Origin of the sequence: Enhygromyxa salina (genome assembly GCF_002994635.1) — a bacterium.
Taxonomy (GTDB): Bacteria; Myxococcota_A; Polyangia; order Nannocystales; family Nannocystaceae; genus Plesiocystis; species Plesiocystis salina_B.
The window spans coordinates 1-57,492 of sequence record NZ_PVNL01000049.1 but is presented as its reverse complement, the minus strand read 5'-3'; the positions used below and the strand labels follow the sequence as shown (position 1 = coordinate 57,492).

The 57,492-nt window shown below is 69.2% G+C and carries 49 protein-coding genes (1 of these 49 only partly in view); 25 read left to right on the top strand and 24 right to left on the bottom strand.

Annotated features, from left to right (window positions below):
- Both ENSA7_RS12640 and ENSA7_RS12635 read left to right on the top strand, forming a co-directional pair.
- Positions 1-1,197: the 3' portion of a GMC oxidoreductase gene (locus ENSA7_RS12640; protein ID WP_106089524.1), read on the top strand. It extends 273 nt beyond the left edge of the window; only the last 1,197 of its 1,470 coding nucleotides appear in the window; its start codon lies beyond the left edge, outside the window; it ends in the stop codon at positions 1,195-1,197.
- 7 nt (positions 1,198-1,204) lie between these two features.
- On the top strand, positions 1,205-1,687 hold the full coding sequence (locus tag ENSA7_RS12635; RefSeq protein WP_106089523.1) for a twin-arginine translocation signal domain-containing protein: 483 nt from the start codon (positions 1,205-1,207) through the stop codon (positions 1,685-1,687).
- 6 nt (positions 1,688-1,693) lie between these two features.
- On the opposite strand, the gene ENSA7_RS12630 is transcribed toward ENSA7_RS12635, so the two are convergent.
- Genes ENSA7_RS12630 through ENSA7_RS12620 form a run of 3 tightly spaced genes read right to left on the bottom strand, consistent with a single transcriptional unit; the run spans position 1,694 to position 3,927 of the window.
- Positions 1,694-3,007 (bottom strand): phytoene desaturase family protein, encoded by a 1,314-nt coding sequence (locus tag ENSA7_RS12630; protein ID WP_106089522.1) that lies wholly within the window; start codon positions 3,005-3,007, stop codon positions 1,694-1,696.
- A 30-nt stretch (positions 3,008-3,037) separates the two neighbouring features.
- A complete protein-coding gene (locus ENSA7_RS12625) occupies positions 3,038-3,502 on the bottom strand; it encodes a DUF6691 family protein (protein ID WP_181233685.1) in 465 nt (154 codons plus the stop codon).
- Entirely contained in the window at positions 3,499-3,927 is a 429-nt protein-coding gene (locus ENSA7_RS12620) for a YeeE/YedE family protein (protein WP_106089521.1), read from the bottom strand. The genes ENSA7_RS12625 and ENSA7_RS12620 overlap by 4 nt, the downstream gene beginning before the upstream one ends.
- 219 nt (positions 3,928-4,146) lie before the next feature.
- On the opposite strand from ENSA7_RS12620, the gene ENSA7_RS42235 reads away from it, so the two are divergent.
- A complete protein-coding gene (locus tag ENSA7_RS42235) occupies positions 4,147-6,060 on the top strand; it encodes a tetratricopeptide repeat protein (RefSeq protein ID WP_146157634.1) in 1,914 nt (637 codons plus the stop codon).
- Positions 6,061-6,075: 15 nt separating this feature from the next.
- On the opposite strand, the gene ENSA7_RS12610 is transcribed toward ENSA7_RS42235, so the two are convergent.
- Positions 6,076-8,187 (bottom strand): ABC-F family ATP-binding cassette domain-containing protein, encoded by a 2,112-nt coding sequence (locus ENSA7_RS12610; RefSeq protein ID WP_106089519.1) that lies wholly within the window; start codon positions 8,185-8,187, stop codon positions 6,076-6,078.
- 84 nt (positions 8,188-8,271) lie between these two features.
- Entirely contained in the window at positions 8,272-11,226 is a 2,955-nt protein-coding gene (locus tag ENSA7_RS12605; RefSeq protein ID WP_181233684.1) for a serine/threonine-protein kinase, read from the bottom strand.
- 158 nt (positions 11,227-11,384) lie between these two features.
- Here ENSA7_RS12605 and ENSA7_RS12600 point away from each other — a divergent pair, with 158 nt between their 5' ends.
- A complete protein-coding gene (locus ENSA7_RS12600) occupies positions 11,385-11,984 on the top strand; it encodes a hypothetical protein (protein ID WP_106089517.1) in 600 nt (199 codons plus the stop codon).
- Between the two features lie 23 nt (positions 11,985-12,007).
- Here the strand turns inward: ENSA7_RS12600 and ENSA7_RS42230 are convergent, their stop codons facing one another.
- The 5 genes from ENSA7_RS42230 to ENSA7_RS12575 all read right to left on the bottom strand — a co-directional run bounded on the left by ENSA7_RS42230 (position 12,008) and on the right by ENSA7_RS12575 (position 19,805).
- Positions 12,008-13,708, bottom strand: coding sequence for a DNA methyltransferase (locus ENSA7_RS42230; protein WP_146157633.1), 1,701 nt, complete (start codon positions 13,706-13,708; stop codon positions 12,008-12,010).
- 35 nt (positions 13,709-13,743) lie between these two features.
- Complete coding sequence (locus ENSA7_RS12590; RefSeq protein WP_146157632.1) at positions 13,744-14,133, bottom strand: c-type cytochrome; 390 nt, start codon at positions 14,131-14,133, stop codon at positions 13,744-13,746.
- Between the two features lie 122 nt (positions 14,134-14,255).
- On the bottom strand, positions 14,256-15,155 hold the full coding sequence (locus tag ENSA7_RS12585) for a hypothetical protein (protein ID WP_146157631.1): 900 nt from the start codon (positions 15,153-15,155) through the stop codon (positions 14,256-14,258).
- Between the two features lie 26 nt (positions 15,156-15,181).
- Positions 15,182-16,762 (bottom strand): ribonuclease H-like domain-containing protein, encoded by a 1,581-nt coding sequence (locus ENSA7_RS12580; protein ID WP_106089514.1) that lies wholly within the window; start codon positions 16,760-16,762, stop codon positions 15,182-15,184.
- Between the two features lie 352 nt (positions 16,763-17,114).
- On the bottom strand, positions 17,115-19,805 hold the full coding sequence (locus tag ENSA7_RS12575; protein WP_181233683.1) for a DEAD/DEAH box helicase: 2,691 nt from the start codon (positions 19,803-19,805) through the stop codon (positions 17,115-17,117).
- Positions 19,806-20,456: 651 nt separating this feature from the next.
- On the opposite strand from ENSA7_RS12575, the gene ENSA7_RS12565 reads away from it, so the two are divergent.
- A complete protein-coding gene (locus tag ENSA7_RS12565) occupies positions 20,457-20,795 on the top strand; it encodes a PilZ domain-containing protein (RefSeq protein ID WP_106089511.1) in 339 nt (112 codons plus the stop codon).
- 266 nt (positions 20,796-21,061) lie between these two features.
- Here the strand turns inward: ENSA7_RS12565 and ENSA7_RS12560 are convergent, their stop codons facing one another.
- Together ENSA7_RS12560 and ENSA7_RS12555 are read right to left on the bottom strand one after the other, a co-directional pair.
- Positions 21,062-22,933, bottom strand: coding sequence for a hypothetical protein (locus ENSA7_RS12560; protein WP_106089510.1), 1,872 nt, complete (start codon positions 22,931-22,933; stop codon positions 21,062-21,064).
- A 9-nt stretch (positions 22,934-22,942) separates the two neighbouring features.
- Positions 22,943-23,674, bottom strand: coding sequence for a lysophospholipid acyltransferase family protein (locus ENSA7_RS12555; protein ID WP_106089509.1), 732 nt, complete (start codon positions 23,672-23,674; stop codon positions 22,943-22,945).
- Between the two features lie 137 nt (positions 23,675-23,811).
- On the opposite strand from ENSA7_RS12555, the gene ENSA7_RS12550 reads away from it, so the two are divergent.
- Entirely contained in the window at positions 23,812-24,450 is a 639-nt protein-coding gene (locus ENSA7_RS12550) for a DNA-3-methyladenine glycosylase I (RefSeq protein WP_106089508.1), read from the top strand.
- A gap of 64 nt (positions 24,451-24,514) precedes the next feature.
- The gene (locus ENSA7_RS12545; protein ID WP_146157630.1) at positions 24,515-25,366 is read left to right on the top strand and encodes a hypothetical protein; all 852 of its coding nucleotides are present in this window, start codon (positions 24,515-24,517) and stop codon (positions 25,364-25,366) included.
- Between the two features lie 14 nt (positions 25,367-25,380).
- Here the strand turns inward: ENSA7_RS12545 and ENSA7_RS12540 are convergent, their stop codons facing one another.
- Together ENSA7_RS12540 and ENSA7_RS12535 are read right to left on the bottom strand one after the other, a co-directional pair.
- Positions 25,381-26,649 carry a M23 family metallopeptidase gene (locus tag ENSA7_RS12540; protein ID WP_106089506.1) on the bottom strand — a complete coding sequence of 423 codons (1,269 nt, stop codon included), beginning with the start codon at positions 26,647-26,649 and terminating at the stop codon, positions 25,381-25,383.
- A 77-nt stretch (positions 26,650-26,726) separates the two neighbouring features.
- Positions 26,727-27,680: a PLP-dependent cysteine synthase family protein gene (locus ENSA7_RS12535; RefSeq protein ID WP_106089505.1), complete on the bottom strand. Its 954-nt coding sequence runs from the start codon at positions 27,678-27,680 to the stop codon at positions 26,727-26,729.
- 102 nt (positions 27,681-27,782) lie between these two features.
- On the opposite strand from ENSA7_RS12535, the gene ENSA7_RS12530 reads away from it, so the two are divergent.
- Entirely contained in the window at positions 27,783-28,709 is a 927-nt protein-coding gene (locus ENSA7_RS12530) for a hypothetical protein (RefSeq protein WP_106089504.1), read from the top strand.
- A gap of 33 nt (positions 28,710-28,742) precedes the next feature.
- Here the strand turns inward: ENSA7_RS12530 and ENSA7_RS12525 are convergent, their stop codons facing one another.
- Entirely contained in the window at positions 28,743-29,630 is an 888-nt protein-coding gene (locus ENSA7_RS12525) for a universal stress protein (RefSeq protein WP_106089503.1), read from the bottom strand.
- A gap of 125 nt (positions 29,631-29,755) precedes the next feature.
- Here ENSA7_RS12525 and ENSA7_RS12520 point away from each other — a divergent pair, with 125 nt between their 5' ends.
- From ENSA7_RS12520 to ENSA7_RS12510, 3 genes are all read left to right on the top strand, one after another.
- Positions 29,756-30,247, top strand: coding sequence for a hypothetical protein (locus ENSA7_RS12520; protein ID WP_106089502.1), 492 nt, complete (start codon positions 29,756-29,758; stop codon positions 30,245-30,247).
- Between the two features lie 88 nt (positions 30,248-30,335).
- Positions 30,336-30,779 (top strand): hypothetical protein, encoded by a 444-nt coding sequence (locus ENSA7_RS12515; protein ID WP_106089501.1) that lies wholly within the window; start codon positions 30,336-30,338, stop codon positions 30,777-30,779.
- Between the two features lie 58 nt (positions 30,780-30,837).
- The gene (locus ENSA7_RS12510; protein WP_181233682.1) at positions 30,838-31,242 is read left to right on the top strand and encodes a DoxX family protein; all 405 of its coding nucleotides are present in this window, start codon (positions 30,838-30,840) and stop codon (positions 31,240-31,242) included.
- 9 nt (positions 31,243-31,251) lie between these two features.
- On the opposite strand, the gene ENSA7_RS12505 is transcribed toward ENSA7_RS12510, so the two are convergent.
- The 4 genes from ENSA7_RS12505 to ENSA7_RS12490 all read right to left on the bottom strand — a co-directional run bounded on the left by ENSA7_RS12505 (position 31,252) and on the right by ENSA7_RS12490 (position 35,445).
- The gene (locus ENSA7_RS12505) at positions 31,252-32,748 is read right to left on the bottom strand and encodes a trypsin-like serine protease (RefSeq protein WP_106089499.1); all 1,497 of its coding nucleotides are present in this window, start codon (positions 32,746-32,748) and stop codon (positions 31,252-31,254) included.
- A 164-nt stretch (positions 32,749-32,912) separates the two neighbouring features.
- Positions 32,913-33,593 (bottom strand): hypothetical protein, encoded by a 681-nt coding sequence (locus ENSA7_RS12500; RefSeq protein ID WP_146157629.1) that lies wholly within the window; start codon positions 33,591-33,593, stop codon positions 32,913-32,915.
- A 14-nt stretch (positions 33,594-33,607) separates the two neighbouring features.
- Positions 33,608-34,441 carry an ABC transporter permease gene (locus tag ENSA7_RS12495; RefSeq protein ID WP_106089497.1) on the bottom strand — a complete coding sequence of 278 codons (834 nt, stop codon included), beginning with the start codon at positions 34,439-34,441 and terminating at the stop codon, positions 33,608-33,610.
- The gene (locus ENSA7_RS12490; protein ID WP_106089496.1) at positions 34,441-35,445 is read right to left on the bottom strand and encodes an ABC transporter ATP-binding protein; all 1,005 of its coding nucleotides are present in this window, start codon (positions 35,443-35,445) and stop codon (positions 34,441-34,443) included. Before ENSA7_RS12490 ends, ENSA7_RS12495 begins: the two co-directional genes overlap by 1 nt.
- A 487-nt stretch (positions 35,446-35,932) precedes the next feature.
- Between ENSA7_RS12490 and rpoZ the strand changes: the two genes are divergently transcribed.
- From rpoZ to ENSA7_RS12475, 3 genes are all read left to right on the top strand, one after another.
- Positions 35,933-36,547, top strand: coding sequence for a DNA-directed RNA polymerase subunit omega (gene rpoZ / locus ENSA7_RS46330; protein WP_342352825.1), 615 nt, complete (start codon positions 35,933-35,935; stop codon positions 36,545-36,547).
- A 302-nt stretch (positions 36,548-36,849) separates the two neighbouring features.
- Entirely contained in the window at positions 36,850-38,757 is a 1,908-nt protein-coding gene (locus ENSA7_RS12480; protein ID WP_106089494.1) for a hybrid sensor histidine kinase/response regulator, read from the top strand.
- 185 nt (positions 38,758-38,942) lie between these two features.
- Positions 38,943-39,617: an RNA polymerase sigma factor gene (locus ENSA7_RS12475; protein ID WP_244923780.1), complete on the top strand. Its 675-nt coding sequence runs from the start codon at positions 38,943-38,945 to the stop codon at positions 39,615-39,617.
- 2 nt (positions 39,618-39,619) lie between these two features.
- Here the strand turns inward: ENSA7_RS12475 and ENSA7_RS12470 are convergent, their stop codons facing one another.
- Together ENSA7_RS12470 and ENSA7_RS12465 are read right to left on the bottom strand one after the other, a co-directional pair.
- Positions 39,620-39,925, bottom strand: a complete 306-nt coding sequence (locus tag ENSA7_RS12470; RefSeq protein WP_146157628.1) for a hypothetical protein — start codon at positions 39,923-39,925, stop codon at positions 39,620-39,622.
- Between the two features lie 79 nt (positions 39,926-40,004).
- The gene (locus ENSA7_RS12465; RefSeq protein ID WP_106089491.1) at positions 40,005-43,073 is read right to left on the bottom strand and encodes a serine/threonine-protein kinase; all 3,069 of its coding nucleotides are present in this window, start codon (positions 43,071-43,073) and stop codon (positions 40,005-40,007) included.
- A gap of 241 nt (positions 43,074-43,314) precedes the next feature.
- Between ENSA7_RS12465 and ENSA7_RS12460 the strand changes: the two genes are divergently transcribed.
- A complete protein-coding gene (locus tag ENSA7_RS12460; protein ID WP_181233681.1) occupies positions 43,315-44,130 on the top strand; it encodes a radical SAM protein in 816 nt (271 codons plus the stop codon).
- Positions 44,131-44,204: 74 nt separating this feature from the next.
- Positions 44,205-46,775 carry a DUF5916 domain-containing protein gene (locus tag ENSA7_RS12455; RefSeq protein ID WP_181233680.1) on the top strand — a complete coding sequence of 857 codons (2,571 nt, stop codon included), beginning with the start codon at positions 44,205-44,207 and terminating at the stop codon, positions 46,773-46,775.
- 11 nt (positions 46,776-46,786) lie between these two features.
- Here ENSA7_RS12455 and ENSA7_RS12450 read toward each other — a convergent pair whose 3' ends face one another.
- Positions 46,787-48,523 (bottom strand): FG-GAP repeat domain-containing protein, encoded by a 1,737-nt coding sequence (locus ENSA7_RS12450; protein WP_146157626.1) that lies wholly within the window; start codon positions 48,521-48,523, stop codon positions 46,787-46,789.
- A 188-nt stretch (positions 48,524-48,711) separates the two neighbouring features.
- Here ENSA7_RS12450 and ENSA7_RS12445 point away from each other — a divergent pair, with 188 nt between their 5' ends.
- Both ENSA7_RS12445 and ENSA7_RS12440 read left to right on the top strand, forming a co-directional pair.
- Positions 48,712-48,891 (top strand): hypothetical protein, encoded by a 180-nt coding sequence (locus tag ENSA7_RS12445; RefSeq protein ID WP_106089487.1) that lies wholly within the window; start codon positions 48,712-48,714, stop codon positions 48,889-48,891.
- A gap of 203 nt (positions 48,892-49,094) precedes the next feature.
- Complete coding sequence (locus ENSA7_RS12440) at positions 49,095-50,819, top strand: DUF2330 domain-containing protein (RefSeq protein ID WP_106089486.1); 1,725 nt, start codon at positions 49,095-49,097, stop codon at positions 50,817-50,819.
- Between the two features lie 2 nt (positions 50,820-50,821).
- Here the strand turns inward: ENSA7_RS12440 and ENSA7_RS12435 are convergent, their stop codons facing one another.
- Positions 50,822-51,157 (bottom strand): DUF1129 domain-containing protein, encoded by a 336-nt coding sequence (locus ENSA7_RS12435; protein ID WP_146157625.1) that lies wholly within the window; start codon positions 51,155-51,157, stop codon positions 50,822-50,824.
- A 104-nt stretch (positions 51,158-51,261) separates the two neighbouring features.
- On the opposite strand from ENSA7_RS12435, the gene ENSA7_RS12430 reads away from it, so the two are divergent.
- Genes ENSA7_RS12430 through ENSA7_RS12400 form a run of 7 tightly spaced genes read left to right on the top strand, consistent with a single transcriptional unit; the run spans position 51,262 to position 56,808 of the window.
- The gene (locus tag ENSA7_RS12430) at positions 51,262-52,221 is read left to right on the top strand and encodes an oxidoreductase (RefSeq protein ID WP_106089484.1); all 960 of its coding nucleotides are present in this window, start codon (positions 51,262-51,264) and stop codon (positions 52,219-52,221) included.
- A gap of 36 nt (positions 52,222-52,257) precedes the next feature.
- Positions 52,258-52,434, top strand: a complete 177-nt coding sequence (locus ENSA7_RS12425; protein ID WP_106089483.1) for a zinc ribbon domain-containing protein — start codon at positions 52,258-52,260, stop codon at positions 52,432-52,434.
- A gap of 16 nt (positions 52,435-52,450) precedes the next feature.
- The gene (gene nth / locus ENSA7_RS12420; RefSeq protein ID WP_106089482.1) at positions 52,451-53,302 is read left to right on the top strand and encodes an endonuclease III; all 852 of its coding nucleotides are present in this window, start codon (positions 52,451-52,453) and stop codon (positions 53,300-53,302) included.
- 46 nt (positions 53,303-53,348) lie between these two features.
- On the top strand, positions 53,349-54,371 hold the full coding sequence (locus ENSA7_RS12415) for a hypothetical protein (protein WP_106089481.1): 1,023 nt from the start codon (positions 53,349-53,351) through the stop codon (positions 54,369-54,371).
- A gap of 48 nt (positions 54,372-54,419) precedes the next feature.
- Entirely contained in the window at positions 54,420-54,992 is a 573-nt protein-coding gene (locus ENSA7_RS12410) for an RNA polymerase sigma factor (RefSeq protein WP_106089480.1), read from the top strand.
- Positions 54,989-55,765: a tetratricopeptide repeat protein gene (locus ENSA7_RS12405; RefSeq protein ID WP_106089479.1), complete on the top strand. Its 777-nt coding sequence runs from the start codon at positions 54,989-54,991 to the stop codon at positions 55,763-55,765. The genes ENSA7_RS12410 and ENSA7_RS12405 overlap by 4 nt, the downstream gene beginning before the upstream one ends.
- A gap of 17 nt (positions 55,766-55,782) precedes the next feature.
- Complete coding sequence (locus ENSA7_RS12400) at positions 55,783-56,808, top strand: choice-of-anchor L domain-containing protein (protein WP_106089478.1); 1,026 nt, start codon at positions 55,783-55,785, stop codon at positions 56,806-56,808.
- A 197-nt stretch (positions 56,809-57,005) separates the two neighbouring features.
- Here the strand turns inward: ENSA7_RS12400 and ENSA7_RS12395 are convergent, their stop codons facing one another.
- Positions 57,006-57,287, bottom strand: a complete 282-nt coding sequence (locus ENSA7_RS12395; RefSeq protein WP_146157624.1) for a hypothetical protein — start codon at positions 57,285-57,287, stop codon at positions 57,006-57,008.
- Positions 57,288-57,492 lie beyond the last annotated feature (205 nt).

Genomic DNA, 57,492 nt, shown 5'->3' with positions numbered 1-57,492 from the left:
GAGGACTTCCAGCTGCACTCGCGCTACGGCCAGGGCATGGACTGGCCGATCAGCTACGACGAGCTCGAGCCGTTCTACTGCGACGCCGAGGATCTCATGACGATCTCGGGGCCCAGCGATCACACGCCCTTCGTCCGCAGCCGCCCGTACCCGCAGGCGCCCCACGAGCTGTCCAACCCCGAGAAGCTGCTGCTCGCTCGTCACGGCGACGACTTCTACGTGTGCCCGACCGCCCGCGCCCACACCCCGCCGCGGCCCGACGTCAGCACGGATCGAGCCAGCTGCTGCACCAACTTCGTGTGTAACTTTTGCCCGGTCGACGCCAAGTTCACCGTGCAAAATGGGCTCGCGCACATCTACGCGGATCCCCGGGTCGAGCTGAAGCTCGGGGCCGTGGTCCAGTCCGTGACCTCGGCCGACGGCGTCGCCACCGGGGTCGAGTGGCTGCAGGAAGACCCCGAGCTGCACGGCACCCGCGAGGCGATCGCGTCGCGCAAGGACGCGTCGGCCACGGGTGAGCTGGTCGCCCTGGGCGCCAACGCGATCTTCAACCCGCACATCCTGCTGCGCTCGGATCTCGACGACGGGGTGGTCGGCCGCTACCTGCACGAGCAGGTCGGGGTGGCCGGGTTCATCAACTTCGAGGGGGTCGACGGGTTCAACGGCAGCACCAGCTGCACCGGCCACCACTATCGGTTTGCCCGCGGCGAGCACCGACGCGAGCGCGCGGCGCTGCTGCTCGAGACCTTCACCCGCACGTGGCTGCGGATCGCCAAGGGCAAGTGGCGGCAGAACATGCGCGTGACCGGGGTGTTCGAGGACCTGCCCCAGGCAGCCAACCGGGTCGAGGTCGACCGCCGCGATCCCAGCAAGCCGATCACGATCTACGCCAAGCACTCGGACTACGCCCAGCGGGCGGTCGATCGCTTCGCCGCGGATCTCGAGCAGATGTTCGCGGGCCTGCCGGTCGAGAAGATCAGCGTGGGCACCCCCCGCGACAGCGAGGGCCACATCCTGGGCACCGCGCGGATGGGCAGCGATCCCGCGACCAGCGTGGTCGACGGAGAGCAGCGGCACCACAAGCTGCGCAACCTGTACGTGCTGGGCGGCAGCAGCTTCACGACCGGCTCGGTCGCCAACCCCTCGCTGACGATCGCGGCGCTGTCGCTGCGCTCGGCTCGGCGAATGTTCGCGTGAGGACGCCATGACCAGCGACGACACCAACTTGCAGGATCCCCCCGGCGGCGGCATCCCGGTCCCGGCCGCGGCGCCCAAGCCCACGCGGCGCAGCTTCCTGGCCATGACGATCGGCGGCGCGGCGGTCGTCAGCGGCGCCGCCGGGCTGACCTGGTGGGTCACCCACGATCTGGGGGCGACCACCGCGGGCGAGATCGACGAGCTCGATCCGCCCGAGCCGCTGACCGAGACCGGCCAGGTGCTCGCGGGGCTGGTCCGCGAGCGGCTCGACATGCTCGAGCTGCCGGACACCACGATCGCCAAGTGGGTCAACCTGTACGAGAAGCACCGCAAGCCGTGGAAGGGCAAGAAGGTCTCGCGCAAGGATCTGCAGAACTTCTTGCTGTCGACCGACTTCTTCCCGGCCGCCGACGAGTCGAAGCCGCTGCGCTTCGTGACCTACTACGATCCCTACGTGTCGGTCTGCTACAACCCGCTGCGCTACGCCTGAATGGGCTCAGGCGCTGGCCCGCGCGGGTGTCCGCTCGCTCAGGATCTGCGTGGATACGCTCGCGGCGCTGGCCATGACGGCGTCGAGCAGCATGCCGCGATCGCCGACCCAGTCGCCAACGAGGTGCAGCCCGTCACCGAGGTTGGCCGTCGCGCGACCCGGCAGACCGCCGCGCTCGGGCTGGGCAATGTCGTGGGCCACCGTGATGTCGGGCAAGAACTGATCGACGACCAGGGCCGACTCGAGGTCGGGCAGCCACCTGCGAGCGAACCGCTCGAGGCGCTCGCGCAGCTGCGCGGCCGAGCGCGGCTGATCGCCGCGTCGGTACCAGGCCAGCGAGACCAGCGTGTGATCCGGCGGCGCGAGCTTGGCGATCTTCGAGTGGACCGATAGATAGATCGGCTCGTCGAGGTCGACCACGAAGCTCGGCCCCCGCCACTCGCCGCGCAGGCCGAGGTCGAGGGTCGCGGCGCTGCAGCGCCTGGTCGCGGCCTCGAACCTGGGCTCGCCGAGCACCGGGGCTAGCAGCTGATCGGCGATCCGGGGGCCGCTCGCGACGACGACGTGATCACAGCTCAGCGGGGCGTCGGATCCGTCGAGCTGCACCGCCCAGCGGCGCGCGTGATCCGGGTCCGCCCGCGCGATCGCTGTGACCCGGGTGTTCGTACGCAGCTCGACCCCCGCGGCTGCGCAGCGATCGAGCAGCGCGTCGACCAGCTGGGCCCAGCCGCCGTCGAGGTACAGGACGCCTGCCAGGGCGCTGCGCAGCTGCTCGACCCCCGCGTCGGCGCTGAGCGACTCGAGCTCGCCGCAGTAGGTTGCGAGCCGGATCATCGCGGCCAGGAACTCGCGCAGCTGCGGGTCCAGCGGCTGCTCCGCCAGCCACTGCGAGCAGCTGATCCCACGCAGCTGCGCGGCGTCGACCCGGGGCAGCTGCGCGAAGAACCGAGCCAACCCCAGCTTGCCGCGGAGCGACAGCGCGGTGGTCGAGAGCATCGACAGCGGCGTCCCCGGCAGCGTGTGCTCGAGGTCGTCGCGGATCAGCACCCCCGCGCCGCTCGGTCGCTTGCCGCTGGGTTTGACCGCGAGCTCACGCAGCAGCTCGCTGGCCGCGCCGCCGCGATACAGCGCGTGTGGGCCCACGTTGAGCGAGAAGCCCTCGCGCTGGTGGGTGCGGCCACGACCGCCGGGTGTGCTCGCGCGCTCGCAGACGATCACGCGCTGCCCCGCGCGGGCCAGGCTCGCCGCCGTCGCCAGGCCCCCAAGGCCGGCCCCCAGGATCACGATGTCTGCGTGGGTGGAGTTCGATGTGTCGGTCATGCCCGGCCCACGAGTGGCCGGGCCAGACCGTTACGAACCCGAGCTCGCCTGGCCGTCGCGCCCGCGCCCGCGCCCGCGCCCGATCTGCCTGTGCACGAACATGCCCGCGACCATCGCGGCGGCGAACACCAGCACGGGCCCGCTCCCCACGGTCGCGGCCACGACCGCGGGCCCGGGGCAATACCCGGCGAGCCCCCAGCCAACCCCGAACATCACCGCGCCCGCGATCAACTTGCTGTCGACGTCCTTGCTGGTCGGCCAGTGGAAGCGGGCGCCGAGCTTGGGCGCGGCTCGGCGCTTGGACAGCTGGTAGGCCGGCGCGTAGACCAAGATCGCCGCGAGCATCACCAGCGCGAGGCTGGGGTCCCAGTCCCCGAACACGTCGAGAAAGTTCAAGACCTTGTGGGGGTTGGTCATGCCCGCGACGCCGAGCCCAACCGCGAACAGCAGGCCGCAGCCCAGCGCCACCAGCAGCGATCGCGTGGACGGGTTCACGACAGACCTCCCAGCACGTGACGCGCGAGGCCAACGGTGACCATCGCGGTGACCATGAAGGTCCCGGTTGCGACGATCGAACGAGTCGACAGCCGCGAGATCCCGCAGACGCCGTGCCCGCTGGTGCAGCCGCCGCCCATGCGCGTGCCAAAGCCCACGAGCAAGCCCGCGACGGCCAGGAGCGGGAGCGAGTCGGTCGCGGCGCCCGGGATCGTGGCCGGCACCAGGGCCTGCAGGGCGACCCCGCCGAGCAGCATCCCGATCACGAACATACCGCGCCACGCCCGATCGTCGCGCTCGAGCAGACCTCCGATAATTCCGCTGATCCCCGTGATGCGGCCGTTGAGCACGAGCATCACCGCGGCCGCGAGCCCGATGAGTGCGCCGCCGACCAGGGCGGCGATGGGTGTGAAATCAGTTGGCATCAGTCCGGGACGGATACCTCCGATCAGCCGCCGTGCCAGCAGGCCGCCCCGCGTGAACCCGCTCACGCACCTGCCCGCGACGCCACCGCGAGGCCCCAGCGCAGGCTCCCGCCCGGTGCACAGTGCGCAGGCGACCAGGTATGCAAGCCGCGCCAAATCGCAGCTCGCCGCGCACACTTGGTGCGGCCCAGCCGGGCGGTGTGATACGTTCCGCGGGAAGTGAAGCCTTGTCCCTTCTGCGGTGAAAAGATTCAGGCAGCGGCCGTGAAGTGCCGGTTCTGCAGCGAGTGGCTCGATCCGTCCCAGCGTCCTGCGTGGTCAGGTCTCGGGGCAGGTGGTGAGCTCGCGGCGTTGACCGAGCAGATCACTCGCGAGGTCACGCGTCAACTCGACCGCGACGCACGACCCGCGTCGCCGCCAGCTCGGCCACCGCGACGGCGTGCGTCCACGCGCGACATCCCGAGCGAGCCGCACCAGCCGAGCGTCGTCGCGCCCGACGGCACCGGTCGCGCGGCCGGCAGCGTCGAGTTTGATGGGCGTCCCCAGGCAGAGCCTCGCTACGCTCCACCGTACGAGTCCCCAGGGCCGTACCCGGGGCTGAAGCCGACGGCTGGTGTGACCGCCGAGCCAGACTGGTCGGCCCAGCCAGATCTGGCGGCAGATGCTGCAGCCGACGCCCCCATGCCCGGGCGGGTGCTCGGCCAGCCCGCGCCGCGCTCGTCGCCCCGCTGGACTCCCGGCAACATCCGTGAAGAGAGCGGCCCCAAGACTGCTGCGCCCGGGCCGGCATGGCGCCCGCCACTGAGCGCCGACATCCAGTCCAACCCGGAGCCGCAGGCGGCCGGGAGCGACTCGGTCTGGCGCGCGCCCGAGTGGCTGACGCCACAGCAGCGCGCCCAGCAGACCGCGCGAGCCCCCGAGCCGGAGATGCCGGCCTGGTCGGTGCCGCCCGTGCGACCCAGTCAAGGCCCAGCTCCAGCAGCCCCCGCGGCCTGGGAAGCCGCGCCCGCCAGCCCTCAGGCGACACCTACGCCAAATTGGGCGCCCTCCGCCGAGCCCGCGTGGCCCCCGGCGCAGGCAGAGCCAACTCCCGGATCCGGGTGGAGCCCCACCGAGCCGCCGCGAACTGCCTCGTCTGCGCCCGTGTCGGCGCCGGTCTCGTCGGCGCCCACCGAGGACGAGTTCGTCGACGGCGGGTTCGGCAACGAGTTCGACGACGACGAGTTCGACGACGAGCCCAGCCTCGACGACGCCGAGATCCCGGTCGCCGCGCAGTCCGGCAGGCACCGCAAGCGCCGCCGCGGGTCCGAGCCCGCGCTCGAGCGGCCATCCGCGCACGCCGAGCCCGCGGCAGCACCGGAAGACATCGCCGACGCCACCGCGCCGAGGGCCGCCCCGCCCAAGGACGATCTCGACGACGACTTCGACGACGACGACGACTTCGACGACGACTTCGATGACGACGACGACGACGACGACGCGAGCCTGTCCGCTGGCGACCTCGGCGCGAGCCTGGGCACGATGACGGCCTCGCCAGCGCCGCGCAAGCTGCCGTGGGTGCCGATCGCCGCCGTCGCGGGTGGCCTGGTGTTGGTCCTCGCGTTCGCGTTCCGCGACACGCTGTTCGGGCCCAGCGGCGACGAGGCGACTGCGCCCGACGACGCCACCGAGATCGCGGACGTCGAGACGCCCGAGCCCAAGCCCGAGCCCAAACCCGAGCCCGAGCCCGAGCCCGAGCCCGAGCCGCCGGCGATCGATCCGGAGGTCCTCGAGGAGAAGGTCGCCGAAGCCACCAGCTTGGTGAACCGGCAGAAGTACGACGACGCCAGGGTCATCATCGACGAGGTCCTGGCCAAGGTCCCCAAGGAAGGCCGCACGCTCTCGCTGCTGGCGCAGACCCACCTCGAGAACAACAAGCTCGAAGAGGCGCTGACCACCGCCAACACCTGCGTCGAGTCCGATCCTGCCCAGGCGTTCTGCTGGATCACCGTGGCCACGGTCGAGCAGGCCAACGAGAACCTGCCGCGCGCGCTCGAGGCCTACGTCGCGTACCTCGAGCTCGAGCCCGATGGCCGCCACGCCAAGAGCGCGAAGAAGCAAGTCGTGCGACTCGGCGGCAAGCTCGAAGGCTGACCCGGTCCCGGGCCGTCAGGTCTCCAGCTCTTCGAGCTGCTCCTCGAGCTCCATTGAAGCGAGCTCCCAGCGCCCGCTCAGCTCCTCGAGCTTGGCGGCCGCTGCCTGGTAGTCGTCGAGCAGCACCCCGCGCCGCTCGGCGTCCTCGTACACGGCCGGATCCGCGAGCTCGACCGAGCGCTGCTTTTGAGCCTGCTCGAGCTCGACGATCCGGGCCTCGAGATCGGCGACCTGCCGCTGCAGCGGCTTGAGTCGCTTGTTTCGCGCGGCCCGATCCTGGGCTTCCTTGCGCTTGCGCTCGCGCTCGCCCGCCCGATCGCGCTTGGCCCCGCCGTCCGCTTGCGCGGGCGCGGCCGACGATGACGATGACGATGACGACGGCGACTGGGACGGCGACGGCGTCGCCGCGCCGGCCGACTGCGGCTGCTTGGTCGGCCCAGCCTTGCCGTCGGCCACGGCCTCGAGCGCCTCGCCGCGCTCGCGCGCGCTCGCCAGGTACTCGTCCAGGGTCCCCGGGTAGATCTCCACGGTGCCGTCGTGGACGTTCCAGATCTTGGTGGCCAGCTTGCGCACGAAGCTGCGGTTGTGACTGACGAACAGCACGGTGCCGTCGTAGGTGCTCAGCGACTCCGCCAGGCTCTCGCTCGACTCGAGATCCAAGTGGTTGGTCGGCTCGTCCATCAACAACAGGTTGCCCGGCTTGATCAGCAGCTTGGCCAGGGCCACCCGGGCCCGCTCGCCGCCCGAGAGCACGGCGATCTTCTTGTCGACGTCGTCGCCCGAGTACAAGAACGCGCCCAAGATCGATCGCACCCGGGTCTGCCCGGCGTGGGGGTCTTGCTGGGCGACCTCCTCGAACACGGTCAGCTCGCGGTGCAGCGACTCGGCGTGGTGCTGGGCGTAGTAGCCAGGCGTGACCTTGTGACCGATCTCGAGCTCGCCGGCGTCGTGGCTGATCTCGCCGGCGATCATCCGCAACAGCGTGGTCTTGCCGGCGCCGTTGATCCCGATGATGCCGATCTTGTCGCCGCGGCTGACGCTCAGATCCAGGCCAGGGAACACCACGTGATCGCCCCGCTCCGGGGTCGAGTAGGCCTTTTTGAGCCCGCGGATCTTCACGACCTCATGACCGGCCCGATCGCAGGGCGGGAACGTGAAGCGCATGACCTTGCGCTTCTCGAACACCACCACGTCGTCGAGCTTGGCGAGCGCCTTGACCCGGCTCTGGACCGCCTTGGCCTTGTTGGCCTGGGCCCGGAACCGATCGATGAACTGCTCGGCCTTCTCGCGCTCGCGCCCGAGGTTGCGGGCCTTGTTCTCGAGGATGATCTCTTCTTCTTCGCGCTGGCGCTGGTAGGCCTGATAGTTGCCCCGGTACTGGCGGACGCCCTCTGGCTCGAAGGTCACGACCCGATCGATCTGCTCGTCGAGGAACTCGCGGTCGTGGCAGATCAGCAGGAAGCTTCGCCGGTAGCGCTGCAAGAAGTCGCCAAACCACGCGACGGACGGCATGTCGAGGTGGTTGGTGGGCTCGTCGAGCAGCATCAGATCGGGGCGCTGAAACAACAGCGAGCCCAGCACCGCGCGCATCTTCCAGCCGCCGCTGAGCTCGCCCAGGTCACGCTGTTGGTCGGCGGGCGCGAACCCCAGACCCGAGAGGATCTTCAGCGCCTCGTGCTCCGAGTAGTGCATCTCGAAGTGGGTCGCGCGCTCGTGCAGCTCGGCCAGGCGGGTGGCCAGCTCCATCAGCTCTTCGTCGTCGATCGGCCGGGCGTCGGATTCGACCTCGGCCTGGACGGCGGCCAGCTCAGCCTCGGTCTGCTCGATCCGGGTGCCGAGCAGCTCCCGGCCCGGGACGCTGGCGAGCACGAACTCGAGCAGCGAGCGCCCGCCCTCGACCGCGATGTCCTGGGGCAGCCAGCCGATCTCGAGCCCGCGCGCGCAGGTGATCCGCCCGCTGTCGGGCTTGGCGTCGCCCGACAGCAGCTTGAGCAGCGTCGACTTGCCCGAGCCGTTGGCCCCGATCAGGCCGATCCGCTCGCCGTCGCCGATCCGCAGATCGAGCTCATTGACGATGGTCTTCTGGCCGAAGCCAAGCGAAACTTTCTCGAAGACAACGAGGCTCACGGGCGCGGTTGATAGCACACTGCGTCGGGCTGCGGCGCGCGCCGGTCGAGCGGCCGCGCAACCCGCCGAACCGCGCCCGTTCACTCAGCGAGCGCTGATCTTGGCGGCCCAGTCCTCGAGCTGCGCGAGGTCGGCCTCGGCCCGCACGCCTCCGGTTGCGAAGTCTGCCCGCGCTGAATCGAGCAGCCCGGCGACCCGCTCGCGCGCCCCCGCAGCAGCGAGCGCCTGGGCCAGCGCAAACCGGGCGAGCCCGCGATCGATCGGATCGGCGTCCTCGGTGTCGAGCAGCGCCACCGCCCGCTCGAGCAGCTCGACCGCCGCGTCCACGCGGTCGAGCTCCAGCATGGTGCGCCCGAGCCCGAGCTTCGACAGCGCGAGGTCGGGATGGTCCGGCCCGAGCGTCGCGACCCGAATCTCGACCGCGCGCTCATAGCTGGCGATCGCCTGATCGAGCTGGCCCACGGCCCGCTCCTGATCCCCGCGCATCGTCAGCGCCCGCGCGACGAGCTGATGATCCGGGCCCACGCTCTGCTCGAGGATCTCGACCGCGCGGACCAGCTCGGGTCCTGCCTCGTCGGGCCGGTTGGCGAGCAACAAGATCCCGCCGAGGTTCATCTTGCTCAGGCCCACGTTGGGGTGGCCCTCACCGTTGGCCGCGCTGAGGATCGCGATGACCCGACGGAACATGTCGGCGGCCTCGTCGAACTGCGCGGATCGTTCGTAGACCAGCGCGAGGTTGCTCAGCGGAAACGCAGCTTGCGGGTGGGTCGGCCCGTAGGCCCGCTCGGTGATCTTCAAGGCCCGCGCAAACAGCTCGCCGGCCTTGGCGTACTCACCGGTGCGCAGCTGGATGCCACCGAGCACGTTGATCGGGTTGGCCAGCGACGGGTGCTCGGGGCCGTCGAGCTCGGCGTCGAGCTCGAGCGCGGTCTGGATGTGCTCGCGCGCGGCGTCGAAGTGATTGGCGGCGAACTCCGTCATGCCCAGCTGCTCAGCCAGCTCGGCCCGGCGCCGCTTGCTGGGGCTCGGGGATCGATCCAGCAGCGCCTGCGCGAGCCGGGCCCAGCGCATCCCGCCCGCGTAGTCGCTGTCGGTGTAGCCGACCAGCTCGACCAGCTCCTCGAGCGCGATCCCGGCGAGGTCGTCATCGCGGACCGCGATCGCGCTCACGGCCGCGCGCTCGAGCTCGAGCTTGGCCTCGTCATGCTTGCCGGTCGCCTGCAGCAGCGCGCCACGGCGCAGCTCGAGCTCGGCGATCAGCGGCGCGTAGTCGGCCGACTCGGCGTCGGTTCGCAAGCCCTCGACCTGCTCGAGCGCCGCTTGTGACTGGCCCGCGAACCCCTGCGAGCGCGCGGTCGCCAGGCTGGCGCGCACCCGGGCCACCGTCGCCGCCCGCTCGGGATCCGCAGGCAGCGCCGTCACCGCGCGCAGGCCCGCCGGATCGTCGCAGACCTCGAGCAGCGGCAGCGACGAGACCAGCTCGACCCCCTTGCCGAGCAGCGCCTCGTCACCGTCTCGCAGCAGCGCGACGACCGGCTCGAGCTCGCCGAGCTTGCGCGCGTAGCAGGCCATGCGCAGATCCATCAGCTCGGCCGACTGCTCGGCGTGGATCTGCGTGGCCGCGCACGCCTGGGTCCGCCCGGCCGTGAACCGCTGACCCCAGGCGTCGAGCTGGCGCTCGACCTCGGCGCCGACGGGCTCGGCCCACGCCGCGTCGAGGCCCGCGTAGCGGTGCGCGATCGCAGCCCGACCCGACTCGCCCCAGACCTGCTCGAGCGCCGCCTGGGCGCCCTCGCACGTGGGCGCGGCCGCGACTTGCTCGGGCGCCTGGGACAGCCCCCAGGCCACCGACCCGACCAGCACCACCAGCGCCGCGCCAACCGCCGCGCGCCGCCGCCGACTCTCGCGCGGATCGACGGCGAGCGCGGCCAGCAGCGCGTCCATGCTCGGCCACCGCGCGGCCGGGTCGGGGCTGAGCCCGCGCGCGAGGATCGGCCACACCCAGCCCGGGACCGTCGACCCGCTCGGTGGTGGGATCAGCTCGTGGTCGACGACCGCGCGGACGATCGTCGCGAGGGTGTCGCCCGCGAACGGCCGGCGGCCCCACAGCGCCTCGTACAGCGCCACGCAGAAGCTGAACTGATCGCTGCTCGGCCCGACCGACTCGCCGCGGTGCTGCTCGGGCGACATATAGGCGGGCGTGCCCATGACCGTGCCCACCCGCGTGATCTGAACTTCGAGCTTGCTGTTGCCGACCAGCCGCGAGTCGACGTTTGACTCATTGGGATCGTCGACCGCAGTCGCTTCGATGTTGGTTTGGTCCGGTGCTCGGTCCACGGCGGCCAGCGCCAGTGGTCGTTCACCGCGCGCCACCCCGACCTCGAGGCTCTTGGCCAGGCCAAAGTCGAGGACCTGGACCCGCCGCGCGCCGGTCTCGTTGACGAGCACGTTGTCGGGCTTGAAGTCGCGGTGAACGATGTCGTGTCCGTGGGCGTAGGCGAGCCCGCGCCCGGCCGCGATGTACACCTCGACCACCTCGCGCCACCCGTGGGGCCGCTGCATCCACGCGCTCAGCGGCTCGCCTGGGACGTGGTCCATGACCACGAAGGCCTGGTCGTCGACCGTGCCGCTGTCGAACACCGGGACCACATTGGGATGCGACAGCCTGGCCATCGCCTGAGCCTCGCGGATCAGCCGATCGTGAGCGGTGGGCGAGGCGCTCGATCGCAGCAGCTTGATCGCGACCTTGCGATCGAGCTGGGGATCGTAGGCGGTGTAGACCACCCCCATGCCGCCCTGGCCGAGCACGTCGAGCACCAAGTAGCGGCCCAGGCGTTCGGGCGCCTTGCTGCCCCGCCGCGAGCTCACCTGATCGCGCGGCGGCTGAATGACGGCTCCTTGGGTCGCATCGGCTGCTTGGGTCGAGTGGAGTGACTCGGCGTGGTCGGCGTCACCCGTCGCCTGGGTCACGTCACCGACGAGGGTGCGCTGGAACGCCAAGCCGGCAGAGGTCGCTTCGATTGTAAGATCGTCGGTCAACGCGGTGATGGTAAAACACGCAAACCCTGCGGTTGGGCCGCACGGTCGGCCATCCGCCAGACCAGGCGAGAGGCCCGGCATCGGCTGGGATCGCGCCTGGTTGTTTCCACCGGATATGCGTTTGCGCCTCGCGCAGCACCACCTATGATCGAGTCCACGTGCGCGACCTGTCCGATCCACGAGGCCAGGAGAGCCCCACCCAAGCCCCGCCAGCGGCCGGTGACACCGGTCTATCCGGCCTCGATCCGCGCAAGCTCGAGCAGCTGCGCCGCGGCTTCCCGCTGCACATGGATCGCCAGGGCAACTTCAGCTTCGAGGGCGATCCGATCACGCACCCGGGGATCGTGCGGATGTTTCGCGACAACCTCGACGCGACCGAGGCGGGCGAGGTCACGCTCGGGCTCGAGGGCAAGTGGGTGTACCTGAAGCTCGCCGATCTGCCGCTCCGCGCGGTCCGGATCGAGCAGCCCACCCGGCCCGACGAGCAGCGCCCGCAGCTGCTGCTCGACGACGGCCGTCGGCTGCCCCTGGATCCGCAGACACTGTGTGAAGAGCCTGGCGCGGGCCTGCGCTGCAGCGTTCCCGCTCGCGGGAGCGGTCGACCGTTGGGCGTGCGGCTGAGCAACACGGCCGCGATCGATCTCAGCGCGTGGTTTGTGAGCGACGAGCCCGACGATCGACCCCAGCTGGAGGTCGGCGGTCGCCGCTGGCCGATCCCCGAGCGCGCCACCACTCGCGCCACGCGAGCGCTAGATTGATTGCGAGGGCTGCTCCGACGTCGTCATCGCAATCGGGGCTCGAGCAAGCGGACGTGACGGTGCCCGCAGATGTCCTCGACCGCGAGGATCAGCGCGGCGCGGGTCCGCGGCAGCTCGGCGATCAGCGAGAGCCCGCCGCGCCCGCGCACGGCCACGAACATCGGCTGGGTGGGCGTCGCGGCGTCGGCCAGCGACCAGCCGAGCACGCGCTCCGCGAACCCCCGCGAGCGCAGCGCGTCGGGCAGGTGCTGCGGTCGTCGCAGGCGAACGTCGACGAGCTCGATGGTCATCCGCGCGTCGTCGAGCTCGGCGACCTCGACCACCAGCTCGGGCCGCTCGCAGACCGCCACCCCGCCGTCGATCCACGCCGTCGCCCGCACGCTGGGCTCGAACAGCCCGCGGCCAACCTGGATCGGGACCAGCAGCGGATCACCAGGGTCGGCGGTCGCGGCCTCGCCCGCGAGATCGGGGCCGGCCCACTCGAACGCCACCAGCTCGACCGCGCCCAGCTGGTGCTCGCGCGCGGCGATCACCAGCTGCTCGATCCTCGCGGCGGTGACCGGCTCGCCCGGCATCCCGAGCGCCAGACCAACGTCGCCGCGACGCCCCATGAACGGCCCGAGCTCGACCAGCTCGCCGCCGAGCTGGTCGAGCATCCACGCCTGCAGCTGCGCGGGCGCGACACCCTGCAGCTTTAGCTCTCGCTCGCGGTGATCGACCTCGAGCAGCTCGAACCCGACCTCGGCGTCGATCAAGCGATTGCGGGCGATCTGCACGGCCGCGTCGGCGTGATCGCAGACCACGAAGGCGCGCCCGAGCGCGGCCGCGACCACTCCCGTGGTCCCCGAGCCCGCGAACAGATCCGCGACCACATCGCCAGGGTCGCTCGACGCCGCGATGATCCGCCGCAGCAAGGACTCGTTCTTCTGCGTGGCCCAGCCGGTCTTCTCGCGCGAGAAGCTCTTGATCTGGATCGAGTCGAGCGACTCGCGGCCGCTGAGCTCGAGCTCCCCTGCCCCGGCGTTCCACACGTCTTCGATCGCGACCCCTGGGGCCTTGGCGGCCGTGCCTGCGCGGCGCTCGTAGCTGCTGGGGTGCGGCACCCAGGTCTTGTTGAAGGTGAACTCGCGCGGATCCTTGGTGTAGAAAAAGATCAGATCGTGGTTGCGGATCCAGTTGCGGGCCGTGGTCTTGAACCCCGAGATCCAGCCGATCCGCCACACGATCTCGCGCTGAAAACAGCCCGGCCCAAAGATCTCGTCGAGCAGCAGCTTGACCGCGTGACCGACGGTTGGATCCACGTGGACATACAGGCTCCCGGTTGGCGACAGCAGCTGGTGGATCAGCCGCAGGCGCGGATCCAGCATGCGCAAGAACCCGGCCAGGCCGCCGTCCCAGGCGTCGTCGAAGGCCGGCAGCCGCAGCTGCGCGTCGGTGCCCTCGCGCTTGTCGCCGATCCGCCGCAGCAGCGCGAAGCGATTGCCGGTCGCGAAGGGCGGATCGATGTAGACCAGGTCGACGCTGTGTGGCGCGCGGCGGACCAACGCCTCGAGCGCGAGCAGGTTGTCGCCGCGGATCAGGCGGTTGGCGGGCGTCCCGGGTGGCGTCGCGGCGCCGAGCCGCTCACGCTCGATCAGCTCCGCGCCGTGATCGACGAGCGGCGCCCGGACCCCATCGACGTACTTCCCCGGCCAGCACAGCTCGACGCGATCATCGTCGCCCATGCAAGCGGCTCAACCTTCGGTCGTGTGCAGGGGCTTCATTCGCCGGTGCGTCCGTCGTCCGCCAGCGGACGCGCGCCCACTGCCTCGGGCGTCAGGTTCTCCGGGCCCAGCTCTGGATCGGAGAGGCTGCGCACGTAGCCGATCAACACGTTGAGCTCGGGCTCGGAGAACTGATTGCCAAACGCGGGCATCAGCTTCTCCTGGCCCGGGGCCACCATCGCGGGCCGGCCCTGCATGATCGCCGCGCGGATCTGGACGTCGCCCAGCGACTCGATGTAGCTGCGGTTGGTCAGGTCGCGGGCGGTCGGCGAAGCCTTGGTCGGGCGGCCGTCGAGACCGTGACAGCGCGCGCACTGTTGCTCGTAGGTCTGCCTGCCCGACATCGGCTGCTCGGGACCGGCGGCGTTGGTGCAGCCCGCGGCCACCACAACAAAGAGTGCTAACAATGAACCTCGCACGCGGTCGCATGATTGCGCAGCAGCGGCTCAGGTCAAGGCCCCCCAGCCGCGCTCGCAGCCGCGCGCTCGCTGAGGCGGGCGTTCGCGCGTCAGTAGATCGGCAGCGACTGTCGAAGTGCGAGGCTGCGCGCGGGTCCCAGCAGGCCACCGCCCGATGTTGGCGCCGCGTGGGACAGCTCTGGGGCCGGCTCTGGAGTCGGCTCCGCGGCCGGCGACGGCTCGCCCTCGGCGTCTTCGCTGACGCCCTCGGACGGAACGGGGACGATCGGAGCGGGCGGCGGCGGCTCGACCGGCGGCGGCGGCTTGGGCCGAAACTCCGGCGTGGACAGCTCTTTTTGGTCGAGGATGATGAAGCCCTCCTCGTCGATCAGCACCCCCGGAGGCGGGCGGTAGGCGCCCTCCGCATCGGAGATGCCCAGGCGCAGCGCGAGGCTGTCGTTGTAGATGTCGATCGCGCCCTCGTAGCCAACCCGAGCCTGGTTGAACACCACGCCCGTCGCGATCCCAAACGCGATCGTGCCGATCCCGCCGCCGAGCAGGACCGCGCTGGTGCCCGACAGCCGCGAGAGCTCGAGCCCCTCGCGGGCCGACGAGGCGATGCCGCCCACCAGCACGATCGCGCTGGCGATCACGAAGCCGGTCAGCACCCGCGCGGCGCGGACTTTTTTCTCGGGCAGCGCCGCCGCGGAATTGCGATCGGAGCGAAGGATCAGATCCAGCGACTGCCAGCCACGCGGACGCGCGCCGAGCTGGTTGCCCTTGGTGTAGCGGACCCCGCGGGCGTCGCCCTTGCGGATGATCGCGTTGTCGTCGTAGGCGCGCTCGCGCTCACCTCGATCTTCGAGCTGCTCGAGCGCTTCGATATCGGTGGGGTGCAGCTGCGGCGTGAGGCTCATGCAGCCCGACGCGCTGGTGACCGACGCGAACGACAGCGCCAGCGCGAGCGCGCGAGCCTGCGCAGGCCGTCGAGTTCTCCGGGGCTGATGCATGCGGTGCGGCGAAGGTACCACGTCCGTCAGCGCAGCAACCGATAGCGCCGCCTGGCGCCCGACCCGTCTTCGGCCACGCTCAACAGGGTCGAGCGGGCGGTGCGGGGTGAGTGGGCCAGGCGCGGCTCGGGGCGCGGCTCGACGCGCGCGGGTGAGCGTGGCGCCCCCAGTGGCTCGGCGGGCTCGGCGGGCTCGAGGAGCTCGGCGGGCTCGGCGGGTTGGGGGAGCGTTGCGAGTTCGGGGAGCTCGGAGATCGGCGCTGGCTCGGGGATCGGCGCTGGCTTGGAGCACGTCGCTCGCTCGGGTGCCACTCGATCGGCGCCGGCCGCCGCGTGGACGCCGGCCAGCTTGCGCTCGAGTCGGGCGATCCGCCGGGGACACGCCAAGCGCGAAGCCCGAGCGACGCGCAGCGCCTCGCCGAAGTCCCGCGCGTGATGCTCGAGGTGCTTTGCCCAGGCTTCACTGCTGACCGGACAGCTGGGCTCCTGCCGCCACGCCGCCCTCCACAGCACCGCGGCGCGCTCGCGCGTGCCGCCCCGCCGCTCGAGCTCCGCGAGCTCGAGCGCGGCCTCTCGCCAGCCCTTCGCCAGCGCCTGCCCCTGCTGCGCGCGCGCGAGGCCAGGCTCGACGAAGCGCGCGAGCGACAGCCGGGCCTGATCGTGGGCGCCGAGCTTGGCGAAGTGCCGCGCCGCCCGGCGGGCCCGCTCGAGCCCCTCGGGCTCGCGGATCGTGCGGGCCAGCGTGGCCGCGAGCGCAGGCAAGCTGGCGAGATCGACCACGTTGTGGTCACGCACGGCCTGCAGCCGGCGCTGGGCGTGCAGATCGTCGGGCGCTTGCAGCCACCGCCAGTACACCGCGGGGATCTCCGCCGAGTCGATGTCGCCCCGGCGCCGCAGACCCAGCAGATCGCGCTCGAGCGTACCGAGCCGGCAGTCCGGTCCGAACCCGCTGTGCAGCCGCCGCGCGGGCACCAGCAGGTCGAGATGGTCGACCTGTCGCGCAGCGAGGACCCGCTCACACAGCCCATGCCGCCGGGCCCGAACCCGCAGCAGCGGCAGATCAAAGCTCGCGCCGTTGAAGCTGACCAGCGGATCGGGACCCAAGTTGCGCAGCGTCGCGAGCACGTCGGCGAGCAGCGCCGCCTCGCCACCCAGGCGCGAGAGGGTCCACTGCGTGACCGTGAGGCTGCCTGGGCCATACCAGGCGATGCCGACCATGAACGGCAGCGCGACCCCGCCGAGCCCCGTCGTCTCCGTGTCGATGAACACCGGCCGCCCACCGCGAGCGGCCCCGAGACAGACCAGATCACGCGCCAACGCCGAGCTCGTGGGCAGCACCAGCCGATCCAGGCACCCACCAAGCATCGCGGGCCGATCCGTCGCCAGATCCGTCGCCAGCCGCTCGGCAAACCCACGCGGAACCCTGGGCGCCACCGCCAGCGGCACCACCACCTCCCGTCGCTCGAACGACGCGCCCGCCTCCGGGACCCTCGCTGCGGTTGGTGTCACGGGCGCGGGCCGATCGACTGAACCGAACGCCTCCCCCACCGCGCCAGTGTCGAGCCGCTCGAGCGCCCGAGCGTGAGCAAGTCGCGTGAGCAAGTCCATCTAAAACGTTCCTGCGCAAACGCGCGCCAGGGGATCATATCCAGCCCCCTTCAAGGGGGCCACACATGCGGTCGCAAACAGCCAGCCCGATGGGAGCGAGCGAAGCGAGTGACCGCGAAGTGCGAAGCCGTCTGTGGGGGTCATATACAGCCCCCTTCCAGGGGGCCACACATGCGTTCGCAAACAGCCAGCCCGATGGGAGCGAGCGAAGCGAGTGACCGCGAAGTGCGAAGCCGCCTGTGGGGGTCATATACAGCCCCCTTCCAGGGGGCCACACATGCGGTCGCAAACAGCCAGCCCGATGGGAGCGAGCGAAGCGAGTGACCGCGAAGTGCGAAGCCGTCTGTGGGGGTCACAAACACAATCCGTCGGCGATCGCTTGGATGGTTGTGAGCAGATCGGCGCGAGCGTGCTTGCGCGCGACGGTCTCGGGGTTGTGGCGCTCGCTCGGATTCGGTGCCGCACCCATGCCGCCGAGAGGATCGAGCGCGACCTCGGTGCCAATACACGTGGGACAACCATGCGCGCAGCCGCAGCCGCGCACGACCGCGAGCACCCGCTCGAAGAACGGCCGGCCCAGTGCGTGCGCCTGCGTACTCAGGCCCGCGCCCCCGGGCAGATCATCGTAGAGGTAGATGGTTGGGCGCCCACCCGCGAGCATCGACGCCTCGGCCGAGGGCTTGCCAAGACCGACGGGGGCCCACGCAGTCACCCCCTCGGGCCCGGGCAGCCCCGACGTGACCGCGTGGCAAAGATCCTGGACCTCGCACATCAACACCATCGCCGCGACATGGCGAATCGCGTGCGCAGCCGCCAGCGCGGCGTTGCTGCGCCGATGTGGATCGCCGAGCCAGGCCAGCAGCTGATCGGGGAAGCCCCAGTACGCGGCGATCGTGTGCAGCTCGAGGTCCGGCAGCTTGACCGGACCAAAGCCGACGTTCTCGTGGGTCCGAAACCGCAGCTTCTTGAACCCAGGCACCGCGCGCACGACGTGCGCATAGCCAGTGCCCGACGGGGCCCGGCGGGGATCATCTGGACCGCGCGCCCCTTCGTCAGCGCGCGCGCCCTCGAGCATGCGCACGCGCAGGTTGCAGACCGCTTCTGTGTAGTAGGTGACGGCGGCCTCGTGCACGTAGGCCTTGCGCGCGTCCCAGTCGAGCCGGCGGACCTCGTAGGTCTTGCCCTCGAGCGGGTAGATCGCGCCCGGGTGCAGGTACAGCGGGCCGTCTTCGAAGTCGACCTCGGCCAGGATGCGCCCGTGTTCTTTGCTTCCGGGGACGTCTTCGATGACGGTGAAGTTCTCTTCGAGCGAGCCACGCAGATCGACCGCGTCGGCCGGGAACGCCGTGCCGATCGCGTAGAACCGCACGCCGCCGTCTGCCTCCTGCTCGCGCAGCAGCGCGCCGCGCTCGCCGAGATAGTCGAGCGCACCCGCGAGCTCCTCGGTCGCGAGCCCACCCCAGCTCGACCACCATGGCTGGCGATCACTCTGCTGGTCCGCCGACTCGGGCGTCTGAAACCCGAACGGCAGCTCGTACGCGGCGCAGCGCAGGTGCGGCACCAAGATCTCGGGGTTGAGCGCGTCGATCCGCGCGTGCTCGGGCGGCTCACCAAACAGGAACTCGGGCGCCGCCGAGACAAACTGATCGAGCGGCCGCGACGACAGCACCATGATCGTCAGCGATGGGTCCTGGCGCCGCCCGGCGCGGCCCGAGCGTTGCCAGGTGGCCGCGCGCGTGCCCGGGTAGCCCGCGAGCACCACCGCGTCGAGGCCACCGATGTCCATGCCGAGCTCGAGCGCGTTGGTCGAGGTGACGACCTTGGCCTCACCTTCGCGCAGCGCGGCCTCGATCTCGCGGCGGTGCTCGGGCAGATACCCGCCGCGATAGCCACGGATCGTGCGGCGCGCACGATCGACGGCGCCTTGATCGACCGGACCGGCGAGCTCGGGCGGCCGGCGAAACTGAGCTTTCGAGCCGCTCGCTTGCTGCTGCAAGCGCGCCCACGGGCCGCTCGCGGTCTTGCCCTGGGGCTTGAACCCGACCGGTGCGCTCGGCGGCGCCGCGGCGCTGGCGGGCTGCATGGGTGAGCGGCCCTGCTCGTGCACACCACACTCATCCTCCCGCAGGTAGCGGGTGAGCAGCTCGACCGACTTGCGGGTGCGACAGAACGCCAACGTGGTGAGATCGGCCGCGCGCAGCCGGCCAAGCACCGCGCGCGTGCACTTGAGGTAGTCACGCCGCACGCCCGTGAGCGGATCGACGACCGCAGGGTTGAGCACCACGAAGGTCCGCGGACCGACCGGCGCCGAGCTCTGATCGATGACCTCGAAGTCTTCGCGGGCGCACAGCGACGACGCGAGCTCGCGCGGGTTGGCGATCGTGGCCGAGCAGGTGATCAGCTGCGGGCGCGAACCATGGAACGCGCAGACCCGCCACAGCCGCCGCAGCACGTTGGCGACATGACTGCCGAACACGCCCCGGTAGGTGTGTAGCTCGTCGATCACGACGTAGCGCAGCCCCGACAAGAACGCGGACCAGCGATCGTGATGCGGCAGCAGAGCGCGGTGCATCATGTCTGGGTTTGTCGCGATCACGTGAGCGCGCGCACGAGCTGCGCGACGCTGATCGGGCGGCGTGTCGCCGTCGTAGGTGCCCGCACCCACACACTCTCGCAGCGGTGTGTTGGGACCAACCAGCTTGCGAAACGCCTCGACTTGGTCGCGCGCGAGCGCCTTGGTCGGAAACAAGAACAGCGCCCGCGCGGCCGGATCTGCCAGCGCAGCCTGCAAGACGGGAGCTTGGTAGCACAGCGACTTGCCCGACGCGGTCGCGGTTGCGAGCACGAGATCCCGTCCTGCATGGAGTGCATCGAGGCCCCGCTGTTGATGCGCGTAGGGCCGATCGACACCGATCGTGGCGAAGCACTCGCGCACGCGCTGATCGATCCACGCTGGCCACTCGCCCGAGACACCTGCGCGAGCCGGAGTGCGGCGCACCGTGACGAGCTCGAGCTCGTCGAGATCCGTGATCGACGCGACCACGTGATCGAGCTGGCCTAAAAAGTGAGCGGTCGACCTGCCGCCAGCGTTGGCGTAGGTCGACCGCTCGGGTACATCAGGCTTCCCCGCGCCGGCAGAAACACCTGAAATTGAAGGAGGATCCGGTGTTTCTGGAAGGAGGGTCCGTACGCGGGGAAAGCCTGATGGGTGCTCTAGCATCGAACGGAAAATCTCGCCTGCACTGAACGGGTGAGTTGACCTAACACTCGTTCAGTCATGCCGTCAAGCGCCCGCGAACACGCTTTGATCAGCATTCGCCGATCGCTCGATCGGTCGGGGATCCATGCGTGAGTAGCGCGCACGCGGGTCCGTGCCGAGCGCACTCGCCTGATCCAGACCCGCGTGCGGGGCGCGGCATCCCCCTAAGGTGTTGTGATCGCCTCGCTTTTCGATGGGGTGGCGATCTCGACGACGAGATCTCTCGACAGGTTGTCGACAGCTTTTCCACTGCGGTCGCCGCTCGATCGTATCGCGTTGCGACCCAATCGCGAGGCGAGATCTCCCGCGTCGTCGTCGACATCACTGTCGTCGCGCGCGAGCGCAACGAGTGAGCGCGGAGCGAAACCGCGTGCAGCGGTGATGCAGAATCTCCGAAAACTGTGGGCGCTCGCGGATGCCGCGTAGAGTAGCTGCGTGGCTGATCTACGTGCACAGCTGCGGGTGGCCGTGCACTATCGGCTGAGCTTGCGGCGAGCTGGTGGCAAGGGTCGCGGGACCACCGAGAACCTCAGTGAACGGGGTGCGATGGTCTCGTTGGACGTCGATCCCCCGCTCGTCGCTGGGGAGATGATCGAGCTCGAGATCGAGCTGCCGGGGTACGGCAGCTTGGCCGTCCCCGCGAAGGTGCGCTGGGCCTCGACGGTGCTGCCAGGCATGACCGGCGTGGAGTTCACGCTCCCCGTGTCCCCCGTGCTGCTGGCACACATTGCCCAGCTGATCACCACAGGCATCGACGAAGCCGAAGCTCGATAGCTGGGAGATTTTTCCGCACGTCGTGCGATCGATGGACACAGGAAATGTGTTCAGAGCCCCTGCAGGGGGCCACACATGCGCTCGCAAACAGCCAGCCCGTTGGGAGCGAGCGAAGCGAGTGACCGCGAAGTGCCAAGCCGCCTGTGGGGTCATATACAGCCCCCTTGCAGGGGGCCACACATGCGCTCGCAAACAGCCAGCCCGTTGGGAACGAGCGAAGCGAGTGACCGCGAAGTGCCAAGCCGCCTGTGGGGGTCATAGCTGGGTCAGGGCCAGAGGGGTTGGGAGCTCCAGTCTTCGGGCCATGCTTCGCCGCGGTTGCCGGGGATGTCGAGGCCGGTCGCGTCGCGTACGAAGTTGTCGACGTCCGCGTACGCGCGCTCGCGACTGTGTTTACCTGCGCGGGCGCGCATGGGTTGCACGCGTCCGCCTTCGGCGATCGCGACGATCTCGTGGGGAGCTGCGCGAAGATCGACCAGGGCCCCCTTGCGGGCGGCGTTGAGCAGCTGCTCTTCGTTGCCGATCGGATCGGCGACGGTCTTGGCCTTGAAGGTCCAGACCAGCAGCGCGGTTGGATCGCGGCTGGCGAAGCCCGAGTTGTCAGCGAGCAGGTCCGGCATCCCAAAGTGGGTCTTGCCGATGTCGTCCTGGTTGACGGGGCCGGCCATCATGCAGATCCCGGCGAGCAGGTCGCAGTCCTCGGGCAGATCCACCACCCCCATCAGCTCGGCGTAGAGCGCCCCGCGACAGGCCGAAGCGCCGACCGCCCGAATCGCCAGCTCCCAGTCGAGCCCCAGCGCCTCGACCTCTCGCTGCGACAGGCCGGCGATGTAGATCCGCTGGCCGGCCAGCGCGAACGCTTTGCGGCCGCGCTCGGCGTTGCGCGAGAGCGCCTTGGCCAGGGGTAGATCAGCCCACTTGGGCAGCTGCGCGACCACGCGGTCGGTGATCGTCTCGAGCTTCTGCTGGATCTTGTGCAGGCGCTGCTTCCCGCCCGGCGTCAGCACGTCGACCCGATCGAGCAACATGATCTCTTTGGCTCGCTCGCGCTCGAGGCCAGTCCAGCGCGCGAACGCGTTGTAGCCGGCGCGGCCCGCCTGGACCGTGAACGCCTCGGGCACGTCCATGTCCTGGCGGGCGCGATACTGCGGCGGGGCCTTGTCCTCGAAGTTGACCCCGGGCTGGATCCGCTCGCTGCGAAACGCCAGCAAGTTGGCGCCGAGCTTGCGCCACAGGTGCTTGGCCGCGTCTTCGTCGAGCTCCGAGTCGAAGCGGACCTGCTCATGCTCGAGCGCCGCGCCGACTTGCACGACCATCGCAACCTGCCAGCCGTGGCGGCGATCTTCGCTGCCGAGCTTGCACATTCGCTCGAGCCGGGCGATCGCGCCTGCGTTGCGCTCGCGGTTGCGGCCACAGAACGGAGCCTGAAAGATCTGCGCGCGCCGACGCCCCTGCGAAGCGATGACGACCGCGCGCTCGAGCGTGTCCGCCAAGATCCCCACGTGCAGCTGCTGCAGGTAGCCGATCGTCGGGATGTCGCTCTCGTGAAACAGCTGCTTGCGGATCGCGCGGATCGGCACGCTCAACAGGCTGCGCACGGGCTTGTGGCCGACGAAGGTCAGCAACAGCGTGAACGGGGTCCGATACGGACGCGAGAGCACCACGTGGGTGTAGCTGGCGCCATCGAGGACCTTGCCCTCACCCGGTCCGTCGGCGCCGGTCAGGCTGCGCAGGATCCCGGCGATCGTCTGGCTGTCGTCGGGTCCAAAGCTGACCTGCCGCTGACCCCGGTAGTTGGTCGACTGCCGCGAGCTGAGCACGCCGAGCGCCGACTCCTCGAACAGCTCCTGCTCGGGCACCGACGCGACCGGGCCAAACCCGGTCGGCGCCTCCAGGCACAGCAGCTTCAAGGCCGCGCGACCTTCGGCCTGGCTCATGCCCACCCGGCTGCGATAGCCAACGGGTGATCCGGACTCGAGCGCCGTCGGCAGCGAGTAGCGGGTTCGTTTCTCCCCGGGCAGCGCGAACCGGGCGTCGCGACGAGCGCGCTGCTCGGGCGGCGGCGGCTCGACGGTCACGAGCTCGAGGGGCTTTGGTTGCGTGTCGGGCAGCGGGGCTGCCGGCTCGGTCTCGGACATGCGGAAACACTACGACTTTCGCTCGAACTCGGCTCGGCGCGCGTCGTAGGTCTCGTTGATCACGCGCTCGAGCTCATCACAGGCCGCCACCGAGCCCATTTCTTTGGGGTCGATCGGCGGCAAGATGATCATGTGCAGGCGTTGCCCCGTGCGGATGCAGCGGGCTTCCCGGCTCAGCCCCTCGTAGGTGCCGAGCAACACGACCGGGAGCAGCTTGAGCCCCTGGTCGGTCAAGATCCGAATGCCCGCGCGGCGAAACGGCTGCAGGTTGCCGTCGGGGCTGCGCGTGCCCTCCGGGAAGATCAGCAGCGGCCACGGGCTCGACCCGGCCGCCTCGCGGATGACCGAGCGCGCCGTCTGGCCCTTGCGGCGATCGATCAGCACCCCGCGGTTGCGCAGATACGAGCCGAACACCGGCATCAGGGTCACCGCCCGCTTGGCGATGAAGCTGACCGAATTCGGGAACTCGGCCAGGATCAGCACCCAGTCGAGGTAGCTGAGGTGGTTGCTCGCGACCGCGTAGTTCTCGATGCACTTGGCGTGCTCTTGGCCCTCTACGGTGACGTGCATGTCGAGCACCGCGAGGATCCGCCGGCTCATCAGTCGCGCGATCCGTTGCTCGATCACGCCGCCGCGCCGATCGATGATGTTCCCGGCGATCTTGAACCCGTGGAACCAGCTAATGAGAGCGAACAGGCGCACGCCTTGCCACAGGCGGCGGAATTCGTCGGCGATGCGCATCGTCGGGGCCTAGTGTTTCGCGCAAGGGCTGGGCGGTTGCAAGATCACCCGAAAATGAGCGGTCCACGCAGATCAAACACTCGCTTGGACGCCGCTACAGGCTGTTCGGCTGGGTCTCGGACGGGCATGCTGCACCTGTGACCAGGCTCAGCCCGGGGTTGATCCAAGACGGGGACCAGCGGCGCTGCTGGTGGTGCGGCGAACACCCGGACTACCAGCACTATCACGACCAGGAGTGGGGCTTCCCGGTCGACGACGACCACCGCCTGTTCGAGAAGCTGTGCCTCGAGGGCTTTCAGTCCGGGCTCAGCTGGCTGACGATCTTGCGCAAGCGCGACAACTTTCGGCGCGCGTTCGCAGACTTCGACTTCGAGGCGATCGCCCGCTGGCGCGCGAGCAGCCGGATCGATCGCCTGCTGGCCGACGCGGGGATCGTCCGCCATCGGGGCAAGATCGAGGCCACGCTCAACAACGCCAAGCAAGCGGTCGCGCTGGCCGAGGAGTTTGGCTCGCTCGCGGCCTACTTCTGGCGTTGGGAGCCCGAGCCGCGCACCCGGCCCAAGCGCATGACCAAGGCCGCCCTGACCCAGCTCGGTCGCTCGCCCGAGTCGATCGCCATGGCCAAGGATCTCAAGCGCCGCGGCTTCGCGTTCTTTGGTCCGACCACCGCCTACGCGTTCATGCAGGCCATGGGCTTGGTCAACGATCACCTCGACGGCTGCACGACGCGAGCGCAGGTCGAGCGTGCACGCGAGCGCTTCGCCCGACCGACCTGAGCGCCCGAACCACCGATCGGAAAATCGCGGCGCGCTCGGCCGTGATGGGTAGTAAATTACCCGCATGTCGACTCCGACAGCGGCTGGCTCTGGGTTGGCGCGCGCCCTGCCAACCTTGCTCGGGATCCTGATCGCGCTGGGCGTGGTCGCGGCCTACGAGCTCGAGCTCATCGAGCGGGATCCGGTCCCCAGCGACTGCCCGCCCGACAGTTCCAGCCCGCCGAGCGCCTCGTCCCCCGCACGAGTGCTCGACCCGCTGGTGGCCGGCGCCCGCCCCCACCCGGCCAGCCGCGCCGCCGAAGCCCACGCGCTCGCGGTCGAAGACCAGCTCGCCCTGCTCGAGACCCAAAACCAGGTTTTGGCCGAGCGCGCCGTGACCGGCGAGCTGTCCTACTACAACCAAAGTCAGGCGGAGCTCGAGGCCATGGCCCGCCACTGCGACATCCGCATGGACTACCCCAAGCGGCTCGAGGCCCAAGAGATCGAGGATCTCGCCCTCGAGCCCGACGAGCAGCAGGCGTGGGACCGCGCGCTGCAGGCCTTCGCCGAGCAAGAGCGCGCGTACTACCTCGAGATCCTGCGCGAGCTCGATCCCGAGACGCCGGGCCTCGACGAGCTCCCGCTCGCGCAGGTTCGGCGACAGCTGACCAAGGTCGCCGGGCGTGCGCGCAGCGGCGACGACAGCTCGCTGCAGCGCCACGTCGCGGAGGAGCGCGCGGGCCTGCGCGACGCACCGACCGATCCCGAGCAGCTCTCGGCCTGGAACCGCTACAACCGGCTGCGCTTCAACGCGGGCGATCGCTTCGCGCAGCTGCTCGGCGACGAGCTCGGCGACGCGCGCGTGCACGAGCTGCGCAGCGTGTTCGAGGGCTGGCCCGGCGCCCACACCCGCCAAGTGGGCTGCGAGGAGCGCTAGCGCTAGAGCATCGTTCACATGGTCGTGAACCGGTTGCCGCACAGATCCGTGACCTCGAGCGCGAAGACCTCATCGAGGATCGGGAGCAGCCCGACCAGGCCGAGCCCCAAGAACTCGATCTCGAGCTGCCAGCTCGAGCTGCTGCTGTCGAAGTCGTTGGGGGCGAGGCGCAGCCCAATCCCCTCGAGCTCGAGCAGCGGCTGATCTGGATCACCGAGCTGCGCGATCTTCGAGAGGTCGACGCGAAGCTCGTCGAGCACGCCGCCCTGCAGATCACGCACTTGCAGGGCGATGGTGTCGACGTCGAGCTGTTGGCTCAGATCCGTCGTCGCGCCCATGCTGCCGCCGGCCCGCGGGATCTCGACGAGCGCGCGCACGACCCCTCCCTCGATGCTCAGGCTGGCGCTGTGCTGGGTCAGGTCCAGGTGCGGCAGATAGGCGAAGGGGTTGCGGGCGTGGTCCGAAGTCGGCGAGGTCTCGCGGATCTCGAAGTGCAGGTGCTCGTAGGTCGCCCCGCTGTCGCCGATGATCGCCAGCGGATCTTGCCGTCGGACCCGCGGATACGCCGTGATCGGCTCCCCGCTGGACTTGAAGGTCGAGCGTCGGTGGCCGCGGTTGTCCGATGTCGTGCCCGCGCCGCCGAGGTAGTAATACTCGCGCAGATCGATCGGCGTCACTTCGTCCATGTTGTCGGCGAGTCGGGCCGAGAACGCGTCGAGCTCGATTGTATCGAGGTGCAGATACAGGCTGTAGAGGGTCTCGGCGCCGGGGTGCAGATCGGCCGCCTCGTGCTCGAGGACGATGACGTTGCCAGCTGACGCCGAGTAACTGGAGAGCGCCCCCTGGTTGGGGCTCGGGCGGTTTCCGATCGCGTAGATGCTGCCGTCGGCGACGGCGTGGACCGGATCGTGAAAGCCGTCGTCGTCGCTGCGACCGGGCAGATCAATGCCGCCATGCCAGTCGTAGTTGCCGCCGAGCAAGCGCGGGCCGTACGCGTCGTGGACGAGGGTCTGGGCATCGGCGGTGCCCGTGGTCGGCCACACCAGGTCGAACTGACAGCCCCCCGTCTGGGGATCGGGTGTGGGTTGTTCGGGAGCGGGGTCGGGCGGACTGGGTGGATCTGGCGGTGGCGTCTCCTCGCTGCCGTCGTCGGTGTGGCCATCGGCCCCAGTGTCGCCATCAGACTCGGACTCAGACTCGGTCGCCCACCCATCATCGGTGTGGCTATCGGCCCCATCGAACAGCTGCTCGAGCTCGGGGTCTGCACACCCGAACCCAGCCACACAAACAAACGAGGTGAGTATTGCCCGCCAAGCCACCATGCTGATGAAGTGTGCACCGGGCCAGCGAATAGCTCGAATTATTTGCGTATCCGCCGACCCCAATCTTGCATCCACTGTGTGCTGAAGTAGCGGTCCCACGAATCGGGCAAGACCGTGACGACGGGGCCATCGATGTCGTCGCGCGCGGCGACGCGCAGCGCGGCCGCGACGTTGGTACCGGCGGAGCCGCCGACCAGCAGGCCCTCTTCGGCGACCAGTCGGCGTGCGGTCTCGAAGCTCTCGTCGTCGCTGATCCGCTCGGCGCTGTCGATCAGCTCACGGTGGAGGTTGGCGGGTGGTTGACTCGATCCGATCCCCTCCACCGCGTAGCTGCCGTCGGGTCCGACCTCGCCGGTCTCGACCCAGCTCGCTAGTCCCGATCCGACCGGATCGGCGAGCACGATGCGCGCGGCTGGCCACGCCTGTTTCACGGCCAGGGCCACGCCGCTGATCGTGCCCCCGGTTCCGGCGCCCGCCACGAATGCCCCGACCGGGCCGCCGACTTGCCGGAGGATCTCGGCGCCCGTCGTGTCCGCGTGGATCTGCACATTGACCGGGTTCTGGAACTGGTCGGTCGCGAACCACCCCCGCTCCGCGGCCAGGGCCTTGGCGACATTCTGAAAGTTCTGCGGGCTGGTGGGTGGCGCGTTCGCGGTGATGATGACCTCCGCGCCGAGCGAGGCCAGCACCCGCCGCTTGTCGACGCTCATCTTCTCGGGCATCACGCAGACCAGCTCGTAGCCGCGGGTGGCCGCGACCAACGCCAGACCGACCCCGGTGTTGCCGGCCGTGGCCTCGATCAAGGTCATGCCTGGGCGCAGCACCCCGCGGGCCTCGGCGTCGTCGACGATCGCCTTGGCCAGTCGATCCTTGACGCTGCCGCCAGGGTTGAGATGCTCGCACTTGACCAAGATCCGGCGCGGGAGCTCGCGGCCCAAGACCCGCAGGGGGATCAGCGGCGTGTCGCCGATCGCATCGAGGATGCTGCGCATGAGTGGTCGAGGTCGCGGTGGTCGGACTGGCTTGCGCGGACGCTAACACGTCCCGCTCGAGCCAGGTCTCTGGTACGGTGGAGGAAACGAGCTGAGGCGACCATGCTGGAGCTGTCGATTGACGCAGGGGCTGAACCGGCGGTGTTCGCGGTGCTCGCCGGGGTCAGCGAGCACCCCAGCGACGAGCGGGTCGCTCGCCTCATCGGGTTTGTCGCCAGCGAGCTGCAGGTCGACGCCAGCGCAGACGTCGACTCCGCGCCAACACCCGCGCAGCTGGCCGCGCTGATCACCGACGAGCCCGCCCGCGCGGCCGTACTTCAGCGCCTGGTGCTCGCGGCGATGCTGGTCCCGCCGCTGACGGCCACCCGCCTCGATCGACTCGAGGCCTACGCCGCGGCGCTCGGACGCGCCGACGAGCCCGCCCTGCACGATCTGCGTCGGACGCTAGAGGGCCGCCACCGTCGCCTCACCGCTGCGCTCATGCCCCGGTTTCCGCCCACCGAGCGGCTCGAGGCCGCGTGGCGCCGCGGTGGGTTCGGCGAGCGCTGGCGCTTCATCAAGGCGGTCGTGCGCCTGGGCGACCGCCGCACGGCCGCCCGCTACCAAGGCCTCGCCGAGCTGCCCCCCGGCACGCTTGGCCGCGACTTCTTCGAGCACTGCCAGACCAACGGCTTTCGGCTCCCCGGTCAGCGCGGTGGCCTCCCCGAGCCGATGGTGTTCCACGACATGGGTCACGTCCTCGTCGGCGCGCCCACGGACATCGACGGCGAGATCCGCATGGCCGGGTTCGAGGCAGGCTGCATGGGCGCCGGCGGCTTCACCATGCTCGAGTTCTCTTTGTTGCTGTTCAACCTCGGCGCGAAGCTGCCGACCGACGCCGCGCCCGCCGTCGCCCAGGTCGACGTCGGGATCTTGCTCGACAGCTACGTCAGCGGACGCCGCACCGGGTTCGACTTGCTCGCGTGGGATCCCTGGGCCGACGTCGGCGAGCCGGTCACCGCGCTGCGCGAGCGCTACGGCATCGCGTAGGGCCCCGACTCGGCCCCTTCACCGATCGACCGGTCAGGGAACCACCGCGACCGGCACCGACGACAGCGCGGCTGTCTCCGAGGCGACCGATGGCACGATCGCCCGGTGCGCGAGCCCATGGTGGCCCGACCCCGTGACCAGCAGACAGGCGTGGCGCGACGCGGCGTAGTCCGGCAGCGCTGGCAGCGTGGAGCCGCGCAGCACGGTCGTCCGCAGGTCCGCGGCGCGGTGGTTGCGAACGAAGGCCACCATGCTCCCCCGCGCGCTGTCGAGGATCTCATTGGCGAGCTGGTCCCAGCGCTCGCTCTGGATCAGCCCTGCATAGCCGAGCTGATCGGGCATCTCGGCGAAGTGAACCAATTCGAGCTTGCGCCCGATTACAGTGGCGACCGATCGCGCCCACGCCAGCGCCCGCGCCGAGTCCTCGCTGAAGTCCACGGCGACGAGCACGGGTCCGTCGCCGACGCTCGAGCACAGCAGATCCGGCGGGACGACGATCGTTGGCTGCGCGAGGCGCCGAAGCAGCCGACGCGCCGTCGAGCCCAGCCGCGTGAGCGCCAGGCGAGCGCCAGCGCCAGCGCGCCTGCTGACCAGCAAGGCTGTGCTCGATTGCTCGCGGGCGGCAGCCTCGAGCTCGTCGAGCACGTCGCCGCCGCGTACTTCTGGCGCGTGAAGCCGCGCGCCGTGGGCGATCTCGTCGAGGATCTCTTTGCCACGTCGCTTGAACGCCCCAAGCATGGTCTGCTCGTCGACGTGACGGCTCAGCTCGACCATCGCCGGGGGATCGATCACGTGGACCGCGTGCACGTGGCCGGCAGGCTGCAGGTTCGCGGCCCGACACAGCCACAGCGCATACTGTGTCGCGCCCGTGGTCTGGGGGCGCATGTCGAGGCCAAGCGTCAGCTGGAAGGGACTGGACATGCTCGAGATTGTCTCGTGAGTGTGCGAGCGCGTGCGAGCGCAGCAATTGCACGTGACACGTCAGGCCGTCGCCGAATTGGCGCCAGGCATTCGAACTAGTCACGCCCCTTGCATGAACCCAACTCATGCCAGCAACCAGCGTAGAGGATCTACTCAATCAAACCGCGACTGACCTCGAGCAGCTACGGGATCAGTATGCCGGTCTCGCGCGCGAGCTCGAACGCAAAAATATCAGTGAGCTCCATGCCCGAGCCAAGGCGCAATTCGTGGAGCTGCTCGTCAGCCGCGAGGATCAGACGATCGCGGCGCTGCGCGGCTACCTCGACGCCGACGAGCCCCACGCCGAGCTCGATGTCCACGTGCGGCTGGGCGGCGAATTTCCGCAGACCGCCGACGACCTGCGGCTGCCAGCCAAACCCTCGATCGACGACCTGGTCCAGATCGCCGAGCGCACCGACGAGCGGCTCGCCCTGCTCAGCGAGCGCATCAAGATCTATACCCTCTCGGGCGGATTGTTCCAGGCGCTCGCGGCGTTCGAGACCCTCGTCGTCAACCGTCAACGGCAGCTCGCCGCCGCGGTCCGCGAGCTCGATCAGGACATGCCGACCCCGACATGATCGCGCAATTATCATTGCGGCGGGCTCTATCTATCAATGGCACTGAAGCCCGGATTGACAGAGCGGAGTTTTTGTCCAGGGTGGTTTCATGCCGAAAACGTCAATCGTAATCGCAATCGCCGCCGTCACTCTCGCAAGCTTCGCCGCGGCTTGCGCCGACACCAAGGTCAAGCAGGACGCCAAGGACGTCAGGGACGAGCGGGAGGACGTTCAGGAAGAGCGCCAGGAGGTCCAAGAAGAGCAGGCCGAGCTCGCCGAGGAGAAGAACGAGTTCGCGGTTCAGCTGGCCCAGCGGGTCTCCACGGCCGAACAGCGGTTCGCCGAGCTCGAGCTCCGCGCGGCCAAGATCACCGCCGCCGCCACCAACACCGCCGCCGCCACCGAGATCGAGCAGGCCAAGTCGCGTGCCAAGGCTCAGATCGACCAGCTCCGCAACGCGACACCCACCAACATCGAGAGCACCCTCGAGGGGCTCGACCAAGCCATGGATGCGTTCGACGAGAAGCTCGACGAATACGACGACGCGCTGTGACGCGCATGGAGCCGCAATGCCAAACCAAACAAAGGGTGCCCTCAATGTGACGTTATGGGTGACAGCTGGTCTACTCGCGGCGCTATTTGTGCTGTCGGGTGGGTTCAAGCTCGCAGGCATGTTGGATGACCAGTTCCGCGAATGGGGCTACACACGCGATGTCACGGCGATCATCGGGATCCTCGAGCTCGCGGGCGCCGTCGGCCTGCTGTTCAAGCGAACGGCTGGCTGGACGGCCGTGGGGCTCTCGGTGATCGTGGCGGGCCTGATCTGGACCCTCGCCATTCGTGACCAGTACATGCTGCTGATCGCGCCGGTCGCCGTGCTCGTGCTGCTCCTGTTCGTGGCGTGGGGTCGCGGACTGTACTGGTCGACCAAGGGGCCGGGCGAGATCGAGGTGACCTCCACCGCGGCCACCGTCGAGGACCCCCACGATCGCCACGGCTCGCGCGTGGGCTCTTAGGCCAATGAGCTAGCGGCGGCGGCGGCGGAGCCCGAGCAGACCCAGCAGCGCCAGAGCCCCGAGCGCACGCCCCTGCTCGCCGCCCGCGTCATTCGATTGGCTCGAGCAGCTGCACCCGACCGTGCCCTCGTAGGTTGTCCCGAAGCCCGAGTCGCCGAGCCCGGTGTCGATTCCCGCATCGGCCCCGCCATCATCGTCGCCGCTGTCCCCCTCCCCGTTGCCGTCGTCGCCGCCGCCGTCGTCGGTGGGCAGCGGCGGCGCCTCTTGATCGACACCGACCGCGACCAGGTCCGGGCTCGACTCGTTGCCGACAAAGTCAGTGGCGACGGCTTCGATGATGTACCCGCCCGGCCCAAACACCAGGTTCCAGTCGTAGGGCGCGCTCGAGTCTTTGTTGCCGGGGAACTCCTGACCGTTGATCTTCAGGCGTACGTCAGCGACCCCAAACCCCGCGCCGTCGTCGGCGTTGACCGAGATCGCCACCTCGGCTTGGGTCTCCCCGGCGCCAACCATGAACACGGTGCCGGTCGCGGGCGACGCAATGCTGACGGTCGGCGGATCTGGGTCCTCGCCCGATCCAAACGCGTCGCCGCACAGCGACGAAAACCCGCTGATCGGACCGTCGGAGCAGCCGCTGGCCCAGCCGCCCATGCCGTTGGCTGGATCGAGGGGGATCGCGCCGCACTCGGGCGTGGGCGCCCACTCGCCCTCGCTGTCGTGACAGGGCGTGATGTCGATGCCCGAGTGCTCCTCGATCCACGGGATCGCCACGTGCATCAGCGCGAACGTGCCACCCTGACCGCAGGTGCCGCCGCCCGAGGTGATGCCGAACGCGCGCCAGCTGTCGTCGCCCCCGAACTCGCTCTTGAGCTTGATGTACACCGGGCCGCCCGAGTCGCCCTGACAGGCGTCCTTGCCGTCGCCGCCGATCCACGCCTCGGTGTTGATGCCGTTGATCGTGGTGGTGACCTCGCGCTTGCTGCCGCTGCCGCCGTTGTCGGAATTGCCGAATCCCACGATCACGACCTCGCGCCCGGGCGCGAGCGCCGAGACGTCACAGCCCCACGCGGGCGGGATGATCGGCACGTCGGTGACGGGCTGGTTGAGCTTGCAGTATGCGTAGTCGGTGGGTCCGACGTTGCCGTTGTAGCTGGGGTTCGAGTAGCAGGTGCCGGTCACGTTGCGGGCGCCGCCGCCTTGACCCTCGCCAAAGCTGATCGTCGCGTTCCGGCCCGAGGTGCTGTCGGGGCAGTGCGCGGCCGTGATGACGACGTCCGGGTGGACGAGCGTGCCCGAGCAGACCCAGCTGCCGAACGACACGTACACCGCCGTTGGCCAGCCGCACGGCTTTGCTGCGGCGCCGCCGTAGACCGCGGGCTCTTGCTCGACGCCGGGCTCGACTTGGCCGGGCGGCTCCGCGGCGAAGCTCGACCCGGGGAGCAACAGCGCGAGTCCCAGGCATGGCAATGCAAACACGGGCAGCCGACGCACGGGCAAGACTTGCATTCCGAAAACCTCGCACGAACCCCAAGAGACTTCCATAGGCCCAAACCGGGTTTCTGCGGGCGCCCATGGGCATGTTGGCGCCTCGGTCAAAACCGCACGGGCGCCTGAGCCAGCGGTTACATCTAGAAAATTGGGCGTGGGCCAATACCGAAAACAGTGGCGATCTACATGAGCAGGATCCACGCGATCAGGAGACCCAGGACGGCGGCGCCCCAGCGGGTCGCGGGCCGCGGGTCGAGTCGGCCCTTGGGGTCGATGCCGAGCACGAACAAGCCGACGCACGCAATCAACCACGCGGTGAAACAGGCCGACGCGAGCAGCGTGCGCCAGCGGGGCGCGAGGTCCTCGTCGAGCTCGGCGACCCAGCGGGCCTGATCAGCTGGATCAGCTGGATCAGCTGAGTCAGCTGGGTCGACCGCAGCCTCAGCCTGACGAACCATCTCCCGTACGATCGCAGCGTTGGCCGCCGCGAGTTGCTCGGCGTCGACGACACCGAGCGCGCGCGTGCCCAGCAGCGCGCCGCGAAGCTCCCGCCACGCCGCGAGCGCGCGGTCGTGATCCCGGGCATCGGTCGCAGTGACCGCCAGCTCGCGCAGCTCGGCGCGAGCGTGATCGTCGTGCGTGGCCAGCGGGAGTCGCCAGCGCGCGGCGCGACCGAGATGGAGGATCTGCGCGTCGACATCGCCTGCCGCCGCGGCGTCGGCCGCCAGCTGCAGCTGCGCGCGACCGTCGACCCACACGCGAACGCTCAGCGGACCGAGCAGCAGCGCGACGGCCACCGCGATCAGCCCCACGCGCCGCGCGATCACCCGCCCGCGGGCCTGGGGCTGACTGCCTGTGCGCATGCGTTGCCGTTCGTTCAGGTGAAGTCGCGGCGCTGGAACAACAGCACCGCGATCAGCAGGCACATCCCGCCATAGGCCGCCGCGTAGGCGGCCGCGCTGCCTACATACGCCCAGCTGACGAAGCTCCCGTGCACGCTGACCACCGTCTCATCAAAGTTGGCGCCGGACACGAAGAACATCCGAAAATCCGGGAGCAGATCGAGCACGAACTCGAGCACCGTGCCGCCCGCGCTGCCTTCGAGCTTGCCGGTGGCGAACGCCTCGAGCTCGGCGGTGTTGCGCCCGATCACCCACAGCGAGCCGGCAAACATCGCCGACAGCCACGGTGAGCTGAAGCTCGAGAACAACATGGCGACGGCCATCAACAGCAGCAGCTCGAGCAGGATCAAGATCTCGGCGCGGACCATGAGCACGCCGTGGCGCCCGCCCTGCATCAGCAAGAACCCGGCGAGCACGACGCTCATCAACGCGACGAGCGCGACCATGGTCACCAAGAGCCCCAGGTACTTGCCCAGCAGGAACTCGTGACGATGCAGCGGCTTGGGGATGATCGCGTAGACGGTCTTGCGATCGAGCTCCTTGCTCAGCAGGTTCACGCCCAGGAACAGCGCGATGACCACGCCAAAGATGCTGATCCCCGCGAGCCCCAGATCTTTGATGATGCGGACCTCTTCGTGCAGCGACAGCTGCCCGAGCACCAGCGAGAACGCCATCAGCGCGACGGCGAACATCACCAGGATCGCCAGCACCTTGTTGCGGACCGCCTCCCGAAAGGTGTTGAGCGCGATCGCCCACATCCGCCCGAAGCTGGCGAACAAGCCGCGCTGGCCGTTGCTGGACGTGCCCATTAGGACCGCTGCTCCTCCGGGCGGGTGCCCGAGTCGCGCACGAACAGCTGCTCGAGCGTCTCGCGCTGCGGCGTGACCGAGCTGATCTCACCGCCGCCCGCGATCACGGCCGCCACGAAGCGATCGAGCTGGGCCTGGGCCTGGGCGACGAACACCTGGCCCTCGGAGCTGCTGCTGTGGGGGGACTCCCGCTCAGACCCGGGCTCGGACCCAGGCTCGGCCTCGGACCCAGGCTCGGCCTCGGCAAACTGCTCGCGCAGCGCCGCTTGCAGCTCGGCGCTGCCCTGCCACAGCACCTCAATTCGCAGGACCTTGGGGCTGAGCAGCTCGCCGAGCGGGCCGACGTCGCGCAGCTTGCCCTTGACGATGATCCCGACCCGATCGCACAGCAGGTTGGCGTCGGCGAGGATGTGGGTCGAGAAGAACACGGTCTTGCCCTGCCCGCGCAGCTCGAGGATCAGCTCGCGGACCTCCCGACGGCCGATCGGATCGAGCCCGCTCATTGGTTCGTCGAGGACCACCAGCTCGGGATCGCCGATCAGCGCCTGCGCCAGCCCGACCCGCTGCAGCATGCCCTTCGAGTAGCTGCGCATCGCTCGGCCCTCAGCCATGGCCAGGCCCAGTCGCTCGAGCAGGCGCGTGGCTCGCTTGCGTCGCTCGTGGCGATCGAGCCCGTAGATGCGGCCGATCATGTGCAGGTACTCGGTCGCGGACAGATAGTCGTAGAAGTACGGATTCTCGGGCAGGTAGCCGATCCGCCGCTTGGCCTCGATGTCGCCGACGGCCGCGCCGAGGATCGTGGCCGTGCCCCCGCTCGGGTAGATCAGGCCCATGAGCATCTTCATGGTCGTGGTCTTGCCGGCGCCGTTGGGGCCGAGGAACCCGAACACCTCGCCGCGCTCGACGTGGAAGCTGACGCCGTCGACCGCCACCGTCCGCTTGCGCAAGAACCCACGCACGAACTCCTTGCGCAGGCCATCGACCTCTAGCACCGGGGCGGTCATGCGGCGCGCAGGATAGCGTGAACCGGGCGCCCGATGCGAGCGGCTCGCCAGCGCGCGGCCGGGATCTTGCGAATTTGGATCGCGCCATGTCCACCACCAATCACGAGACGATCAAGCAGTGGGTCGAGCATCGCGGGGGCCACCCCGCGCACGTCAACGGGACAGCCAGCTCGCGTTCTCGTATCGAGACGAGCCCAACAGTCGGTTCTCCAAATTGATCTCCCGAACCGGCGATGACACCGAGGGCTAGCCGGACGCGAGTCACGCCCGAGTGACGCCGTGGTCCAGCCGGCGTCGCGCTCTGCTCGGCGGGGAAGTGTGCGACGACGACACGAGCGCGCGCCCGCGTGAGCGAATCTCGACCCGGCCCGGTCAGTGCGGACAGCGCCCCCTCGACAGGCGGCCCCGGAGCGAGCGGATCGCCCCCGTCCGACTGCCCCGCAGATGCCCGTTTTGGGTCACCCACGGCCAAGCGCACAGCCCGCCAATGATTGGCGCGGCCAGTGGACATTTTGAAAAGCCCCCCCCATACTCCGCGCTCCTCATGGCACGCGTCACCGTCGAAGATTGCCTCGAACAGGTTCCAAATCGCTTTGCACTCACCGTGCTGGCGTCCCGTCGCGCGCGAGCGCTGAGCGAGGGCAAGGGCACCGCCCTCGTCAAGAGCAACAACAAGGTCGGCGTCGTGGCCCTGCGCGAGATCGCCAAGTCGTCGGTCCGCTACGACGAAGACGTCGAGCAGACGATCCGGGACTTCATCGAGGAGCAGCGCGCCCAGCTCATGGCCGGCTCCAACACCGACGCGACCTTCATCGACGCCGCCACCTTCGGCAACGATGAGGACGATGAGGACGACGACGACGACGACGTCAAGGAGCTGGTCGGCGACCCCGACAAGCTCGAGGCCGACGACGACGACGACGACGACGAAGACGGCGACCCAGAGACGCCCGTGGCCGAAGACGAAGACGACGCCGACATCGAAGACGGCGACAGCGACGATCTCGCCGACGACGACGCCGTGCCCGCCGTCATCGACGAGCTCGACGATGACGACGATGATGACGACGACGACGACGACGACAAGTCCGACGACGACTGAGCGCGCATGCGCTGGCTCGAGCTGGGGTGGTCGGCTCCGGTCCGTCCTCATCAGCTGCGCGATCTCGATGGGTCCGGTGCTCGGGTGCGCCGACAAGGCGCCCCCGGCCCGGTTTCCGGACCCTTCGCCGCCCGTGCTGGCCAAGCCAATTGAGGTGGAGGGTCCGACTGAGCGGTCGGTCGCGCCCGCAGGCGGCTCAGTCCAGACCTCGGGCGGATCCACCAGCCCCGACTGAGCTTCGACTGAGGACCGTGGAGTTCCCGGGTTGCGTCCGAGTGCCCGTCATGGCCATATGAAATCCGGTGGGTTCCGACACGCCAGTCGAGGACGAACGACCCTGGCTCGCGCGGGTCTTCGAGACGACGAGCGGGTGGACCAGCGCGTTCGTGACCGATGAAATTCGGGCGCTGGGGACCACCGCCACCATGCGCGCGATCGCGTTGGTGCTCGTCAGCCCGGTCGCGATCATCGCAACGCTCATCCCCGCGCTCGCGCTGCCGCTCGACGGTAACCCGACGCCGCTCACGCTCGCGATCGCGCTGCCGATCTGCCTGATGTTCGCGCTGACCCCGTTCGTGCTGCGCTGGACCGGGTCACCCAACCTCGCGGGCGCGTGGATCCTGCTCGCCGCCGTGCTCGCGACCGTGTGCGTGGTCTACAAGCAGCAGGGCCTGCAGTCGGTCATCATCGTGTGGTTCTTGGCGGTGCCAGCCAGCGCCGGGCTGTTCCTGGGCGCCCGCTGGACGATCGCGTTCTCGTTGATCTCGACGGTGTGCATCGCGGGGTTCTGGGCGATCGACGTGGTGCCGTGGCTGAGCTACGACCCGAGCCTCCGGGCTGAAGAGGGGCCCGCTCTGGTCGCGCTCAACCTGATCTCGGCGCTCGCTATCATCAGCATGCTCAGCCTGTTCTGGGAGCACGCGGCGGCCCGCCTGCAGGCCGAGCGCGACGACTTCGAGACCCGGATCCGTCGCAGTCAAAAGCTCGAGACCGTGGGCATGCTCGCTGGCGGCATCGCCCATGACTTCAACAACATCCTCTCGGGGATCCTGGGCCAAGCGAGCATGCTCGCCGCCGAGTCCAATGATCCATCGGCGCTGACCCGCGCCAGCGCGACGCGACGCATCGAGGCGATCGCCCATAGCTCGCGGCGCGCGGCGATCCTCGTCGAGCAGATGCTGGCTTACGCCGGTCGCTCGCGGACCAGCACGGGCGCCATCGATCTGCCGAAGCTGGTGCGGGAGGTCGTGGGGCTGGTCACGCCTGGGCTCGACAAGCAGACCGAGCTGATCCTGGATCTCGACCGGCCCGCGCCCCGTGTCACGGGCGATCCCGTGCAGATCCAGCAGATCGCCATGAACCTGGTGACCAACGCCTCCGAGGCGCTCGAGGGCCGACGGGGACGGGTGTGGATCCAAACGCGGGCCGTCGACGCGTCCGGAGCCGAGATCACCCGGCCCGCGACCCCGAGCGACTTTGTGATGCTCGAGGTTCGTGACGAAGGCTGCGGGATCCCAGCTCAGAAGCTCGAGCGCATCTTCGATCCCTTCTTCACGACCAAGCCCACCGGTCACGGGCTCGGGCTCGCGGCCGTGCTCGGGATCGTGCGCAGCCACGGCGGCGACATCGAGGTCGACAGCGTCGTCGGCGAGGGCACGCGGTTTCGCGTCATGCTGCGCTGCCCCGACCCCAAGACCCTGGCCGCCGCCGAACATGAAGACGCGCCGCGGCCCCGGATCCGGCTGCCGACCGCGACGGATCTCTCGCAGATGGTGGGACCCCCCCGCCGCCGGCTCGCGCGCCCGCGGGCCGAGGGACCGACCTGTGTGCTGGTCGTCGACGATGAGCAGATGATCCGGGAGCTCGCTGGCGAGGTGCTCGAAGGTGCTGGCCACTCTGTCCTGCTTGGCCACGACGGCGACGACGGCCTCCGCCTGTTCAACGCCCACGTCGACACCATCGACGTCGTGGTCCTCGACCGAACCATGCCGGGCCTCGACGGCCTCGAGCTGCTCGCCAAGATTCGCGAGCGGCGACCCGACATCCCCGTGATCATCTCCAGCGGCTATGCGCAGGATGAGGGGTCCCGGCAGCTCAGCGCGCTCGGCATCGACGCGATCCTGCAAAAGCCGTGGGCGCCGCGTGACCTGGTCCACCTCGTCGGCGAGCTCGGGTTGTCAGACGGGGCCGCCGTCGACGCGGCTGACTGACCGTCACGGATCGCGCCCACCAGATCCGCGCGGTCGGGCCCGCAAGTTTCGCGCGACGGTCGAGCGCGAAAACGCGCGACCCTGGCGCCCTCCAGACGGGGATGCCCGGACTGCGCAGCAAACGCGTCACCGGATGCCAAATTTGGTCGCCGCCTGATCCGCACACTGCGTGCTAGCTTCGCGTTGTGGCATCGGATTACCCGCGGATGACCGACCTCGAGCTGTTCGACGCCTGGATGGTCGGAGATCGGCGAGCCGCGGACGAGCTGTTCGAGCGCCACTACGAAGCCATCGACCGGTTTTTCCGCAACAAGGTCGTCCAGGGCTCGGAAGACTTGGTCCAGAAGACCCTCACGGCCTGCGTGGAGGTCCACGAGCGGTTTCGCGGTGAGGCGAGCTTTCGGACCTACCTGTTTGCGATCGCCCACAACGTACTGCGGGCGCACTATCGCGCGCGCAGGCGCGAGTCGTCGCGTCTCGAGTTCACGGAGATCAGCGCCGAAGACCTCGCGCCCGGGCCCAGTACGATGGTTCGCGCCCGACGCGAGCAGCAGCTGCTGCTCGAGTCACTCCGGCAGATCCCGCTCGACTACCAAGTCGTGCTCGAGCTCTATTACTGGGAGGAGCTGTCTGGGTCGGCGATCGCGAAGATCATCGGGTTGCGGGAGAACACCGTCCGCAGTCGGATCCGCAAGGGTAAGCTGCTGCTCGAGAAGAAGATGAAGGCCCTCGCGCTCACTCCTGAGGAATACAGGAGCACGATCGAGGACCTCGAGGCGTGGGCGCGCTCGATCCACGCAGGGGGCGAGCCGCCTGCGGGCGACTCAGACGGCGAAACGCCCGGCGAGGATCCTGATTGAGCTCAGGTGGGAGGTGGGGGAGGCGTGCCGCCGTTCTTGATCTTGAAGGCGCCACCGTCGGTCTGGGTTGTCCCGTTCTGCGAGACCGTGTAGGTGAACTCGTGGTTGTGCTCCTGGCCGGGCGCGGGCACATCGAAGGTCCCGGTGCCGCCGCTGGTCCAGACCACGTCGTCGAGCGACCACCCGTCAGGCGGCTGAATCGACACAGAAATCCTGCTCCCCGTGAAATTGGTGGTGATGAGATCACCCTGCGAGGAGCCGTCTTTTAGTCCGACCGTGCCGGTCGTCGCATCGACGATGCTGCTCAAGATGGGGCTTGGATTATCGGTGAAGTTGTACGTCATCGGTTGCCACTCCCAAATTCGATGTCGTAGTTCGCTCGATGGGTCAAGTGCCCTGCAATTCCTTCGCGCGCTGACGCAGTGACTCGCCGCCCGGGAGATCTCGCACCAGACGCTCGGCTTCGGTGGCCAACTCGAGCCGCCGGGCGTCGTCACCCAGCTGACCCGCAACCTCGGCCAGCCCGATCCGCGCCTCGGCGGCCAGCGTAGGTCGGCCGTCGGCCGCAGCTGTCACGGCCATCGCGCGCTCGAAGGCTGCCTGAGCCAGCTCCGGCTGGCCGAGCTCGAGGCGGAGCGTGCCGAGATCGATCAGCGGCGTGACTTGATCGACCGGCGCGGGATCTCCATCTAGCAGCTCGATCGCCAGCTCGAACTCGGTCAGCGCTCGCTCGTGTTGGCCGAGTCGCGCGAGCGCGTGGCCAAGCCGACCGTGGCGATAGCCGAGCTCCTGCTCGTTGTCAGGCGTGACTGCCATGCTGTGGCTCAGCGCCCGCTCGAGCGCGTCCACGGCAGGCACGAACGCCCCCTGGCGCAGTGCAATGCTGGCCGACGCGTCCAACGCCCACGCGTGATCCAGATGGTCAACGGTGAAGATCTTCAGCGCCTCGGCGACCAGCTGCTCAGCGTCGTCGAGCTGATCGCGTGCGAGCGCAACCTCTGCCAGCCCCAGAGTCGCGTGCCCGACGTTGGCAAACTCCGGTCCATGGACACGCGCATATCCAGCTCGCGCCTGAGTGAAGTGGCGTTCGGCGGCCGCGTAGTCGTGCTGCCCGAGCTCGAGGATCGCTAGGTCGAGGGTCGCCTGCAAGATTCCAACGTCGTCCGCGCCAAGCTGGTCACGCAGTTGCAATGCGCTGACCAGATCCGCGCGCGCCTGCTCGTCGCGACCAAGCGCCGCAGCAACTGAAGCGCGCGCCTTGAGTGCCCACACCAGCGTGTGTTCGCTTCCCAGGAACCCCGCCCGCGCGAGCGCCACGACCTCGTCGAATTCCGCGAGTGCGTCCCCGAGTTGGCCGTGGGCTTCGAAGACCCGGGCCTGCGCCCAGCGCAGCCCACAGTGGTCGATCGGGCGATCACCGAGCGAGGACACGGCCGCGCGAGCAAGCGCGAATTCCAGGCTCGAGTCGGGATCCTGGTGCTCGGACAGCTGCGCGAGCATGATCGAGGTTCGCCAGCGTAGCTCGTCGTAGTTACCGAGCTCGGCCAGGTACGCCGCCTCGATGAACGCCAGGCGGGCGGCCGGGAGCTCACCCTTGGCGAGGTGCATCGACCCCCTCGAGTACCTGACCTCAGCGAGCAGCGGCCCGTAGTCGAGATCCGCCGCCCGCAGCTCGATGCTGGCCGTGAGCTCATTCGCCACCTGCATCTTCCCAGCGACCGCCGACGCCTTGGCCGTCGCAATATCCTTGCGAACCTGGGCGATCGCCGCGGCCGTGACGGCATCCTTGGGCGTCGGCGTGTGACGCTCGAGCAGATCGACCGCCGCGCACATCTCGATGTCCCCGAGCCCGGCGATCAACTCGGACGCGTGCAGCACCACCCCTTGGTCGGCCGCGGCGAACAACTCCACCACGGCACCCAGCTCCACCTCGCGCTGCTCGAGGCAGGCCATGCGCAGCTCGAGCTGTTGGTCGGTCTGGGTCTGCTCGACCCATCGCTGCGCACACGCGTCGTCGTGCGCCGCGACCAGCTCGTCGGCGAAGGTGTCGAGGTCTCGCGCCGTCCGCTCGAACACCTGCGCGGCGCCATCGAGCTCGGTCGCCGCAAACGCGGCGCGCATGCTCGCCCGCTGTGGCTCCCCCCAGCTCTCGGCGACGACGCTGCGGTCGTGCTTGCAGACCGGCCCCGACGGCGCTCCGCCACCCAGCACCAACGCGACGCCCACGCTCGCCAACAACCCCGCGGCGACCGTGGCCCGCCTCCAGATCCGCCCGCGGTCGCGGCCGAGCTCGGCCAGCAGCGCGTCCATCGACGCCCAGCGATCTGCGGGCTGCGGCGCGAGCCCACGACACACGGCCTGCCGCAGCCACCCCGGGACCCCCGAGCTCGATCCGGGGACGATGAAGTCGCCATCGCGGACCCGCACCGAGTACTCTTGCCGGCTCCTGGCCTTGTAGGGTCGCTCGCCAAACAGCGCCTCGTACATGACCAGGCAGAAGCTGAACTGATCGCTGAGCTCGGTCGCCCGGTCGCCAAGGTGCTGCTCGGGGGCCATGTAGGCCGGCGTCCCCAGCACCGCGCCGGTCGCCGTCAGCAGCTGATCGAAGGCGCTGTTGCTGCCAGTGTCCGAGTCATGGTTGCTGCGGCTCTCGGCCTGCTCGCCGGTCTCGAACAGCTCGGCCAGCTCCACGTCCGCGCCCGCCTCCGCCCCCGATGGGTCGTGGCTGACGCCGCTGCTCCAGCTTCGAGGCCCGACGGCGGCGCGGGCCAGTCCAAAGTCCAGCACCCGCGGCCGGCCATCGCTGCCGACCAGCACGTTGGCCGGCTTGAAGTCACGGTGGACGAGCCCCGCGGCGTGCGCGGCCGCGAGCCCGCGACCGGCGAGGATCATCACATCGAGGACCTGCCGCCACGACCGCTCCGCGTCCTCGACCCAGCGCTGCAGGGTAAGACCGCCGACGAACTCCATCGCCACGTAGTCGTGGTCCTGCCACTGCCCGATCTCGTGAACCTGCACGACGTTGGGGTGCGACAGCCGGGCCAGGGCCTGGGCCTCGCGCTGCATCCGGGCCCGGCCGCGCTCGTCCTTGGACACGTCCTGGTGCAGCAGCTTGAGGGCGACCTGGCGGTCCAGCTGCTCGTCGTAGGCGGCGTAGACCACGCCCATGCCGCCCTCACCGAGCTTGCGCAAGACCCTGAACCGGCCGATGCGCACCGCGTCGACACACAGGCCCTGGGCGGACGGCTCGGTCGCGCCCTCGCGCTGATCCCTGGTCTCGTCGCCCCCGGTCTTCAGCTCGGGCTTGGGCGCTGTCGTTGGCGCGGGCGGCGACAGACTCTGGAGGAACCGCGCCTTGATCATCTGCTTGCGCAGCTGATCGCTGCCCTCGCCGCCAAACAGGCGCGCTTTGGCCAGCTTCGCGCGCTCGACCTCTGCCTGAGTCTGCCCCTCCATACGGTCCACTCGCAGCGGTAGTGTCTGCCATGAGTGAACCCGTCATGAAAGTTCGCGCAAGCCGCGAAACTACGTTATCCGCGCCGGCGTCGATTTTGCGCGCCCTCGACCAGCGCCCATTCAGCGCGCTCCCGTGCCAGTTCCACGCCGGCCCTGGACCCAGGCGCGATGCCGGGCTAGCTCCGCTTCAGTGGTCCAGATCATCGAATCGCACGGCGGCGTCGCAAGCGGAGCGCAGCCCGTGCTCAACCGACGCTATGTCGTCGCGCTCGGAGACGGCGCCGCGGTCGAGAGCGTGCTGTATCGGGGCGACTCGCTGTGCGTGTCGTCTCAGGTTGGCTGCGCGGTCGGCTGCCCGTTCTGTGCGTCTGGTGCCAACGGCCTGGCTCGCAATCTCGAGCTCGACGAGCTGGTCGGACAAGTCGAGGCGGTCGACGCGGCGCTCGCTGACCGGGGCCAGGGTGCGGCGCTCGGTGTCAGGCGGGTGACCGTGTCGGGCGTCGGCGAGCCGCTCCACAACCCCGCGGTCGTGCCGTTCATCGAGTGGTGCCGGGCCCGCGCGACGCCGGCCAGCATCACGACCTCGGGCGGGCCGCTGCGGCGGCTGCGAGACTGGCTCGGCGACGACGCGCCACCCCACAACGGGATCAGCGTGTCGATCCACGCGGGCACCGAGTCCACACGCGCGCGCACGGTCCCCCGCGGGCCCGCGCTCGATCCCTTGTTCGAGCTGCTGCGCGAGCGGGTCGGCGCGCTCTCGGGTGCGCGGCGCCGCAAGCTCGCGCTCGCCTATCTGCTGCTCGCGGATCTCAACGATGATGACGCCGAGATCGACGCGTTCTTGGCCCGCGCGACGCCGCTGGGCCTCAAGATCCACCTGTATCGATACAACCCGGTCCCGACCTCGAACCAGCGTCAGACCGACGACGCCCGCTACGAGGCCACGTTCGAGCGCATGCGCGCCCGCGGCCTCGACGTGCGGCGCAGCTCACAGGCGCGGATCGAAGACAACGGCGGCTGCGGAACGCTCGTCGCGTTGCGCGGGCGGGCCGGTTGACGCGTAACGAGCCAGCGAGCGCATGACACACGCCGGCGACGGCTCGCCAGCGACGCGATACCTTGCGGGCGCCTGTGCCCGGACCTCCGTCACGCCTGCGCGAGCGCGACCTGCTGCGGCGCACGAGCCGGATCGCGTGGGTGCTCGTCGCCGCGCTGCTCGTCGGGTTGCTCCGTCCAGCCCCCGCGCGCGCTGGTGAGGGGCCCGGCGACGAGCCGACGCCGCTCGCTCCCACGGAGGGCCCACCCCAGCTCGACTCCAGCGAGCTCACCCACGAGCTGCCGGATCACGATCGCCGCGGACTGCGGCTGCGAGCGACGAGGATCGACGAGGGCGCGATCACGATCGACGGCAAGCTCGACGAGGCCCAGTGGCGCTCCGTACCCGCGCTGCCTGAGCTGATCCAGCAGTCGCCGGCGTTTGCGGCCGAGGCGACGCATAAAACCACGATCCGCGCCGCCTACGGCGCCGACGGCCTGTACTTCGCGTTCGACTGCGACGAGCACCACGGCGAGGTGATCGCCCCGTTCTTTCAGCGCGATCAGATCGTCGCGTCGGACTACGTGCAGGTCGAGATCGACTCGAACGCCGACCACACCAACGGCTATGTGTTCGGTGTCTCGCCCTCAGGCGCGATCTTCGATGGTCAGCTGTTTCGCGACACGTCCGAGGAGCTGCTGTGGGATGGCGTCTGGCAGTCGGGCGCCAAGCGCAGCGCGACCGGCTGGACCGCCGAGGTGTTCGTGCCGTGGTCGACGCTGCGGTTCGAGCGGGTCACCTCGCAGACGATCGGCTTGAATTTCACCCGCGTCATCAACGACCAACAAGAGTCGGATCGACTCAGCTTCGCCCCCCAGGGTGAGCCCGCGCGCGTGTCCGAGGCGATCAGCTGGTACGGGATCGAGGACATCGACGGCGGCCTCAACCTCGAGCTGCAGCCGTTTGTCTCGGGTCGGTTCTTGCTGCAGCGCCCGCCCGACAGCCTGGATCAGTCCTGGCGCGCGCTGCCCAACGCCGGCTTCGACCTCAAGTACGGGATCACGGGTGACCTGACCCTCGACGTCGCCGTGAACCCAGACTTCGGTCAGGCCGAGGTCGACGCGGCGGTCCTCAACCTCGGCCCCTTCGAGGTGTTCTTTCCGGAGAAGCGGCGGTTCTTCCTCGAGTCCAAGGAGATCTTCGAGACCCGGTTTCCGCTGTTCTACTCGCGCCGGGTTGGCGCCTCGCCCCGCCCCGATCGCGCCCAGACCAGCGAGCGCGTGGTGTTGGGTGAGCGAGAGCGCGGCGAGCTGGTCGAGCTCGATCCGCTCAGCCGGGTGCTCGGCTCGATGCGCATGACTGGTCAGATCGCGCCAGGCTGGGTGATGGGCGTGCTCACGGCCGCGACCGGCCCGACCTTTGGCACCCAGCGGTTCACCGACGACCTCGAGCAGCGGGTCCCGGTCGATCCCTACTCGGGCTGGTCCGTGGTCCGGCTGCGTCGACACTTCGATCCCCAGACCTGGGTCGGCGGGATCGTCACCAACGTCGCGCGCCTGGGTGACGCGCCCGAGGCCACCACGGGCGGGTTCGACTACAACATCAACCTGCGCAAGCGCTGGCTGCACGGCGCCCAGGTCATCGCCACCCACGACGGCGAAAAGTCCGGCATGGGCGGCAGCGCCAGCTTGGTCCGATCGGGTCGCCGGACCAGCTGGAGCGCGTCGGGCGAGTTCCTCACGCCCCACGCCAACTTTCGCGACCTCGGGTTCATGACCCGCAACAACTATGCACGCGGCTCGACCGGGTTCGCGGTGTTCAACGCTCAGCCGGTCGGCGACGTCCGCTCGCTGACGGGCTCGGTCGACCTCACGCTCGCCTCGAGCTTCGCCGGGCAGATCACCGAGAAGCAGCTCTCGACCGACTGGACGCTCGAGACCCTGGGCTTGTGGCAATTCCGCGCGTTCTTTGGCGGCCACCTGCCGCAGCTCGATCTGTTCGAGACCCGCGGCAACATTCCCTACGAGGTCCCGATCCACTGGTGGACCGGCGCACGGGTCTCGACGCCTCGCAACAAGCGAGTCAGCGCGAGCCTCGGGGCCAACTATGGCGAGCAAGCCGGACGGCCCGGGCCCGACGTGTTCGTGGATCTGGGTTTTCGGCCGATCGATCGCCTGCAGATCAATTTTTCTGGCAGCTGGAACGGCAGCTTTGACCGGCCGCGCTGGGTCGCCGAGCGCGAGCTGGACCAGGTCCCGATCTTCGCCCGCGCGCAGATCCACACCACCAACGCCGACGTCCGCGTCACCTTGGCGATCACGCCCGAGCTGTCGCTGACGAGCTATAACCAGCTGTTCTACTCGGCCGCCCACCACACGGATTTCCTGGAGCTGCAGGCGCCGGATCTGCTGGTGCCGATCGCCCGGGATCCATGGTTTGGGAGCGTCGATCGGGGCCTCACCAGCTTGACCTCCAACTCGATCATGCGCTGGGAGTACCTGCCGGGCAGCTTCCTGTTCTTTGCGTATACCCACCGCACCGCGCTGCCCGAGGGTGACGGGGTGATCCAGTATCAGTCGGCCAAGGCGTTCACCAACTTGGTCGCGACTGGTGCGCGCCACGAAGACGTGCTGTTCGTGAAGTTGGCGTACCTGCTCGGGTTTTGAGCGGACGAGAATCAGTTCGCAGGCGGCGGCATGCACAGCCCGCCGCCCTCGATCTGCGCGTTGGTCCGAAACGTGTTCAACCCCTCCCAAGCCGGCGCCTCGAACTGCGGAATCGTGCCGTCTTCCCGCACATTCGTCACATGATAGCTATGCTGGTTCCAGATTCGCCGAGCCTGAATCCAGCGATCCTCCACGTCCTTGATCACCTGAATGCAGGGATCTCCGCCGCCATTATGTTGATTGGAGACGACCAGGATCTCGGCCGAGCCGTCGTTGTCGACGTCGACCACGACGGGGTACTCGGACAGCGTCCCGCTCTTGCGGCTCTGCTGCAGCAACACGTTGCCGTCGCCGTCGAACACGAACATGTTGTCCTGATCGGCGTACATCGCCTGGGCCTTGCCGGCCGCGACGAAGTCGAACGCAGTCCCAGCCGCGATCCCGCTGGAGTCGTTGACCGGCGCCGTCCATACAATCGTAGCGTCGGGCTCGTACACGGTGTACTGCGAGGCCGAAGAGGTCGCAAACTCGGGGAAGCCGTCGCCGTCGAAGTCGTGGATCGTCGCGGGGCGCAGCCAGTTGGTCCCGAACGCCCCGACGCCGGTCGGGCGCAGGTTCGAGTAGGTCACGACGCCGTTGTGCTCGATCAGCGAGATCCCGTTGACGTTGGTCAGGATCACCTCGGGGAGCCCGTCCTCGTCGAGATCCGCCACCTGCGGATATCCAGACGCCAGGTTGGTGGTCCACAGCGCGGTGCCGTCGTGGTGATACGCGGCGTTGCCGAGCACAATCTCGAGATCCTCGTCGTTGTCGAGATCCGCGGCCGTGGTCGCACCCCACTGGCCCGAGGGCTGGGGGAACTTGTGCAGCAGCGCGCCCTGGTGGTCGAAGAGCATGTTGGCGGTGATGATCTCGACGTCGCCGTCGTTGTCGACGTCGGCGAGCGCGGCAGAATTCGAGTAGCGCAGATCCTGGCCGAACGACTCGCCGATGTCCCAGGTCGTCGGCGTGCTCCACGCGAGCTCGCCGGTGTGCTCGAAGGCCATCAGGTTGCCGCTGGGAGAGACGGTCACGATCTCCACCAAGCCGTCGTTGTCGATGTCGCCCAGCGCGGGTGTGAAGCTCGAGTCGACGGGGTCATTGATGCGAAAGTGCAGGCTGCCGTCGGCGCCCGACAACAAGAAGATGTGACCGGTCACGCTCGGGGGCCCCGGGTTGCTGGCCGCGACCAGTACCACGTCCGGGATGTCGCACAGATCGATCTCGCCGTTGTCGTCATCGTCCGTGAAGTTGGCGACCAGCGGGGTCACGTAGCTGTAGGGCTCGGCGTTGTCGGTGAAAGCCCACTGCAGCTCGGGCACGAACGCGTCGGGCGGGGCCGACTCCTCGCACTCGCCGACCGCGTTCATGTCGTCCACGACCTTGCACAGGTCGGGCGGCGGTTGATCGCTGGTGTCGGGCAGCGACATGTCGAACTTGATCGGCTCGCCGTCGCCGTCGCCGGGATCGCCGTCGCCATCTCCGTCTCCGTCTCCCGGCCCGGTGTCGCCGTCACCGTCGCCCTGCTCGGCGGTGTTGCCCTCGCCGCTGCTGGTGTCCGGCACCGTGGTGCTCACGCCCTCGGCGGAGCTCGCGGTCCCGGCCTCGGCGCCCGAGTCATCCCCGCAGCCGCCGAGCGCCACCAACACACCACCGAGCAACCCGAAGTTCAGCGCGATCGCTCCTGAGGCCAATCCAAACCGTCGCATCGATCAATGTTCGGCGATCGCGGCCCGCCGTGCCACCAACCGAGCCAAGCGTGATCCTACGGCCAGACCGCGGCGCATGCGCGGATCTCGACCCCGCGAGCGATTTTTTCGCCAGCGATCTTCACGCACCCTGATCGGTACGTCATGGTCGCGGCACATCTGTCTCGAAGCCCGCTGAGGAACGACCCATGAAGACCTCTCGCCGTAGCCCCCTCGCCCTCCTGTCGATCGCCTTGCTCCTGGCGGTCAGCGCCGGTCTCGGGGTCGTCCAGAACAGCGACCTGGGCCTCCACGACGACGTGGGCGACCAGCTCGCCAGGGTTGGGATCGAGGGCGAAGAGATCCCGGTGCCGTTCACGGGCGCCTGAGCCCCCGTGCTGCAATGGCTTTGGACGCTCGTCGCGCCCGTCGGTCGCCCGGCGGGCGCGAGCGTGTTTGCTCTACCCGCTCGATCGACCCGCGACGCGCCGATCAGCCATAATCACCCAGCCGTCGCCAACGTCACCACGGCGGCGGCACAAAGGACCTGACCATGCGCTTAGACCTTGCTCATCCCCCACGCTTCGGCTCCATGCTCGCCACCTTCGCTGGCGCCGCGCTGGCCTTCGCCGCGCCGCTGCTGGTCCCCACCAGCGCCTCGGCCTGCGGTGGGACCTTCTGCGACAGCGGGCCCACGGCGATGCCCGTCGACCAGACCGGCGAGAACATCCTGTTCCACGTCACCGACACCAGCGTCGAAGCCCACATCCAGATCCAGTACAACCCCGACTCGGGCGCCGAGCAATTCGCATGGGTGATCCCGGTGATGGCGATCCCCGAGTTCTCGGTTGGCTCGCAGCTGATGTTCGACGCGGTGCTCGCCGCGTCGGTGCCCAGCTACGGCCTCTCGATTCAGAACGACTTCTGCAGTGACGAGAACGTGCCGCAGAGCGCGGGCGAGACCGGTGCAGCCGACGACGGCGGGTTCGGGGGCAGCGCGACCGGGGGCGACGAGGGCAGCAACGGCGATCCCACGGTCGTGCTGCAGACCACGGTGGGCGCGTTCGACATCAGCGTGCTCGAGGGCGGCACGGTCGAGAGCGTGATGCAGTGGCTGGGCGACAACGGCTACCAGCAAGATCCCGCGGCCGAGCCGATCCTCGCCGAGTACCTGGCCAACGACTTCTTGTTCGTGGCGATGAAGCTCAGCAACCAAGCCGGGGTCGACGAGATCCACCCGATCGTGATCCGCTACGAGGGCAACGAGCCGTGCGTGCCGATCCGGCTCACGCGGATCGCCGCGGTCGAGGACATGGAGATCCGCGCGTTCTTCCTGCAAGAAGCTCGGGTGGTGCCGACCAATTACCGCCACGTGCTCATCAATCCGCTCAAGCTCGACTGGGTCGACAACGCGAGCAACTACAAAGAAGTGATCTCGATGGCCGTGGACGCGCAGAAAGCCGACGGCAACGCGTTCGTGACCGAGTACGCGGGCACCAGCCAGAACATCGCGACCTGGATGATCTATCAGGACTGGGTCTCCGAGCCGTTCGCGGGGCTGGTCGACAGCCCGATCGGCGCGATCGAAGAGCTCGAGAACCAGGGCCTGATGCTGTGCGACACCGACTGGGACACCGCGTGCACGTACATGCACCCGCTGCTCGAGTCGATCATCACCGAGTTCATCCCGGTCCCCGACGGCGTCGAGGCCAACCTGTTCTACGACTGCCTGTCCTGCTACGTCGACCAGATCGATCTGGCCGCCTGGGACGCCGCCGCGTTCGTGGAGCGGCTCGACGAGCGGGTGATCGCCCCGGCCAAGTCCGCGGTCGCGCTGATCCAGAACAACCCGTACCTGACCCGGCTGTACACCACGATCTCGCCGGCCGAGATGAACGAAGATCCGATCTTCCGGGTCAACACGACCCTGCCCGACGTCCCCAACATCAACTTCGCCAACCAGATCAACCACTGTGACGGCAGCGCGACCGTGGTCCTGCCCGACGGCCGCGAGGTGCTGTTCTCCGACGCTGGCAACATCGTGTGGCCCGACTTCGCCGACGAGATGCCGTGGGAAGAGGCCGTCGATCAGGAGAACATGGCCGACGACGCGCCGCTCGTGAACCTGGTCGACAACACCGATCGGATCAACGAGCTGCTCGCGGCCCACAACGCCGGCTCGAAGGCCCAGATCACGGGCGTCGGCGGCGGCTCATGTGCGTGTGCGGTCCAAGCTGACGACGCTCCTCGCGGGATCGCGCTGGGGCTGGCGTGCCTGGGGCTGCTGGGTCTGGTCCGTCGGCGTCGGCAGGGCTGAGCTCAGGCGGCGATCTCGTGTGCGGCCGCGTGTTCGGGCGCCCGGCTCGGCTCCGCCGCCGCAGCCGTCTGCAGCTCGCCGTCGATCACGATGAGCTTGCGGCACCTGCCACACGCGAGGTCGGCATCAGCAAAGCGGTACGCCTCTGTGACGATCGCCATGCCCGCCAGCACGAACAGCGGGAGCACGGGGATCGCCACCGGGCCGAGCAGCGCGATGCCAAACACATAGAGCAGCGCCAGGACCCAGGCGCCCGAGATCACCCCGATACGCAGCCAGAGGCTGGGTGGTTCTGGCACGTCGGCTTGGCAGTGAGGGCAGCGCGTGGGGACGTTCATGGAGTCCTCCTTCTGTATAGAGATGGGCTCGGGTCGGGCGGGTGTCCAGGACAGGAGACCGGCAGCAAGTGCGCCTTCGCGATCAGCGTGTTATCCACCGCCCCATGTCCGCAGCGTCAAAGTGGAAGGCCAACGACATGCCCGACCTCGCTGGCAAGCTGGCGATCGTGACCGGAGCCAACAGCGGGCTGGGGCTCGAGACCACGCGGGCGCTGGCTCGCAAGGGCGCCAAGGTGATCCTCGCGTGCCGGGGTCAGGCCAAGGCCGAGGCCGCGATCGACGAGCTGGCCGGCGGCGGGATCGACCGCGAGCTGCTCGAGTTTCGCGCTTGTGATCTGTCGAGCCTGGCCTCGGTCCGCGAATTTTGCGAGGGCGTCTGCGCGGACCATGATCAGCTGGATCTGCTGATCAACAACGCTGGCGTGATGGCGCTGCCCTATCGCACCACCGAGGACGGGTTCGAGATGCAGATCGGCACCAACCACCTGGGCCACTTCGCGATGACGGGGCTGCTGCTGAACCCGCTGCTCGCGACGGCGGGGGCGCGGGTCGTGACGGTGTCGAGCGTGGCGCATCGGATCGGGGCGATCGACCTCGATGATCTGCACTCGACCCAGCGCTACCAAAAGTGGGTGGCGTACGGGCGCAGCAAGCTGGCGAATCTGCTGTTCACCAACGAGCTGCAGCGGCGGCTCGACGCTAGCCCGGCCCGCGGGCACCAGGTGATCGCCGTCGCCGCCCACCCCGGGTACTCGAGCACCAACTTGGTGTTCGTCGGCCCGCAGATGACGGGCAACTCGCTGTTCGAGCGGGCCAGCGCGCTGGGCAACCGGTTCCTGGCTCAGAGCGCGTACATGGGCGCGCTGCCCAGCCTGTACGCGGCGACCGTCGCGGACGTCAGCGGCGGCGAGTTCTACGGCCCGAATGGGGCGATGGAGATGACGGGCTATCCGCGGCGGGTTCGCGCGCAGAAGCGGGCGTACGATCGCACGAGCGCGCGCAGGCTGTGGGAGCTGTCGGCCGAGCTGACGGGCGTGGGCTACGAGGCGCTCGCGCCAGCGTGACTCCAGGTCTGCGCCGATCGGCTATGCTCCCCCCGCATGGACGACGTCGTCGAGGTCAGCTGCCCGTGGTGCGGCGAGCGGCAGGAGCTGTGGGTCGATCCCGCGACCACCGGCCAGATGGTCCAGGACTGCGACGTGTGCTGCCGTCCCTGGCAGGTGTTCGTGTCCCGCGACGAGCTCGGCCAGCTGCAGGTCCACGTCGAACGCTCGTGATCGTATAACTGGGCGCATGCCCGCGCCTACCGATCCCGCGTCGCTGCTGGCCGAGGTCAACGATCGCCTCGCGCTCGCGCTCCCTCGAGCCGTCTGCGAGCTCGACCACGACGACCCCTGGCAGCTGCTGATCGTCACGATCCTCAGCGCCCAAGCTCAAGACGCGGTGATCAACGAGATCCGCCCGGCGCTGTTCGAGCGCTGGCCGACCCCGGCCGCGCTCGCCGCCGCCCCCCAGGAAGAGGTCGAGGTCGTCGTCAAGCGCAGCGGCTATTTTCGCAACAAGGCCAAGGCGATCCGCGAGTGCGCGCAGGGGATCGTCGAGCGCCACGCCGGCGAGGTCCCGCAGACCCACGAGCAGCTGGTCGCGCTGCCGGGCGCGTCGCACAAGACGGCGAATCTGGTGCTTGGCATCGCCTGGGGGATCGCCAGCGGGATCGTCGTCGACACCCACGTGGCCCGGGTGTCCGCGCGGCTCGGGATCGTCAAGTCCGGCACCAAGCCCGACAAGGTCGAGGCCACGCTGACCAAGCTGGTCCCGCGCGAGCAGTGGATCGACATCAGCCACCGGCTGATCCTGCACGGCCGCCACGTGTGCAAGTCGAAGCAGCCCGACTGCGGCAGCTGTGCGATCAACGAGCTGTGCCCGGCCAGCGAGCGCGAGCCGATCGACAGCTGGCAGATCCGCGCCGAGCGCGAGGGCCAGCTGTTCGCGGTTCGGGGTGATCGTGCGGCGATCGGCATGGCGCCCATCCCTGCGTCTGGCTCGGGATCTGGCTCGGGATCTGGCCCGAAGCCCAAGTCTGCGTCCAAGCCGGGCAAGCGTGGCTCCGCGGCCAGGGCCACGGAGGACGACAACGATTTTTGAGCGCGACCGCGGCCTGGCTCGCCTGACTCGCCTGGCTCGCCTGACCGTGGGCCTCGCGGCCTGCGTCATCGTGTGGGCAGCGGGTCCAAGCGCCCGCGCGGCGCCGCCGGGCTCGGAGGCCACGCGCGCGCCACAGATCAAGCCATCGCAGTCGCTCGACGACGCGCTGATCGTCGAGCCGGGCGTCACCTGCCTCGACCGAGCCACGCTGCTCGTCGATCTCCGCAGCTGGCGGGACCAGGACACCCTCGACTCGCGCGTGGCGATCCGCGTGATCGGCTCGAGCGATGACCCACGCGCGCTCAGCTTCATCGTGATGGTCGGCGACGAGATCGCGGTGGATCGTGGGTTCACCCCGGCCCCGGACAGCTGCGTCGACCTCCACGCTGTCGTCGCGCTCGCGGTTGCGATCGCGCTCGACGACACCCTCGCGAGCTCGCTTGGGATCGTCGACCCAGCGCCCGCGGTCGAGCAGGTCTTGCCCGGCGACGGTGATCTCCCCCTGCTCGAGCGCAAGCCCAGCGGATCAGACTCGCCCGGCTCGACCCGCGCCGGTCCGGCCCTCGGTCTCACGGTCGCGGCGGCGGCGTTCGTCGGGGTCACCCCCGCGCTCAGCGGCGGCGGCGAGCTCTCGTTCGACATCCGTCCGCTCCCCCACTTCGATCTGCGACTCGGGGCCCTCGCCACCCACCTCCCAAACCACGCGCTCGACCAGGGCCGCGTCGGGGTCACGGTCGCCGCGGGTCGCCTGGATCTGTGCTGGGGCACCACGCCGAGCGCCGTCCGCCTGCGCGCATGTGGGGGGGTTGCCGCGGGTGCGACGGTCGCGGCCGGCCACGACTTCTCGATCAACTTCCGCCGCTCGCTCCCGTGGCTGGCGGGGATCGCCGCGCTCGACCTGACCCTGCGCCTCGTGGGTCCGCTCGCGCTCGAGCTACGGGTCGAGGGCGTGTTTCCGCTCCAGCGCACCGGTATCGACGTTCGCAGCGACACCGGCCAGCTGCTGGCGAGCCAGCGGCTCGCGGTCGCGGGCGTGGTGGTCGCGGTCGGACCCCGTTTCGAGTTCTAATCGGGTTTAGCATGAAGGATCCCAACCCGTGTTGCATGAAGGCTCTGGATGTCTAGCCGGCCCCCCAGGCACCACGACGCGGCCTCGCTGTTTCGCGAGCACGCCAGCTTCGTCGCCAATTTCCTGCACCGCCTCGGAGCCGGGCCCGTGGAAGTCGATGATCTCGTCCAAGAAGTGTTCCTCGTCGCCCATCGGCGCGGGGGATTCATCGAAGACGGCCGCGCCCGACCCACCACCTGGCTAGCCGAAATCGCGATCCGCGTGGCGTCGGTGTCTCGCCGCAGCCGTCGGCGGTCCCGCGAGCAGCCCGATCAAGACACCGTCACCGACGCCAGCAGCCGCGACGTCGACCCAGCCCGAGCCGCCGAGACCAGCGAGGCGCTCGATCGGGTCCAGGCCGCGCTCGACAGCCTCGACCCCGATCGTCGGGCGATCTTCATCCTGTTCGAGCTCGAGGGCGAGCCCTGTCAGTCGATCGCGGGCGCCTTCGACATCCCAGTCGGCACCGTGTACTCGCGCCTGCACAAAGCCCGAAAGCAATTCAAAGAGGCCCACGCACGCATGGTAGAGAGAGAGCGTCGGCCCGTCCGCGCCCCCGCACGCACCCCGGTGATGACATGACCGATCCCGAATCCCTCGCGCCCACGCGGCTCCTCGATGATCCCTCGCTCGGTGGGGTCCTGCGCGATGATCTGCAAGCCGCGAGCGCTCAGGCGCCGCTGCCCTACGACATCGACGCAGGTCTCGAGCGGTTCAGGCAGACCATCGAGGCGGCCCCGCCTGCCCCGGGCCCAGGAGCCAGCGTGCTCGGGTGGTTCGTGATCGCCGCGGTGCTGGTCAGCGGCGGGGTTGGGGCCGGGTGGCTCGCCAGCACCACGAGTGACCGCGACACGGGCGGCCACGCGGGCGTGGTCGCGTCCGCCAGCAACGATCCAGCTCCGGTCGCGGATCCGGCTGTCGGCACGCCGAGCTCGTCAAACACGAGCAAGGCTCCGGCCGCGCCGATCGCCAGCCTGCCGCCAGCCCAGGCGCAGCCAGACAGTCAGCCAGCGGTCGCGCCAGATGTCCCGGAGCCGGTGACCGAGCGACCCGCACCCAAGCCTGTGGTGGCCGCCGAGCCCGAGCCGCAGCCATCGCTGGCCGACGAGGCCAAGCAGATCAACGCAGGTCGCAAGCTGCTCACCAGCGATCCCGCCAAGACCCTGGAGATCATGCAGGCCGTCGAGCAGCAGTTTCCAAACGGCGCCATGATCCAAGAGCGCACCGGCTACACGATCCTCGCGCTGGTCGCCCTCGATCGCCGCCCCGAGGCCGAGCAGATCGCTCAGTCCTACCTGCAGCGCTGGCCCAACGGTCCGCTCGCACGCCGGGTCCGCGACGCGCTCGGCCAATAGCGGCTAGTCTTTTCCCGGTGCGTCGCGGAATCCAGCTGGCCGTGCTCTCGCTGGTCGCGACCGGCTGCGAGCTGTCCACGGTCGTCGGGGTCCGGGACCAACCCAGCAGCGAGGGTGCCCCGACCAGCGGCGATTCCCCCATGGATCTGCCCGCGCTCGACGTCCCCGATGGGGAGTGCGCCCCCCCTGCCCCGCTCAGCTGCGACGCGGCCAGCGACGATCCGCTGCAGGTCGTCGGCCTCGACTGCGTCGGCGGCACCCCAGCTGCGGGCGGCAGCTCGGGACCCGCTGGCGCGATCGCAGCTCACCTCGGCGCGCTCGGCCCCTACGAAGTCCGCGAGGGCGAGAAATTTCTGATCATGTCGACCGGCCTCGCTGGGCACCTGGCGCTGAGCCTGGCCGAGCTCGAGGGGGTGTGCTCCGCGACCAACTGGCCGGATCTATGCCCGAGCACCGAGCATGGATCCGGGCCGTCCAGCCTCCCCGCACCGTTGAACGTCGAGCCCGTCGACGAGACCCTGACCTGCGTCGACGATCCCAGCCTGGTCGGCTCGGGCGACTGCTCCAACAGCTTGTTCGAGCAGTGGTCGGCGTGCGGCGGCGGCTGCGAAGTCTGGGACTACGCCGAGCTGCGCGTCGGGCTGACCGTCCCCGAGCACACCTACGGGCTCGCGTTCGACTTCGCGTTCATGTCGGTCGAGTGGCCCGACTTCGTCGGCGGCGGCTTCAACGACATGTTCGTGGCCTGGCTCGAGTCCGAGAGCTGGACCGGCAACGCCGCGTTCGACGACGCCGGCAACCCGATCACGGTCAACGCAGGCTTCACCGACTACACGGGCGACGAGCTCGACGGCTTCGGCATGGAGGGCCACGCGGGCACGCGCTGGCTGACGACAGGGTTCGGCGTCACCCCAGGTGAGACGGTGCAGCTGGTGCTCGCGGTGTTCGATCTGACCGACGACGACTACGACTCGGTCGCGCTGCTCGATGGATTTCGCTGGACCTGCTCGGGCGCCCCACCAACGACCCAGCCCGTCCCGTAGGCTGGCTGCTTTCAGCTCGGGCGAGGCTCCTCGCCCGCTTGCAGGCGCCATTCGTAGACTGGTTCACCTTGGGCAGCGGGCTGGTTTCAGCTCGTTCCCGACCAGCAACCAATGCAAAAGGGCCCGCGGACGGACCCTCTTGCTGCGGGCGAGGTGCGCACCTGCCATGAGTTGGCAGTGGCACCTGGCGACGAAGGCTACTCCTTCTTGTCGCCCTCTTCGCACTTGGCGAGGCCCTCGAGGGAGGTGGCCGCCATGACGCACTTGGCCTGCTTGTTGTACTCCATGGAGCCCTTCATCTCCTTCTCTTTCTCGGCCTCTTTGACGCAGTTGTCCTTGATCTTGGTGATCTCCTCTTCGGGCATCGCGTCGACTTGCTCGCCGAGCTCCTTTTTCATCAGATCAACGACATGCTGGCAGACGTCGGCGGGCGCAGGGGCGCACGCGGCGAGCATGGGGGCGAGAGCAAGGAGGGCCATCAGGGTGCGGAACTTCTTCATACGGAAACCTCGGGGTCAGTGGGGGTGGTCGAGTCGGTGGTGTTGAACCGAGCGCGAGTCTATCGGTGCACGTTCGCAGATCCAACCCCCAAAGGATCTGCGCGCGCGCCCGAGCGAGACCGCCCGACTCCCCGGCGAGACGGGCGCAACCCGCGGAGCGATCCCTAGGTAAAGCACCGACCAC

What these genes read in the sequence shown, in the direction of transcription:
- ENSA7_RS12520 (WP_106089502.1), top strand. Translation starts at nt 29,756, where the DNA reads ATGCCAGCAACCAGCGTAGAGGATCTACTCAATCAAACCGCGACTGAC.
- ENSA7_RS12500 (WP_146157629.1), bottom strand. Translation starts at nt 33,593, where the DNA reads ATGCGCACAGGCAGTCAGCCCCAGGCCCGCGGGCGGGTGATCGCGCGG.
- ENSA7_RS12465 (WP_106089491.1), bottom strand. Translation starts at nt 43,073, where the DNA reads ATGGAGGGGCAGACTCAGGCAGAGGTCGAGCGCGCGAAGCTGGCCAAA.
- ENSA7_RS12560 (WP_106089510.1), bottom strand. Translation starts at nt 22,933, where the DNA reads ATGTCCGAGACCGAGCCGGCAGCCCCGCTGCCCGACACGCAACCAAAG.
- ENSA7_RS12450 (WP_146157626.1), bottom strand. Translation starts at nt 48,523, where the DNA reads ATGCGACGGTTTGGATTGGCCTCAGGAGCGATCGCGCTGAACTTCGGG.
- ENSA7_RS12630 (WP_106089522.1), bottom strand. Translation starts at nt 3,007, where the DNA reads ATGACCGACACATCGAACTCCACCCACGCAGACATCGTGATCCTGGGG.
- ENSA7_RS12405 (WP_106089479.1), top strand. Translation starts at nt 54,989, where the DNA reads ATGACCGATCCCGAATCCCTCGCGCCCACGCGGCTCCTCGATGATCCC.
- ENSA7_RS12585 (WP_146157631.1), bottom strand. Translation starts at nt 15,155, where the DNA reads ATGCATCAGCCCCGGAGAACTCGACGGCCTGCGCAGGCTCGCGCGCTC.
- ENSA7_RS12505 (WP_106089499.1), bottom strand. Translation starts at nt 32,748, where the DNA reads ATGCAAGTCTTGCCCGTGCGTCGGCTGCCCGTGTTTGCATTGCCATGC.
- ENSA7_RS12555 (WP_106089509.1), bottom strand. Translation starts at nt 23,674, where the DNA reads ATGCGCATCGCCGACGAATTCCGCCGCCTGTGGCAAGGCGTGCGCCTG.
- ENSA7_RS12410 (WP_106089480.1), top strand. Translation starts at nt 54,420, where the DNA reads ATGTCTAGCCGGCCCCCCAGGCACCACGACGCGGCCTCGCTGTTTCGC.
- ENSA7_RS12425 (WP_106089483.1), top strand. Translation starts at nt 52,258, where the DNA reads ATGGACGACGTCGTCGAGGTCAGCTGCCCGTGGTGCGGCGAGCGGCAG.
- ENSA7_RS12495 (WP_106089497.1), bottom strand. Translation starts at nt 34,441, where the DNA reads ATGGGCACGTCCAGCAACGGCCAGCGCGGCTTGTTCGCCAGCTTCGGG.
- ENSA7_RS12525 (WP_106089503.1), bottom strand. Translation starts at nt 29,630, where the DNA reads ATGTCCAGTCCCTTCCAGCTGACGCTTGGCCTCGACATGCGCCCCCAG.
- ENSA7_RS12445 (WP_106089487.1), top strand. Translation starts at nt 48,712, where the DNA reads ATGAAGACCTCTCGCCGTAGCCCCCTCGCCCTCCTGTCGATCGCCTTG.
- ENSA7_RS12430 (WP_106089484.1), top strand. Translation starts at nt 51,262, where the DNA reads ATGTCCGCAGCGTCAAAGTGGAAGGCCAACGACATGCCCGACCTCGCT.
- ENSA7_RS12620 (WP_106089521.1), bottom strand. Translation starts at nt 3,927, where the DNA reads ATGCCAACTGATTTCACACCCATCGCCGCCCTGGTCGGCGGCGCACTC.
- ENSA7_RS12580 (WP_106089514.1), bottom strand. Translation starts at nt 16,762, where the DNA reads ATGGACTTGCTCACGCGACTTGCTCACGCTCGGGCGCTCGAGCGGCTC.
- ENSA7_RS12440 (WP_106089486.1), top strand. Translation starts at nt 49,095, where the DNA reads ATGCTCGCCACCTTCGCTGGCGCCGCGCTGGCCTTCGCCGCGCCGCTG.
- ENSA7_RS12435 (WP_146157625.1), bottom strand. Translation starts at nt 51,157, where the DNA reads ATGAACGTCCCCACGCGCTGCCCTCACTGCCAAGCCGACGTGCCAGAA.
- ENSA7_RS12545 (WP_146157630.1), top strand. Translation starts at nt 24,515, where the DNA reads ATGTCGACTCCGACAGCGGCTGGCTCTGGGTTGGCGCGCGCCCTGCCA.
- ENSA7_RS12530 (WP_106089504.1), top strand. Translation starts at nt 27,783, where the DNA reads ATGCTGGAGCTGTCGATTGACGCAGGGGCTGAACCGGCGGTGTTCGCG.
- ENSA7_RS12535 (WP_106089505.1), bottom strand. Translation starts at nt 27,680, where the DNA reads ATGCGCAGCATCCTCGATGCGATCGGCGACACGCCGCTGATCCCCCTG.
- nth (WP_106089482.1), top strand. Translation starts at nt 52,451, where the DNA reads ATGCCCGCGCCTACCGATCCCGCGTCGCTGCTGGCCGAGGTCAACGAT.
- ENSA7_RS12635 (WP_106089523.1), top strand. Translation starts at nt 1,205, where the DNA reads ATGACCAGCGACGACACCAACTTGCAGGATCCCCCCGGCGGCGGCATC.
- ENSA7_RS12395 (WP_146157624.1), bottom strand. Translation starts at nt 57,287, where the DNA reads ATGGCCCTCCTTGCTCTCGCCCCCATGCTCGCCGCGTGCGCCCCTGCG.
- rpoZ (WP_342352825.1), top strand. Translation starts at nt 35,933, where the DNA reads ATGATTGGCGCGGCCAGTGGACATTTTGAAAAGCCCCCCCCATACTCC.
- ENSA7_RS12490 (WP_106089496.1), bottom strand. Translation starts at nt 35,445, where the DNA reads ATGACCGCCCCGGTGCTAGAGGTCGATGGCCTGCGCAAGGAGTTCGTG.
- ENSA7_RS42230 (WP_146157633.1), bottom strand. Translation starts at nt 13,708, where the DNA reads ATGGGCGACGATGATCGCGTCGAGCTGTGCTGGCCGGGGAAGTACGTC.
- ENSA7_RS12515 (WP_106089501.1), top strand. Translation starts at nt 30,336, where the DNA reads ATGCCGAAAACGTCAATCGTAATCGCAATCGCCGCCGTCACTCTCGCA.